The sequence below is a fragment of the Chryseosolibacter histidinae genome, from assembly GCF_018598225.1.
Taxonomy (GTDB): domain Bacteria; phylum Bacteroidota; class Bacteroidia; order Cytophagales; family Cyclobacteriaceae; genus Chryseosolibacter; species Chryseosolibacter histidini.
In genome coordinates this window covers 115,343-173,013 of the sequence record NZ_JAHESF010000015.1, presented here as the reverse complement: position 1 = coordinate 173,013, position 57,671 = coordinate 115,343, and the positions used below count along the sequence as shown (strand labels likewise).

Here is a 57,671-nt window from a genome sequence, read left to right as displayed (position 1 = left end):
CATCACAAATTCTTCTTCCCTGCTGGCAGCGAAAACAAGGTGCGTGTGCGAGTCGACGAACGAAGGCAGAACAAAACATCCTGAGGCATCGATCTCATCGGCAGCGCTCATCTGCGGCATCTCGCTCATGGGTCCGAAGCCGGAGATCACCCCTCCGGAGATCGTCAGGTACGCATGGTCTATAACAGGAAGATCGGCCATAGCCTGGCCTGCCACCTGGTGCACGATGCTTTCGCGTACCTGCACCAGTCCTTTTATATTGCGGATGAGAATATCGCAGTTCACAATAGTGGTGGATTATCCTCAAAAGGTCGGGGTAAAAAGGCAATCAGACAAAAAGAAGCAGGAATAAATGCCAATGCAGTTCACGCAAAGTGCGCAAAGGAAAACGCAAAGAAAATGCAAGAGGGAACTTCAATAGGCTTCAAGCAGATCAACCTGCACCAGGTATTACGTTGCGCAAAAGAACGCAAAGATTTCGTAATACTCATATCCAGGGGAAGCTTCAAAAAACCTTTGCGGCTCTTTACGCTTCTTAGCGGTCTTCGCGTGAACCTGCATTTGCTCAGAGACTACTTTCCGAACGACTCAACCTTGTAATCAAGGTTGGTACCATATACCGGGAAACTGATCTTGAACAGGGCGTAAAACGTTTTGCCGGCGATGCCCGGCCTGTATCCTATTTCGCCGCCATAGGCCCAGCTTAGCGTGCGGTTAAACCGTCCGTCAATACCCAGGCGGAAGCCCAGGCTCTGCGTCTTGATAGGACTCACGGAGTAGGTATTGGTCGCTCCTTTAACAACGTTGCCATTCGTGTCTTTCACCTTCTTCGTGTAGACGATATCGTCGAGCGCAATAGAGGGAGAGAAAAGGATATCGGCATAAACGGTGAGCATAAGGTCGTCTACACCTTCTTCAAATTTATCGAAGTTCACGGCCACGTTCTTGATCCACGCCAGTGATCCACCAGCATATATGCCCTTCGCAGCAACGTTGGTGAACAGGTCTACCGTCTCATCCTGGCCGTGTTCATCAAACTCAGTCGCGGGAATACTTTCGGGTGTTTGGCCTTCGGGCACCTCGCCTGATACCACCAGGTCGCGATGCGTCAGGCCTTGCTTGGTCAATACCCGGTTCAGGTCTACGGAGCTGTTCCAGGCAATACCTCCAAAACGCACACCATAGATCTTTCTCACCTTGCAGGGCACATCGGCATACAACGGCACACGCGAAGCCCACCGGTTTCCGCGGTAGCTGTTCTTGTACAGGAACATTTTCGTTTTCGAGCTTTCTTCAAAATCTTTCACGTGGTAGGTTCCTCCCAGCTCGTAATAGCTGAAGATCTTGTTGGCATTGTCCACATCGCTGTTTTTGACTGCCAAATCGCGTGAGAGATCAAAAAACCGCTGGCTATAGGTTTTCCTGAAATGAGCCCTGACGTCGAGCTTATCCATGTGGTAATACAAGGCTTCTACACCGAAACCTGCATTGATGTTGGTCACGAACACCTCGCCGTAAAGGGGCTGAAATGCAACAAAAAGCTTGTTTACCGAATAGGGCTCATCGTAGATCTCCTCGAAGGTTACGGGAGCCTTGTCTTTCCGGTCCTGCGCAAAAAGGCTGGCGGTAGCCAGGAACGCAGCAGCAAAGATCAAAAAATGATTTTTCATAGCTCAGGTATAGTGGCTAATACCTGTAAAAATAGTAAATATTAGGTTAATAAATACCCGTAGCTGCCGCGGGCTGGCCCAGGGCATGTAATACAATCGGCTAAATCGTTATACTTTCCGGGTTTCTATCAGGTGTTTCAGGGCCGTAAGCTCCTTGAGCGCATCTTCACGCTCCTGCAGTTTCTTGTTGATTTCGGCTTCTTTCCGTTTCCTGGTCGTAATATCTTCGAACATGCCCAGGATGGCCACCACCTCATTATTGGTATTGATGATCGGCACCTTGCTGGTCAGTACCCACGATTCTTCCCCTGTGCTGTTGATATTAACTTCCTCTATGTCGAGCTTGGCCTCGCGTTTACGCATTACCTCCTGGTCATCCCTCCGGTAAGCATCGGCCTGCGCGCTCCAGGCCATATCGAAGTCAGTCTTGCCGATGAGATCTGCCGGCGACTGTACACCCGCCACGGAAGCAAAGATCTTGTTACATCCCATGAAACGAAGGTCTCTGTCTTTCCAGAAGATAGCCCTGGGAATATTGTCCACAATAGCCTGTAAGGTATCCTGTGACTCTGTCAGTTTTTTCTCCTGAAGCTTCAGCGCTTCGGCCTGTTGTTGCGATTGCTGAAGCTCCTTCTCCAGGATGGTTTGCTTGCGGCGCATCTCTTCCTGGGTTGCCTCGAGCTCTTCCATATTCTGACGGATCTCCTCTTCCTGCGACTTCATCTCCTCAGCCTGCTGCTGCGTTTTCTCCAGCAGCACACGTGTGGTCTCGTTGACACGAACACTGGAGATCGTAGACGCGATGGTCTCCGCCAGTTTCTCCACGAGGTCGATCTCATGCGGCTCATACCTGCGGAACGACGCGAGCTCGATCACACCGTAGATGGTTCCGTTTACCTTCAACGGAACGATGAGCAACGCATTGGGATTGGCTCCGCCGAGACCGGAAGTGATGTTGATATACTCCTGTGGTACTTCCAGCAGGTAAATACGTTCGCCTTCCAGGAAACACTGGCCTACCAGACCGTCTCCGATCTGAACCTGTCGCGTCATGTATTTTTTTCTTTCAAAGGCATAACAGGCTACCAGTTCCAGGAAGTGATTCTTTTCATCGTCTTCGTTGAGAATGAAGAGCCCACCCTGGTTGCTGCCCGTATATTTCACCACGAACTTGATAATGTTATCGTACAGGTCTGAGCTGGAGGTATTGGATGCCCGGAGAATGTCGCCGATCTGTGCGATACCTGTTGTTGTCCAGTTCCGCTTGCGATCATCTTCGGCATTCGTCTTCAGCTTATTCCGCATGTTGATCAGCGTGTTGGTCAGGTTGTCTTCGGCCGTGCTGGTCTGCAGCTCGATGTCGTAGTTACCGGCCGACACCGCTTCGATGAATTGTGACAATGTATTCACACGCCGGGTCTCTTGTTCCAGCATCGCCTTGTTATCCACCATCACCTTGTCGTTACTGCTTTGTAACCTGTAAAGCAGCGTGCACAATAATACAAAGGTGACGAACACCATCAGGCTGCTCACCCATGAGAGCCAGTTGAGGTAAGCGGTATCTGCGTTTACATTTTTTCCGACATGGATCACCAGCCGCTCGACCGTTTGCTGAAATTCCTCAAAGCCTGCATCAAATTTCTGATCGAGATCACTGCCGGCATTTCCGGCACCCGCCGTTGCCGTGCTGTCTGTGGCTGCTACGGGTGTCGCCTGTGCCCGTGCGTTCCAACGTTCCTTGGCGGCTTCGGTCAGCTTCTCTATATCAATGATAGATTCCTTGAGAATGGCGCGGGTCTCTTCGTCGTTGGTTTGGGCGAATGAACCCAGCTCGGTGTTTTTACCATCATAAGCGCCCTGAAGAATAGCCTGTGATGATGTGAGCAGGCTCAACACATCTTTCTCGAAGTTCAGGCTTTTATCTCCGGCCAGAAGCTCTTCAAACCAGAGGTGTGCTTTGGTCGTCCGGTTCTTGATATTGTCTCCAAGGCTGATAAAGGGAAGGTTGCGGTTATAGGTATCGAGGATGTTGCGTTGCACATACACGATCAGGAATGTGGTGATGAAACCAACAACCGCAAAGATCAGGGTATACCTTAAAGCTTTTGTTATTTTCATGAGCTAACTGTTAGATCATTGGGGGTTACAATATTCATGGCGCCTAAACGACTGAAATATCATCCGTTAACCGGTGTTAAAAATAATAGCAATGTAATGAGAGGGCAAAATAAAAAATCATAACACGGTTCGTTAAACATACATGACTGCCTGCTTCATGAAGATACATAAAACCCGTTTGGATAAACCGCTAGTGTAAGAATAATGAACATAAATCAGAAATATGGTGCATTCACCTGAGCGGAAACTATTTTTCTTCAAAAACCCACCAAAGACACCAAAAGTAAGTTTGCAAAAACTTGCCTCGTAAAAGTAAAATTTTTAATAGGCGCATATTCCGAATTATAATTTTCGTTTTACCTTGCCGACCTTTCATGCCTTAACGCTATGCTGAAAGTGGTGCCGGAGCGGACAAACACAAAATTTCTTTATGGAAAATTGAATGTTTTGGCATCCTGGGTGTATGGATCGGTGAACGATGAGGAGGTATGGCGTAATCTTTTTCGGAGATGATTTCATGATCCTAATAATGTTATATAATGAGCTTTGAGGCGCAGTACATGAATATCCTGGTTTTCCTAGATTCGTTCAATCCTGAGAATATCATCCAGTATGGAGGGTTGACCCTGCTGCTGATCATCATTTTTGCCGAAACCGGCGTTTTTTTTGGTTTTTTCCTGCCAGGGGACTCTCTATTATTTATAGCAGGCCTGTTGAGCGATACGGAATACCTCGACACCAATATTGCACTGCTGATCACCCTGCTGATCATAGCGGCTGTGAGCGGCTCCATGGTGGGCTATTTAACCGGCCGTTGGGCGGGGGTCTACCTCGCTAATAAGAAGGACAGCCTGTTCTTTAAAAAGAAATATCTCGACCTGACGCAGGCGTTTTACCAGAAGCACGGCATGATGGCTTTTATTCTCGGTCGTTTCCTACCGGTTGTTAGGACATTTGTTACGATCCTGGCAGGCATGGTGAAGATCGATTTTCCTAAATTTTTGATATTCAATTTTTTAGGCGCATCGATCTGGATCCTGACCATGGTGCTTTCGGGGCACTTCCTGGGGCAGGCATTTCCGCAGATCACAACCTATTTGGAAATTATTGTGGTCGGGATGATTTTGGTGTCGGCAATACCGGTTGTTATAACCTGGTTGAAGAACCGGAATTTATTAGCGAAGGATTGAAAATTGAAGTAGGGGTTTTTTAACTTTTTATTGTCTGATGATGAGTTTAAAGCCTAAAAGGACCAAAAATTGAAAGATTTAATTTTGCAGTTATTGCCAAAAACAGCATTTTTAACGCTTTCTCATTACTTTTGCCAACTATACATAACTATAAACCTAAAATCTAATTAATCATGGCACAGAAATCTAGCTCGTCACTGGGAGATAGTCTTAAGTCAACATTCGCAGCAATTGTTATTCCTTTAGAAGTTGTTCTTGCGATCCTTATTTATTTATTCATCCTGGGCGATCCTTCAAACTTCGAAGGTGGAGATCCTAACAACCACCCGCTGCACGGAAATTACCTTGGTGTTGTTTACAAAGGTGGTATCGTGGTAGCCGTACTGATCGCCCTTTTGATGATCGTTCTTACTTTCTCTATCGAGCGTCTCATCACTATCAGCAGCGCTACCGGCCGTGGAAGCATCAAGAAGTTCGTTACCAAGATCCGCACGCTCATTGCGCAGAACAATATCTCTCAAGCGATCGCAGAATGTGACAGACAAAAAGGTTCTGTTGCCAACGTAGTAAAAGCCGGTCTGCTCAAGTACGATGAATTGTCAAGGAACACTGAACTCGAGCCTGAGAAAAAAGTGTTGCTGGTACAAAAAGACATCGAAGAAACCACACAGCTTGAAATGCCGATGCTGGAAAGAAACCTTGTGATCATTGCTACTATCGCTTCCGTTGCAACGCTGATGGGTCTGCTCGGAACTGTAACGGGTATGATCCGTGCGTTTACCGCGATCGCTACTTCAGGTGCTCCTGACGCAGTTGCGCTGGCTAACGGTATCTCTGAAGCGCTTATCAACACCGCGCTTGGTATCGGTACTTCAGCCCTCGCCATCATTTTCTATAACTTCTTCACCAGCAAGATCGACAGCCTCACTTACGGTATCGACGAAGCAAGCTATAGCATCATTCAGAACTTTACTGCCCGTAACAAGGCTTAATTACTAAATTCCTGTAACTATGGGAAAAGTTAAAGTACACAGAACCCCGCCTTCACTGGATATGACTCCCATGGTGGATCTGGCGTTCCTGCTCGTAACATTCTTTATGCTTACGACCACGTTCGCTCCGGAAGAACCCGTGGTAGTTGATATTCCCAAGTCTGTATCGGAGATCATTCTTCCTGACAAAGACAGGATGATCATTTCGGTAGCGGCCGATGGAAGGGTTTTCTTTGACATGGACAATAAGAACCATCGCAGAGACATGCTGCAGAGCATCGGGCAGAAATACGGAATCACTTTCAGCGAAGACCAGTTGAGGTCTTTCTCGATCCTGTCAGGCTTCGGTCTTCCGGTAGGCAACCTGCCGCAATTCCTGGACATGACTCCGGATGAGCGCAAGCAGGTAACTCAACCAGGTATTCCTTCTGACTCGGTCAATAACGAGCTGGCCGATTGGATCGTGTTTGCCCGTGTGAGCAATCCGAGACTAAGGGTTGCCGTGAAAGGCGACCGTGGCACAGATTACAAGGTAGTGAAGCAGGTGGTGAACACCCTGATAGACCGCAAGGTTCTCAGATTCAACCTGATCACCGGCCTGGAACAAGAGATCTGATATTTAACGTTATACAGTATGCCGGGTCGGCGGCAAGCAGCAGTGCAGCAGTTGACCTCAGCAATGTGAACGACAGTTATTAACAGTTAATAAAAATATTAAACCATGGCAGAAATAAGTCAAGGCGGTGGTGGTGGTAAAAAAGGCGGTGGCAAAGTCAGGGTAAAGAAAGCATCTACCAAGATCGATATGACTCCGATGGTGGATCTTGCTTTCCTCCTGCTCACCTTCTTCATCCTCACTACTACGTTCAACAAGCCGAAGACGATGGAAGTGAATATGCCTGATAAGGTCCAGGACGAAAAGGAACAGACCAAGGTCAACGAAAAGGATATTCTCAACCTCGTGCTGAGCGAAAACAACAAGATCTACTGGTACATAGGCCTTACGCCCCCAGTAACCACAACCAATTATGGCAAAGACGGCGTAAGAAAAGTATTGCTGGAGCAGAACCGCGCCAACCCGAAGCTGATGGTGCTCATCAAGCCGGAGGATAAATCCAAGTATGAAAATATGGTGGATATCCTTGACGAGATGGAGATCACCAACACCAAGCGTTACGCCATCGTGGAGTATACCCCCGATGACAAGACGATTATTGCAGCCGGAACAGGCGGTGCTCCACTTGAAACTGAAACAACACAACCATGAAAACATCAAGCAGTGCAGCAATAGCGCCACAACGTTGGGAAGATGTTGTGTTTGAAAACCGGAACCAGGCCTATGGCGCTTATGTGCTCCGGAAAGGATATGGCAAGAATGTGTTTATCGGTCTTGTCATCACAGGTGTGATCGTAACGATTGTTATGTTCTTCCCCGCCATTGTTGAGTTCTTCAAAGGCGAGGAGGTTATTGAAAAAGCGCCCCCGAAAAAACTGGTCTATACCGAGTTATCGGCGCCGCCGCCAATCGATAAGCCGAAGCCGCCGCCACCACAGATCCAGCTTCCGAAGCTGCAGAAGGTGATCAAGTTCGTTCCGCCGAAAGTTGTGAAAGAAGAAGTGGTAGAAGAAATCCCTACCATCGAAGAGATCAAGCAGAACGAAGTTGCCGCCGTTGAAGTGGAGGGCGATGCCGAAGTGGTATTCGAGGAACCCGTAGCACAGGTAGTAGTTGAAGAAGACGAAAACAAGGTCTTCATGGTGGTGGAACAGCAGCCCGAATTTGAAGGCGGCTATGAAGCCATGATGAACTTCATCAAGAAGAACATGCGTTACCCGGCCAGTGCCAGGCGTATGGGTATCGATGGTACAGTTTACGTAAGCTTCGTAGTAGGTAAAGATGGTACCATCAACGACGTAAAAGTGCTTCGTGGTATCAGTGCCGACTGCGATAAGGAGGCCGTTCGCGTAGTGCAGATGATGCCCCCTTGGAAAGCTGGTAAACAAAACGGTAAGCCTGTATTCGTACGGTTTAACCTGCCGATCAAGTTCAAATTGAATTAACATTGGAAGATAAGCCTGAAAGACGAAAGCTGGCCGTTGCCAACCTAGTCTCAAAGAGCTTCGGAATCTTAATGGTTGTACTGTATTTTGTGCTCGGTACAACCATTATTTTTAGAGCCCCGGCCATGCGCAATATTCCGGAACGCTACGCAATAGCATTCGGGGTTCTTCTCATCGCGTATGGGTTTTACCGTGCCTATAAATTGTACCGGAGATACTTCTGAACACACAGCCCTATGAGAACCCCATTCAATATGATCATCGTGATGGCCATACTGGTAATGGCATGCGGTGCGGACCGTGATAAAAACGGCCGTCCCCTTGACACGCCCACTACCGGTTACATCAAAATCGCCGCCGATGAATCACTGCGCCCGTTGATCGAAACGGAGCTCACCACCTTCGAAGGAATTTATACCAAAGCCGACATCGACTGTCAATTTGTTTCTGAAGCTGACGCCGTCGATGCGTTGCTGAAAGACAGTGTGAGGCTCGCCATTGTCACCCGCAGGTTCACCGCCCAGGAGAAAAAATATTTCGAGGACATCAAGATCACGCCCACCGAAGTGGATGTTGCCATCAGCGGTGTAGCGATCATTCTCAACAGCGCCAACGCCGATACACTCATCAACCTTGACGAGATCCGTTCGCTGCTGCAGGGCAAAATAACCTCGTGGGATGGCCTGGGCGCCAAATCGAAGGCTGGCATAGAGATTGTTTTTGACAATCCCAATTCTGGCATGATCAGGTACCTCAAAGATTCCGTGGCCCGTGTGGCCAAATTGCCGGCAAACTGTTTTGCTGCCGACAACAATGAAGCCGTGGTGGACTTTGTATCCAAAAACGCGAATGCGCTGGGCTTTATCGGCCTGGAGTGGATCAGCGACAAGGACGATTCAGTGTCTAACAGCTTCCTGAAAAAGGTACAGGTGGCAGGCGTTTCCGTAGCGAAAGACAGCGCCCACTACCAGCCCTATCAGGCCTATATAGCGCTCAAAAAATATCCTTTGAGCCGCCGGGTAACAATCCTCAGCCGCGAGGCCAGGGCGGGCCTTGGGAACGGGTTCATTGCCTTCTTTGCCAGCGAAAGAGGACAGCGCATCGTGTTGAAATCAGGCCTTGTGCCGGTTACAATGCCCCTGCGCATCGTAAAAATCAACACTGAGCCACTGGAAATAGAAAAGAATTGACCTTTCGTAAAGAAAAATTGAATAATTGTGGCGTGGGCACGCTATTTTTAAAGCCCCAATAGATTGTTAACGTAAAAGAATAAGATTATGAATCTGCACCATGTAAGCCCTGAGAAAAACCCTTCAGGACTGTTCATCAGCACAAAGCGCCTCCTGGTAATGGTGATGGCCGCGCTTTTCCTGGCGGTATCGGCGAATACCTTTGCCCAGAGCCCTGATGTACGCAAAGCCTTCAGGTTTATTGATATTGAACAGCCTTCCAAAGGTTTAAGCGCGCTTGAACAGCTTGTGAGCGCCAACCCCGACAACGCTGATTATCTGTATTACCTCGGGCTGGCACAGCTGAGAACCGGTGCAAAAGACAAGGCGCTGGCATCCTTTGAAAAGGGTCTCAGCAAAGACGAAAAAAGCGGACTTAACTATGCCGGCAAGGGCCATGTACGCTTACTGGAAAAGAACTCAACAGACGCCAAGGCACAGCTTGACAAAGCCCTGTCTGTTTCAAAATCAAAAGATGTAGGTGTATTGAAAGCCGTAGCAGAGGCTTATCTCACCGATACCAAATACCTGCTGGATGCCATCAACCTGCTGAACAAGGCAAAGACCATCAACGGCACCGATCCTGAAGTGCACATGCTGCTGGGCGATGCCTTCCTGCTGCAAAACAATCAGAATGCAGGTGAGACCGTGAACAGCTACGAACGCGCTGCGAAAGCGGATCCCAAGTTTGCCAAGCCGCACTACAAGATCGGCAAGATCTACCAGCGCGCCAGAACACTCGACATCGCTATCAGCTCTTACGAGAAAGCCATTGCCATCGACCCTGAGTATGCGCCTGCTTACAAGGAGCTCGGTGAAATTTACTATACACAGAAAGCTGCAGACAAAGCTGTATCTGCTTATGAGAAGTATCTCGCCATTTCGGAAACACCTGGTCAGGCCAAATTCCAGTTGGCGTTCTTCTACTTCATGGCTAAAAATTATGAGAAGGCCAATGCCATCTTCAAGGAAGTAACTACCAATCCCAACGTTTCACCGGTGGCTTTAAAATACAACGCGTATTCACTAACCGAACAGGATAAAACGGATGAAGCACGTGGTATGTTCGAGCGTTACTTCCAGAAAGCAAAACAGGAAGATATCACGGCATCTGATTACGCCTATTACGGAAAGCTGCTGCTGAAGCTTAAGCAGGATTCACTGGCCAACGAAAGCTTCGCCAAAAGTATAGCGCTTGATTCGGCGCAGGCTGAGATCCTTCAGTTGCACGGCGACACTTACCTGAAAAGGAAGAAATTCCCTGAAGCCATCGAGGCTTTCAAACAGCTGATGGCGATCCGTCAGCAACCGCTGTCGCAAGATCTGTGGTCTATCGGCCGTGCTTACTATTACAATGAGCAGTTCCCTGAGGCCGACAGTGCCTTCTCGCAACTGGCCCAGAAGCAGCCTAACATGACAGTCGGGTATCTTTATGCGGCACGCGCGAAAGCCAATATCGATAGCACCATGAAGGAGGGATTGGCCAAGCCGATGTATGAATCTTTCCTTGAGAAAGCACTGAGCAATCCTGAAAAGAACAAAAAAGACATTATCGAGGCTTATTCCTATCTGGGCGCTTACACGCTTCATATCAAAAACGATGTGCTTGGCGCAAAAGCCTACTATGAAAAAATTCTCGGGCTGGATCCTGAAAATTCAGAAGCCAAGAATTTCATGCGAGAGCTGAACAAGGCGTCGAAGGGTGGATAGATCCTGGCAAAAAACACTTCAAAGGGGGCTTCGGCCCCTTTTTTATTGAATATCCTACAAGCGCAATTATTTCCGGCAGCGCCTGGACAAGTTTTCCGGCAGCGCCCCTATCTTGCCCGGAAAAGCAGGCATGAAAAACATCACCACGTATCTCCGGCTCGTTATCGGCTCCTGGCTATGCATTATATCGGCTACCAGCGCCCTGGCACAGGCTCAGAAAGGGTACCATCTGTTCAATCCTGTGCCGCGTGAGAACATGCGCGAGTTCAGCATTGACCGGCCCGATGTTACTGAATCGCCCATCAGCGTGGATGCAGGCCATTTTCAGTTCGAGGGCGACCTGGCGAAATGGACGCGTGATACCCGCAATGCCTCCAGCAACCGTACCATCAGCTTCATGAATGGCCTCTACAAAATGGGCATTACGCATTCGTGGGATATTCACATCGGCATCGAGCTTTACAACGTCTATCAGAATGCCGAAGGTGAAACACAAGACAAGGGTTATGGAGCAACCACCCTCCGGCTCAAGCATAATTTCTGGGGCAACGATGGCGAGACCTCCACGGCATTAGGCATCATACCCTATGTGACCTTTACCTCGGGCAACCCACTGGATTCTGACATCGTGTATGGTGCGGGTTTTCCTTTTTCGTATGGCCTTACCGACAACCTGGATCTGGGTGCGCAGGCGCAGTTCGATTTTATTCCACGCGAAACGGGTGGCCACGAGCTGAGCTTTTTCCAGACGGTGGTGCTGGGCGGCGGACTTATCGGCAACCTGGATTTTTATATCGAAGGGCTCGCCATCTTTCCCCACGGCGAGAGCCAGCTCCTCATGAATGGCGGCCTCATCTACAATTTCACTCCCAATGTAAAAGTAGACCTGGCAACGAATCAGGGGCTTACTACGGAAGCGCCTACGCGTGTTTATCTCGGATTGTCGTTCAGGATCTAGGTGGGAAGGAGCTACTGCCAGCTGCGAGAGAACGTGCCTCGAAGCCCGAAGCTCATGACTAAAAGCTCTTCAACGCCTGGCGATGCGCCGTCAGGATCTTATCAGCGATATTATTGTCTACCGCTGTAGAAACGAACATAGCCTCATACTGTGAAGGGGCCAGGTAAATTCCCTGCTGTAACATGGCCTGGAAATATTTGGCAAACAACGCCGTGTCAGAGGTCTTGGCTGTGCCGAAGTCCGTCACCTTTGTGGCGGTAAAGAACAACGTGAACATGGAGCCCACCTGGTTGATGGTGAAATTGAATCCTGCTTTACGGATCTCGTCACCCATATCGTTTACCAGCTTTGTAGTGGTTTTATCAAGCTGCCCGTAGATCTCCGGATGTGCTTTCAGGTGTTTGAGCATCACGAGTCCTGCAGCCATGGCCATGGGGTTTCCCGATAACGTGCCGGCCTGGTAGACGGGCCCAGCAGGAGAAACCGAGTCCATGATCTCTTTGCGGCCGCCATAGGCACCCACGGGAAGTCCTCCGCCGATGATCTTGCCCAGCGTGCTCATGTCGGGTTTAACGCCATACAATTCCTGCGCGCCACCCTGCGCCAGCCTGAAGCCTGTCATCACTTCATCGAAGATCAGAATGATGCCGTGCCGGGTGCAGAGCTCACGCAACCCCTGGAGATAACCTTCTGCCGGGATCACGCAACCCATGTTGCCTACCACGGGCTCGAGGATCAGCGCTGCGATCTCTTCAGGATTTTTCGCGATGAGGTTTTCAATGGCCTTCAGATCGTTGAAGGGTGCTATCAGTGTATCTTGTGCCGTACCTTTTGTAACGCCCGGGCTATCGGGATAACCAAAGGTCAGGGCTCCGCTGCCCGCGGCGATGAGGAATGAGTCGCCGTGGCCGTGGTAACATCCTTCCATCTTGATGATCTTGTCGCGGCCGGTGTAACCCCTGGCCACACGGATGGCAGACATGGTAGCTTCAGTACCTGAATTCACCATGCGCACTTTCTCCACCGACGGCACCATGGAGCAGATCAGCTCGGCCATCTCCACTTCACGCGCTGTGGGTGCTCCGAATGAAGGCGACGCAGAGACCGCTTCACGAATGGCTTCTTCAATGGCAGGATGTGCGTGCCCGAGGATCATCGGTCCCCACGAATTGATGAGGTCTATATACTGGTTTCCGTCTTCATCGTAGAGATACGGTCCTTTTGCTTTTTTAATGAACAGCGGGTTCCCTCCTACTGCACGGAATGCTCTTACGGGAGAATTTACACCACCTGGAATGAATTGTTTTGCCTTATCGAACAAGGCTTGGCTGCGGGAGATCTCGTTCATGCGTTAACGCTTTTCTATCATGATCAATTCACCTTTTCTGAAGGTGATGAAAGGTACCACCTGGTTATCGTGGCTGTACCGGTAATCGAATCCCTGGCCGAGGTAGCCGGGCAGTACACCTGACTCGCTCAGGCCAGCCTGAAAGTATACGCCGTTTTTCTTCAGCTGGTTGCCGGTGAAAAGCATGAACTCATAACCCATGCGCGCAAGATTGGAAGCTGCACGTCCATGTGCACGCAGGAATTTCTTTTCGAATGCCTTGTAGCCAGCGTTCTGGTAGGCCATGAAGTTAGGCGCTGCCAGCACAATGCCCATCGCCTGGTATTTCTCAAAGTCGATGGCATTGTCATCAAGCCAGTTCTCGGAACCTACCAGCAATGTGGAGTCGCCACGGGTCTGCACCGCGCCCACCACCTTGGTGTAGATGAGCGGATCGTCTGACGCTACGAACACGCTGTGAAGGCTGTCGCGTTTCAGTGTAAACTGTATCGGGTATTTAAATTCGTCAAACTCTGTAGGCGTGGCCAGGATGTCGGTGATCTTTTTCGTGTCTTTGTTGTTCACTTTCTCCGCACCCAGAATTTTCAGGCCCAACTCTCCCGCCTGCTGGATAAAGTTCGCAGCCATCACCGAATCTTTTTTACCCGTGCCATAGAACACCATACTTTTGTTTCTGCGGGCTTTGAGGAACGCAGCTGCTTTTCTTCCCAAGGTCTCCGCTGAAGGCTGGAACAAAAACCCGTACGGGTTTCCGGCAGTGATCTCTGTATTGTTAGAGAAAGGGTGAATAATGTTGATGCCGTTGGCCTGCGAAAAATCCTGAACTACCCTGTTCTCTTCGGGGAAGAACGGACCGACAATGAGATCGGTATTCTTGAGCTCTTCGGTTTCAAGGATCTTCTTGATCTTTTCTGTGCTCCGCTCTGTATCATAGGCGCGCAGACTGATGTTGACACCTTGTTTGGCCAGTGTATCGATGGCCATCTTCATGCCTTCATAAAAATCGAGCACCACCTGGTTGCGTTTTCTTCCGGGTGTTGCCTCGAGCGTGCCTACCATGAACGGCAACATCAGCGAAACTGAATAACGTTCTTTGTGAATGGTTCTGGGCGCTTCCGGGATAAAGTCTGTACGTTTCAGCTTGAACTGGTTGATCAGTTCTTCGAGCTGTTTTTTATCTTCCGGGTCAGCCATGTTCTTCGACAGGGCCATGGCCAGCGATTTGGCGATCAGGGCATCTTTGGGATATTCCTCATGCATCATTCTGAGGGTCTCGGCGTCGGTGATGGCTACGAGGTGCTGTTGCTTGACGGCTTCGATATCCTTTTCAAATTTTTTATCCTGGATGGCGCCCAACATTCTCAGTCCCTGAAAATAATCGCGGTTGTCGAAGTGGATCTTCGCCAGCCAGAAATTCACTTCGCTCAACTTATCCCAGTTAGGATGCAGCGTTCTGATCTGGTTGAGCATGTCTTTGGCCACAGCCTTGTATCCCTGGTGGTAAGCCGACAGGGCATAGTAGAATGCGGCATATTCGGCGTACTGGTTGTTCTGATCGTAGGGTATCAGTGGCTTGAAGCTTTCCATGGCGAGGTTGTACTTGCCATCGCGGAAAAGCGCTTTGGCATTCACAAACTGCCTGTTGTAATCGATCTGGCCTGAAGCCACCTGGGCGATCAGCGCCAGCAGACAAACCAAAGACGTTCTTGTCATCATCATCAATTTATCAATTTTATAAAGCCAGAAGCACAAACAAATTCTATTCCCACTCAATGGTTGCAGGGGGCTTTGAGCTGATGTCATACACAACCCTGTTCACGCCTTTGACCTTATTGATAATATCGCTGGAGATCTCGGCAAGGAACTCGTAGGGCAAATGGGCCCAGTCGGCGGTCATACCATCGGTGCTGGTCACTGCCCGCAGGCTCACTACCCGCTCATAGGTACGCTCATCGCCCATAACACCCACTGCCTGAAGCGGCGTGAGGATCGCTCCTGCCTGCCACACTTTATCGTAAAGGCCGTGTTGCCTCAGGCCTGAAATGAAGATGTGATCAACTTCCTGCAGGATGCTCACCTTATCGGCAGTAATATCGCCGAGAATGCGTATACCCAGGCCGGGACCGGGGAAAGGATGGCGGCCAAGTATAGCGGGATCTATGCCCAGCGTTTTGCCTACCACCCTCACTTCATCTTTGAAAAGTGTGTTGAGCGGTTCTACCACCTTGAGCTTCATCTTGTCTGGCAAGCCACCAACATTGTGGTGCGATTTGATGGTAACAGAAGGTCCATTCACCGATACCGACTCGATCACGTCCGGGTAGATGGTACCCTGGCCCAGCCACTTCACGTCGGAGATCTTGTGCGATTCTTCGTCGAACACATCAATGAATGTTTTACCGATGGCCTTGCGCTTGGCTTCGGGATCGGTGAGACCTTTCAGGGCTGTATAGAACTTATCTTTAGCATCTACACCTTTGATGTTCAGGCCCATGTCTTTGTAGGAATCGAGCACCTGCATGAACTCATTCTTGCGGAGCAATCCATTGTCTACAAAAATGCAGTGCAGGTTTTTGCCGATAGCCTTATGGATGAGTGTTGCGGCCACGGTTGAATCAACACCGCCTGACAACGCCATCACTACTTTATCGTTACCCAGTTTCTTTTTCAGACCTTCAACAGTAGATTCAACGAACTGATCGGGAGTCCAGTCCTGGGCGCAGCCGCAGATGTGAACCACGAAGTTTCGCAGCAGGTTCTTGCCTTCTACGGTGTGTGTCACCTCGGGGTGGAATTGTATGCCCCACACATTCTGATCTTTCACCTTGTAAGCGGCTATGGCCACAGAGGGTGTGCTGGCGATCACTTCAAAATTTGAAGGAACGGCCGCTATGGTATCCGCGTGCGACATCCACACCTGGGTGTCGAGCGAGATCTCTTTCAACAGATTGTTGTGATGGTCTACGGTGGTGAGCTTTGCCCTTCCGTATTCGCGCGCATGCGACGGCAATACCTGCCCGCCGCTTTGATGGGCGATGAGCTGTGCTCCGTAACACACGCCAAGCACGGGAACCTGTTTGAACAGATCCATATTTACGTCGGGGGCATTTTTGTCCCTCACCGAGCAGGGGCTGCCCGACAGGATCACACCCTTGATACCGGGATGCAGGTCAGGTACTTTGTTGAAGGGGTGAATTTCGCAGTAAACATTGAGCTCTCTTACCCTGCGGGCGATCAATTGCGTGTACTGGGAACCAAAATCTAGAATAAGAATCTGTTGCGGCATGCTGCAAAGATAACAGAAGCCTCGACCGGGGGTTACCCCCCGTTAAAAAAATATAGCCTTAATAATCAGCGTTTTCGGGCTTACGAACAAGGGTGCCGGGTTCCCGCAGATTCCGCTGATCCTCGCAGACAAGGCCTCTGCGTAAATCTGCGTAATCTGCGGGGAATGCATTTATGCTGGCTTTAATTGCAGCACTACCATTCCAGGAATATCAGCCCTATGTTGAAGCCGATCGCCGAAAAACCGTCGTAACCGAATTTTTTGCTCTGGTTGGTGGAGTAATCATAATGCACGGAGGCCATTACCCCAAGCGATCTGCGGCCGAACTTATACAGTACACCCGCTTCGGGCCGGGCAAGAAATCCCCAGGCGCTTTCGCTGTCTTCATAAATGTTGTAATACATCACATACCGGTTATTGTTGGCACCCAGTCCCAGGCCGGCATAAGGGAAGAACCGCTCCTTCTCGTCATTGCCGAAGTAGTACTGGCCACTGACCACAGCCGTATAAGAATAGATGTAGTTAAAATAATCGGTGGTGACGGCCCCTGAACCGCTTTGCATGGTTTCGGTAGGCTTGTACTGATCATAGGCACTCGAGCTCAGGTCAAGACCGGCGGAAAATTTCCGGTTGATGAAGGCCCGGTACCCCAGACGCACGCCACGAGCGGTGCCATCGTTCACCCACGAGGTGTTAGACAATGGTTTGTTGACATCGAGGGCCACGTAAAAATATTTTTCCTGTGCCAGGGCTGACTGCGCTGCCAGCAGCACGGCAAAAAGAATGAGCTTTCTCATAACGGCGTCTTCCCGAGGTAAGGTGATTGAACAAATGCCTGCCTGATCGCGTCGACTGACTGAGGTATGAGGTCGATGGTGCTGTATACGTCGCCCATGTAGGCATCCCACACCACTTTCACCTTGTTATCTGGCGTTCTGTTCTTCAGGTCAACGATCTCCACGATCAGCACGCCGGTGTTGTAAGCATACGTATTGATGTAAGGGTAGTAGTACCATGAGTTGTAGCCATAGTACCCGGAGTAATAGTTGCCGGGATATCCCCAGTTGTTCGGGTAAACAACTTGCTGAAAAACATTGAAGTCGTTTACCACCAGCACATTGATGCCGAGGTCAGGATTCTGATTGCGAGCCACCTGGGTGTACCCTAATGCGTTCAGGTTTGATTTGATCTCGTTGAGCACCGGCCTGGGGAAAGTGCTTTTGCTCTGAACGATGATGGTGTCGTTGGTGGAATTGGAGATGAGGCCGATGGTATCCGTTGGAATGGAGTACGTTGCATACGCCGAAAAATCCGCAGCCTGATCATAATTGGTGGCCACTACCAGCTGATCGATCAACTGCTTTGCATCGGGCTCGGGCTGGCATGCCTGAAACAAGGCGGCCAGTGCCAGCAAAGGCACAAAAAAGAACTTTCTCATACAGATAGAAAACGTTATGAAGCTTAAAAAATTATTCCTGTACTAGAGACACAGGAAGCCGTCTGAAGGTTTAACAGACGTTGGAGAATTTTAAGCGGCTGTTACGACAGGATCATGCCCACACCAAAGAGCAGTACAAAGAGCAAAGTAGACAACGCCATCTGCTTCAGGTAAGGATCCAGCTCGTGCGATGGTTTGCTGCTCACCGCTTTGCCATTGATCAAAAATAGCGGGATCGTGATCACAAAAAGCAACTGCCATGCAGACGTATAGGTGAGCACCGTAAACACCACGGCCGACGATATGCCAGCGATCAGCAACACCCAGTGATACAGTACCGCCTTTTCACGGCCAATTCTGACGGGGATGGAAAACTTGCCTGCCTTGCGATCTGAGTCGATGTCGCGGATGTTGTTGATGTTGAGCACCGCGATGGAGAACAATCCGCAGCTCAGCGCCGGAAGCAGGCTGAAGGTTGTAACGTTCTTGGTGAACAGGTAATACGAGCCCAACACGCCCACAAATCCGAAGAAGATGAGCACGGAAAGATCGCCAAGGCCCGCATAGCCGTAGGGTTTTTTTCCCATGGTGTAGGCCATGGCGGCGATGATGCTCAGCACACCGAGTCCGAAAAAGAAAAGTATACCCTTCCATGCCAGCCCAAACGACACCAGCAGCAAGGTAACGCCACTGGAAAGGGACAGCAGCACGAACACGATCACGGCCACCCGCATCTGTGCCATGGTCACTGCGCCAGACTGCACGGCACGCGAAGGTCCCTTGCGGTCAACGCTGTCGGCACCGTGAATGGAATCGCCATAATCGTTGGCGAGGTTTGAAAGGATCTGAAGGAAGATGGTGGTGAGGATACAAAGCAGGAAAATATCCCAGCGGAAAGCATCTGCGGCGGAAGCGAGAAAACCTCCCATGGCAATGGAAGATACGGCCAGTGGCAGGGTTCTCAGCCGGAAAGCTTTTATCCAGGTACGTGTGTTACTCAAGTTGTGCGATCTTATCAATGATTTCCTTATCCATCGGCTTCACCTTGGGGCCATAGAAACCCACCACATTGCCGTGTTTATCGATCAGGTATTTCGAAAAATTCCAGGAGGGGCTTTCGCCCGATTTTTCCTGAAGCCACCGGTAGAGCGGATGTTTATCCCTGCCCTTTACCGAGATCTTTTCAAACATCTGGAAGGTGACGCCATAGTTCTTCTGGCAAAACGCCGCGATCTCGCTGTTGGAACCCGGCTCCTGCCAAAGAAAGTTGTTGGCCGGAAATCCGAGCACCGTCACCTTATCACCAAAGCGCTCATGAAGCTTCTGGAGGTCTTCGTACTGGTAAGTGTACCCACACTTGGAGGCTGTGTTGACGATGAGCAGATTTTTTCCACGGAACTGGGCAAAGTCCACGAGCTCACCCTCCAGCGACCGCATCTTGAAATCATACAGGTCTCCCGTGGGAGTCTTTTGCGCCGAGAACAGCTTATTGAACAACACAGATCCGAACCCCATGAGCAGAACGATGAGTATCGTACGTTTATAACGCATCAACGATCTGGCTATCGAGCGGTTTCACCTTGGAAGGGAAGAACTTCACCGTGCCATCGGGCTTCACCAGGTATTTGCAGAAGTTCCAGGTGGGTTCCTGACCTGTTTGCTCCTTCAGCCATTTGTATAACGGATGCTGGTCATCTCCTTTTACGGAAACCTTTTCAAACATCTGGAATTTTACGCCGTAGTTCTTCTGGCAGAACTGGGCGATCTCGGTGTTGTTGCCAGGCTCCTGGCTTCCGAAGTTGTTGGCCGGGAAACCGAGTACCACTACTTTGGAACCGAAATCTTCGTGAAGTTTTTCGAGGTCTGTGTACTGCGGCGTATAGCCACACTTGGAGGCTACGTTCACAATGAGCAGGCTCTTTCCTTTGAACTGGGCAAAATCTATTTCGTTGCCGTCGATGGAATTGATCTTGAAATCATAGATCGATGCGGGTGCAGAAAAAAGGGTTATCATCAGAACAAAGAGTATGGTTTTCATGGCTAAAGGATTTGTTATCAATAAAACTTTTAAAGCTGCGGAATTGTTCAACCGCTGATCACATTCTTTCCGGCACCTGGATCCCCAACAGCTGCATTCCTTTTTTTATGGCATCGGCCACCGCCTTCGACAAGGCTATTCTCCCCTTCAGTTTGCCGGCATCAGCTTCGTTAAAGATAGGGATGTTTTGATAGAACTGGTTGTATTCTTTGGCCAATTCATACACCAAATTGGCGACAATAGACGGTGCATATTCCCGCGCTGCTTCCTTTATCTTTCCCTCGAACGTCTGCAATACCTGCAGCACTTCCCTTTCAGCCGGTTCGAGCGATTTTATAACCTTGAAATCTTCTTTTGCAACGGTAATGCCCAGACTTTCAGCCTTCCTTAAAATGGCCCTGATCCTGGCATGGGTATATTGAATGAACGGTCCGGTGAACCCCTGCAACTGGATCGATTCATTGGGATCGAACAGCATACGCTTCTTCGGGTCAACCTTCAGCAGGAAGAACTTCAACGCGCCCAGCCCGATCATTTCAAACAACTGCCTGGCCTCCTGAGGCGTGAGGTCTTCAACCTTGCCCAGCTCTCGGGTCTGCTGCTCTGCCTCCTTCACCATTTCGTCTATCAGGTCGTCAGCATCAACCACCGTTCCTTCACGCGACTTCATCTTCCCGGTAGGAAGGTCAACCATGCCATAAGAAAGGTGGTAACAACGTTTTGCCCACTCGTATCCCAGCTTGCCCAGGATGAGGAACAACACCTTGAAGTGGTACTCCTGCTCGTTGCCCACGGTGTAAACCTGGCCGCCGATCTTGGGAAAATCCCTGAAGCGCAGAATGGCCGTGCCGATATCCTGTGTCATGTAGACAGACGTTCCATCGGCCCTTAAGAGCACTTTCTGGTCAAGTCCGTCACCTGTAAGATCAACCCAGACGGAGCCATCCTCCTTCTTGAAGAACACACCTTTTTCGAGGCCCTTCATCACCTCCTCTTTGCCGAGCAGGTAGGTATCTGACTCGTAATAGAGCTTGTCGAAGTCAACACCCATTTTCTCGTAAGTGGCATTGAAACCTTTATACACCCAGCCATTCATCATGCTCCACAGCTGCAGTACCTCGGAATCTTTCTGTTCCCACTTGCGCAGCATCTCCGAAGCGAGCTTCATGATGGGTGCCTGCTTCTCGGCCTCCGCTTCGCTCGCGCCTTTTTCTATCAGCGCTTTTACCTGCGCCTTATAAGCTTTATCAAATTCGACGTAGTATTTGCCTACGAGGTGATCGCCCTTCATGCCACTGGTCTGTGGTGTTTCGCCATCGCCGTAAAGGGTCCATGCCGCCATCGATTTACAGATGTGGATCCCCCTGTCGTTGATGATCTGCACCTTGTGCACTTTGTAACCATTGGCCTTGTAGATCTCCGCCACGCTCCAGCCCAGGAAATTATTTCTGAGGTGACCGAGGTGGAGCGGCTTGTTGGTATTGGGTGAAGAGTATTCGATCATGATCTCTTCGCCATTGTCAGGTAGCTGACCGAAAGACGGATTGGTGTAAATGGCTTCCAGCATTTGCAGCCAGACGCTGTCGCCCAGCACCAGGTTCAGAAATCCTTTCACCACATTGAACCTGCTCACAATACCGGAGTTCGCCACCAGGTATTCACCGATGGCCTTTGCTGTTTCTTCGGGATTTTTCTTCGAGATCTTCGTCAGCGGGAAACACACGAGTGTGTGCGAGCCTTCAAACTCCTGGTTGGTTGGCTGCAGCTGAAAGTTCTCAACCTGCTGGCCGAATAACGCCAGGACGGACTTCTGTATTTCGGAGCGAAGCAGTGTATCTAGGTTCATGTTCAAATCGAAAGTTAGTAATGGTTGCCGGTTACCGGTTGCCTGTTACCGGTTCATTTCGGTGTTAACGACTCCTTACTGTTCCACATCCAGGATCAGGAATACAGCATGTGATAAGTTACTCCGCCTCAACTGGCCATCCGGAAACCGGCAACTGGCAACTGATTCTACCACTCAAGCACGTATGCGAACATCAGCGGTGCTACGATCGTGGCATCCGACTCGATGATGAACTTCGGTGTGTCGATGCTCAGCTTGCCCCAGGTGATCTTTTCGTTGGGCACAGCGCCGGAATACGATCCGTAGCTGGTTGTAGAGTCGCTGATCTGGCAGAAGTAGCTCCAGAACGGAACGCCATCGCGCTCGAGGTCCTGGTGAAGCATGGGCACCACACAAATCGGGAAATCGCCTGCGATGCCACCACCGATCTGGAAGAAGCCGATGCCATGCTCGCCGGCATTCTGGGTGTACCAGTCTGCCAGGAACGTCATGTACTCGATGCCGCCTTTTACGGTTGTGGGCTTCAGCTCGCCGGTAACACAATACGAAGCGAAGATGTTACCCATGGTGGAGTCCTCCCATCCGGGCACAACGATCGGCAGGTTCTTCTCCGCTGCCGCGATCATCCAGGAGTTCTTCGGGTCGATCTGGTAGTACTGTTTCAGCACACCGCTGTTCAGCATCTTGTACATGAACTCATGGGGCAGGTAACGCTCACCTTTATCGTTAGCGTCTTTCCACAGCTCGTAAATATGTTTCTGTAATCTTCTGAAAGCTTCTTCTTCGGGAATACACGTATCGGTAACGCGGTTCATACCTTTCGAAAGCAGGTCCCACTCCTGCTCCGGCGTAAGGTCGCGGTAGTTCGGAATGCGCTTATAGTAATCGTGGGCCACCAGGTTCATGATATCCTCTTCCAGGTTGGCTCCCGTACATGATATGATCTGTACTTTGTCCTGGCGGATCATCTCTGCCAACGAGATGCCCAGCTCACCTGTACTCATGGCACCGGCCAGGGTGATCATCATTTTTTTGCCTTCGGCGAGGTGTTTCTTATACCCCTTGGCTGCATCTACCAGGGCAGCGGCATTGAAATGGAGATAGTGCTTTTCGATGAAGGAGGAAATCGGTCTGTTTTGGCTCATTTTCTGATTCTATTTGCCGCGAAATTAAGGATTTATGCAATAAATCTGTCTTAAACCCTCAAGAACTTAACATGAAGGGTTGGGTACGGTATTTTTTAGTTACCTTCCAGTTTTTCGCATGCTCATGAATTGGCTGAAGGCTTCATTGTTGGTCCTGTTTGCGATGATAATTCCGTACTTGTTGCACGCCCAGGCAGAAAAAGCCGGGGACGAGGGATTCAAGCTGGTTAAAGAAAAAGACAACATCTTCGTGTACGAGCGCTGGATCTCTTTTCCCAAGACCAATCCGCCCGTGGAAGCCCGGGAAGTAAAAGGTGTGTTCTTCGTACGTGCCTCCATCGATGAGGCACTGGCCCTGGTGAAGAACGAGGCGAAGATCAAGGAGTGGCAGGACCACGTGGAAAAATTCAAGGTCTACCCGCAGACCGATACTACCTGGTACGAGTACTCTTACCATGACATACCCTGGCCCGTGAGCGACCAGGATCATTTTCTCGTATACAAGATCACGGAGAAAGTGCCGGGGCAACGCCTGTTCATGACCTTCGAAAGTGTGGTCAACGACAAGTATGCACCGGTGGATGACGACGCCTACCGCATGAGTCTCGCGGGGAGCTGGCTGTTTGAGAAACGGGAGAAAGATGTTCGCATCACCTACAGGATCCTGTCGATGCCCAGCAGCATTCCGCGCATCTTCACAGACCCGGTGATCAGGGCCAACCTGATGAGCACCATCAAGTCGTACATCAGTATCCTCGAGGAAGAATAGAGAAATTTCAGGTTTAAGGTTTCAAGTTAGCACAGATCCCAAACCGTAAATGAAATTATAAACCGTGTTACTCAGCGAGCACGGGTCTTCCCACGACAGCCTTCGCGGTAGCTTCAACGATCTCGAAAGCGCTTTCGGCCATCCTGTTCTCTGTGTCGAGGGTAGGGTTCACTTCCACGATCTCCCACGCGCACACTTTCGGATTTTTGGCCAGCGCTGCATTGAGCTCCTTGGCTTCGTCTACCGTGAGTCCGTTGGGCACAGGAGTTCCCGTACCGGTGGAGATCCTTGAGTCCATGCTGTCAACATCGAACGAAACGTAGATCAGGTCGCAGTGGTCCAGCATCTGCAGCGCCTTCTCGGCGATTTTGGCAGGGCCGATCTTCTTGACATCTTCCGTTTCAATAAAGTTGATGTTGTATTTATTGATGAGGTAGTTCTCGGGTTTTTCGAGATCGCGCACAGCGATGTAAACAATGTCTTCAGGATAGATCTTGGGACCGGGTATACCCACATCCTTGATCTGCTCCCAATAGTCGAGTGTTTCTCCGCGCGGATCGTTCACCTTACACTCAAGGTTATCGAGTCCGCAGGCCATCGCTACCGCCATGCCGTGCATGTTTCCGGAAGGGGTGGTGAAGGGCGTATGAAAATCGGCATGTGCATCGATCCAGATCACACCCAGCCTGATCTTGGGGTGTGCCTTCTTGATGCCTGCAATGGTACCATAGGCGGTGCTGTGGTCGCCGGCCATGATGATGGGGAAAAACTCGTCGAAAAGCTGCTCGTAAACTTCGAGGCATACCCGCTCTTCCATGATGAGCACGCCATCGATGAATTTGGCGTAGGAGTGTTTTGCGCCGTCGAACAACAGCTCGTTAACGTTCTCTACTTCAATAGAATCGTATTGCTTGAAAAAATCTGAATTCAGGTCAAGGCTCGCGATCTTCATGGCTTCAACACCAAGGCTTGCTCCGCGGGTTCCGGCGCCGATCTCGGACTTGACTTCTATGATCTTAATCTCTTTCATAATCTAAAATGTTCTGTGTAAAACAACCCGTCAAGCGACAGGCATTGCAAAAAGGTACAGGTATTCAGGTAAAAAATTTAATGGGTTTTGGGAATGATGGTGAATCGGCTAAAAAATTCCTGCAACCTCCCCGTTAGAAATCGGGTGGTTCGACAGGTAAAACTGAGCGCGAAAAACGATTCACCATACGTTCTGCAAGTGTATTGCAAAGATGGCAAATTTATCCCAATATTGCACCTCTCTTGGAATCGTTTATTCACAATCCCGGGCTGCCGCAAGACCGGCTCCAAAAGGTTAATCGTGGGGATTAATGGATTGATAGTGAGGTAATTACGATTTCCGAAACGAGGCTAACATATTAACGATTAACGCGCTACATGAAGAGCTACCGGGAGCTGATTGAACAAACCTTCGAATTCCCCCAAAAAGAGTTTAAAGTACGTGAACACGAGCTGCTTTTTAACGACGTTCCGCTCAACGATATCATCAAAGAATACGGTACACCTTTAAAGCTCACTTACCTCCCCCGCATCAGCGAGAACATCCGCTTCGTACAGGCTACTTTCAACAATGCCATGGAGCGGTTCAAATACAAGGGCAAGTACACCTATTGTTACTGCACCAAGTCGTCTCACTTTTCATTCGTGCTGGAAGAAGCGCTGAAAAATACCGACGTACACATCGAAACGTCTTCATCGTACGATATTCCGATCGTGCGCTCCCTGTACGAGCGTGGCCGGATCACCAAAGACACTTACATTCTCTGCAACGGCTTTAAAATGCCGCTGTATACCCAATACATCGCCGAGCTTCTGAACGACGGCTTTCACAACTGTATGCCCATACTCGACAAGATGGGTGAGATCGACGAGTATGAGAAGAACGTCAACGGCTCTTACCAGGTAGGTATCCGTGTAGCGGCCGATGAAGAACCCAAGTTCGAATTTTACACCTCGCGCCTGGGGATCCGCTACAGCGACATTACCAACTTCTATCGCGACAAGATCGAGAACAGCCCGAAAGCGTCGCTGAAGATGCTGCACTTCTTCATTAACACGGGCATCAAGGATACTGCTTACTACTGGAGCGAGCTGAGCCGCTTCATTTTCAAATACTGCGAGCTGAAGAAGATCTGCCCCACGCTCGACTCCATCGATATCGGCGGCGGCTTCCCCATCAAAACTTCGCTCACATTCCACTATGACTACAAATACATGATCGAGCAGATCGTGGAGAACATCAAGTGGATCTGTGATAAGAACAACGTTCCCGTGCCCAACATCTTCACAGAGTTCGGCAGCTATACCGTTGGCGAGAGCGGCGCGGTGCTTTATAAAGTGATCGATCAGAAGCTGCAGAACGACAAAGAGCTCTGGTACATGATAGACGGTTCGTTCATCACCCACCTGCCCGACGCCTGGGGACTGAACCAAAAATATATCCTGCTGGCCATCAACAAATGGGACGACCCCTACCACAAAGTGAACATGGGCGGCCTTACGTGCGACAGCATGGACTACTACAACTCCGAAGCGCATACAGGTGAAGTGTTCCTTCCCATGATCAACGACGAGGAGCCGCTGTACATCGGATTTTTCCATACGGGTGCCTACCAGGAATCACTGGGTGGCTATGGTGGCATTCAGCACTGCCTGGTTCCGGCACCGAAGCACGTGCTCATCGACCGCAATGAAGATGGCGAGATCACCACAAAACTTTTCGCACCCGAACAAACCAGCGAGAGCATGTTGAGGGTGCTGGGGTATGAAACCCCAAAAAAGTAGGAGTACAAGCTAGAAGCCAGAAGTAAGGAGCCAGGAGTCAGAAGGGTGGTCCTTCGATCAAAAACTCCGTTTACGTATTTCGTACCTGATCACCTTCTTTTACCGAAGCGGCCGTAACCATTGCTCTGCTTCCGGGCTTCGTTTTATCCTCATTTTTGCTTACATTCACTTTCCTCACTATTCCTTCACTGTTTTAATTAACTGCTCGCCTATGAAATGCCTACAGGGTTCATTAAGCGAAGGAATCTTCTACTTTCCCTGGACATTCCATGCCTGTGTGGACGCAGGCAAGGGCATAACCTTAAACTATTATCCTTATGAAAGTCTATGATGAAAAGCACATCAAGAACGTGGTTCTGTTGGGTGCGCCCAAGGCCGGCAAGACGTTGCTGGCCGAAGACATGATTTTCGAAGCCGGTATTGTACACCGGAGAGGTACCATTGAAGCCAAGAGCACTGTATCGGATTACCACGAGATCGAGCACGAGCGTGGTAATTCCGTTTTTGCCACTGCCCTGCACACGGAATGGAAGGATTACAAGATCAACATCATCGACACGCCCGGATTTGACGACTTCATCGGGGAGATCGTTTCTTCGGTACGGGTTGCCGACACCTGCGTGATGGTGGTCAACGCACAGCATGGTGTTGAGGTGGGTACATCGCTGATCTGGAATTACATCGACCGGTTCAGCAAGCCCACGATCTTCGCCATCAACCAGGTAGATCATCCCAAAGCAGATTTCGATGCCGCTCTCGGCGCACTGAAAACAAAATTCGGAGGCGCTGTAACGCAGATGCAATATCCCATCAACCAGGGCGAGGGCTTCAACGCCATTATCGACCTGCTGAAAATGGTGATGTACAAATTTCCTGTGGATGGCGGCAAACCTAAAAAGCTCGACATCCCGGAATCGGAGAAAGAGAAAGCAGAAAAGCTGCACAACGAGCTCGTGGAAAAAGCGGCGGAGAACGATGAGCGGCTGATGGAAAAATATTTTGAAAAAGGCACCCTGGACGAAGATGAAATGCGCGAAGGCCTGAAGCTCGGCATGATCAACCACGATGTGTTTCCCGTATTCTGCATGTCGGCCAAAAAGAACATGGGCAGCGGCCGGATGATGGGATTTATCGACAACGTAGCCCCTACCCCACTGGAAGCCAAACCTGAACTCACCACAGACGGAACTCCCCTGCCACTTGACCCCACGAAGCCAACAGTATTGTTCGTTTTTAAATCGCACCTCGAGCCCAACCTCGGCAAACTTTCATTCTTCAAGGTGATCTCGGGCGAGATCACAACCGGCTCTGAAGTTGTGAACAGCCAGACCGGCGCCGTGGAAAAGATCCACCAGCTCTTTATTATGGATGGCAAGAACCGCACCCCCGTAGACAAGCTTGTGACCGGCGATATCGGCGCCACGCTGAAGCTGAAGGATACTTTTACCAACCAGACCCTTCATGCCAAAGGATATGATGTGACCATCCAGCCCATCGAATTTCCGGCTCCGAGGATCCGCACAGCCATCGTTGCGCAGACCAAAGGCGACGATGAGAAGATCGGCGAAGTGCTTGGCAAGATCCACCAGGAAGATCCCACCGTTGAAGTGGAATACTCAAAGGAGCTCAAGCAGCTGATCATCTCCGCACAGGGAGAGCTGCACCTCGCTGTATGCAAATGGTATCTTGAAAATGTCTACAAGCTTCATATAACCTTCGAGCCTCCACGCATCTCCTATCGGGAAACGATACGAAAACCTTCGGTAGCGAGCTATCGCCATAAAAAACAGTCGGGCGGTGCCGGCCAGTTCGGTGAAGTGCACATGAAGATAGAGCCTTGGTACGACGGTATGCCGGAGCCGGCGGAGTACAACGTGAGGGGTAAGGAGTTCATCGACCTGCCCTGGGGCGGAAAGCTTGCATTCTACAATTGCATCGTGGGGGGTGTGATCGACGCACGGTTCATTCCTTCCATTCTGAAAGGAGTGATGGAAAAAATGGAAGAAGGCCCCATCACAGGCTCGTATGTGCGCGATGTGCGTGTGTGCGTGTTCGATGGCAAAATGCACCCCGTCGATTCAAACGACATTTCATTCAAAATTGCCGGAATGATGGCGTTCAAAGACGCGTTCCTGAGGGCAGAACCGCAGCTGCTCGAACCGATCTATGAGCTTGAAGTAATGCTTCCGGAAGAAGTGATGGGCGAAGTGATGGGTGATCTGCAGACCCGCCGGGCGCTGATCATCGGTATGGACAGCAAAGATCATTATCAGGTGATCAAAGCGCGGGCGCCGCTGGCAGCGCTGGACCGGTATTCTACCACGCTGCGTTCGCTAACGCAAGGCCGCGCCAGCTTCACACAACGGTTTTCGGAATTCTCGCCGGTGCCGTTTGAAGTGCAGCAGGAGATCGCCAAGGCCTCGCACGAAGTTGAAGCGGTTTAGAAACAACCAGGGCTGTCGAACAAGGGACAGCCTTTTTTCTTACCGAGCCCGCCTCAAAGCGGGTGTGCACACAAAAATATTGATCGCACACGCACACAGCTAATACCATTCATCAGGCATTTGGTCGATGATATTCGCCAAATGAATAAGAAAAAAAGTTTGTATGTCGAAAAAGCACCCCGGTCATCCGAAAACCGTTGTATAAAATCATTCTTTTAATAGATTTGTTATACCTCAAGAGCCCATATCGATGACCAATGCCATTGTAATCATACCAACGTATAAGGAGCGCGAGAACATCCGTGCTATCATCGAGGCCGTTTTTGGGCTTCCAAAGGCTTTCCACGTTTTAATTGTCGACGATAATTCTCCTGATGGCACAGCTGCCATCGTTGAAGAGTTGCAGGCCTATTATAATGGTTCGGAAACAAGGCTTCACCTGATGAAACGCCCCGGAAAACAGGGATTGGGTACCGCTTATATAGCTGGTTTCCGCTGGGCCGTTGCCAAAGGTTATGATTACATCCTGGAAATGGATGCGGATTTTTCGCACGATCCCAAAGATCTTGTGAACCTTTACCGCGCCTGTGCCGAGCAACGCATCGACCTTTCTATCGGATCGCGGTATGCCACTGGCGTGAACGTTGTAAACTGGCCCATCGGCCGTGTACTACTGTCATATTTTGCCAGCAGCTATGTGAGACTGATCACCAGCATGCCTATACGCGATACAACGGCTGGTTTTGTTTGCTACCGCCGCGAAGTGCTGGAAACCATTCCATTGGATCACATCAAATTCGTAGGCTACGCTTTCCAGATCGAAATGAAATTCCTCGCCTGGAAATACGGTTTCAAACTCGGCGAAGTCCCCATTATCTTCACAGACCGCACCCGCGGTGAATCCAAAATGTCTGCCGGCATCTTCAAAGAAGCCTTCTTTGGTGTATTGCAGATGACCGTGCTCAGCTGGTTCAAGAAGTACATCCCCAACACTTATAAGCCTGTAGAGAAGTTTTCGGAGGCAGCGTAATAGTATAGTCCACAGTCGACGGTCCACAGCAGGGCTGCGTTGGTTCAACTTTTACCCTATCTTAACTTTTACACCGAACTGCCGTGGACTGTCGACTGCGGACCGTGGACTCTTACAACGCCACGTTCAGCGGCGGGTAATCTTCTGGCGCAACTGGCTGGGTATCCGCTTTCTGGGCAGCGGCCTGGTGGTTCCACATCTCCATGAATACAAGGCTGTAGCGGCTCAGGTCTTCGAAGCTGCCTTCATCGATCACCACACCTTCACGCATGATGTAGATATAGTCGAAATCGGTAAGCAGGTGAAGCCTGTGCAGGGAAGAGATCACGGCCTTGTCGTTGAATGTTTCGAAGAGGCTGTGGTAGATCTTTTTCTCCGTTCGAGGATCGATGCTGCTGGTGGGCTCGTCCATGAGCACGATGCTGCTCTGCCTTGCGGCGAGAATACCACGGGCAAGGGCCAGGCGCTGTTTCTGTCCGCCGGAAAGATTCACGCCTTTCTCCTGAATGAGTGTGTGAAGGCCCTGGGGCAGTCGCTTGATCACATCGGTGAACTGCGCAGCCTCGCATACCTGCATTACTTCTTCTTCGGTGAACGGTAGCCCGAGTGTGATGTTGTACATCACCGTGTTTTCGAAGATCTCAGGTTCCTGCGGGAAAAGTGTTACGGCAGACCTGATGCTTTCGAGGTCGATTCTCGTTTCGTCTGCTTTTACATCTGTGCCGGGTGTGGCGTCGTGCAGACCGCGGAGCAATGCCAGCAACGTGCTCTTTCCACTTCCGCTTTCGCCGATCAGTGCGATGCGCTGACCTTTGCTGATGCGCATACTCAGGTCGTGAATACCACCGGATTTGCGCTGGTCTGAGGGGTTGTTTCTGCTGAAATTAAGTCCTTCGATATCGATGCTGCTCCACTGTGAAGGCAGCACCGCGCCAGCTTCCTTCACCTGTTTCTCATCATAAGCTTTTTCAAGCTCGCGTGCGTTCTGAACATCGGTGTCATATTTCACGATCTGCGTGTAGTGTGAGGCGATGTCGTTGAAAACGCTGGTGAACTGGTTCACGTATCCGAGAAGGATGACCAGGCCGCCGATCATAAAAGTTTCTCCGGGTGTATAATGCTGATAAATATAACCGATGGTTGTGATGGCGTAAATGACTCCCACCAACATCTGGGCTGTGAACCATTTGAGCTCGTTGATGGTGACATTCTTCTTGAAGGGAGGGAACACGTCACCGATCTTTTTCATGAAGCCGGCCTGGATCCGCTTCTCCAGCCGCAAGGTGATCACCGTGAGGATGTTGGAAAGGCTGTCGAACAACGTTGACGACACTTCATGCTCACGCTCGTTCACTTCACGCAACGACCTGATAAAAGGTTTATCGAACTGCACAATGATCCATATAGTAATGACACCGAGCACTACGCCGATAGCACCGAACAGCGGTGAGAAGTACAACATGGCGGCAAACGAAAAAATGAACTTACCGAACGAGTACAGGTAGATAAACCCGTGCTGAAAAAAATCACGGAGTGCTTCATGCGCTTTGCGAAGCCGGCTGATCGTGGAGCCACTGTGATGTTCCTGGTGCCATTTAACAGGCAGGTGTAACACCTTATGATAGAGTACGTCGAGAAAATTGCGCCCAACGTTGAAGGCTAACTGCCGTTCCATCACGCGTGCGGGACCGTGAAACATCCATTCAAGCAGGCGCAGGCCAAGGAAGCCTGCCACGTATATCCATCCCGTGTTCAGCACAGCAGTGCCGTGCTGTTGCAGCTCGTTGATGAACCATCCGTAAAATAAAGGGTTCATGGCCACGATCACGTTGGCGATCACAAACATGGTGTAGATCAGCACAAAGCGTCGTTTCTCCTCGCGCGCGTACTTCCACGCGGTACGCAGTAGTGATAAATAAGGGTTTCGCATTGTTTGTTGTGTGATTAAGAATGGGTTGGTGTTCACAGAATCACAACACAAAATTCCCCCATTGCAAATTGTAAAAGAAGTTCTAAATGAAAACGATTCTTACATGCGGCAATAATTTGTGCGCTTCAAAAGTATCTCTAGCGAACGTGCAAGATGCCTGCAGGCCGCCCGTTAGCACGAAGCGCTTCTGTGGAACTATTTCGACATAAGTGCTTGTAAGCGACAAGGATTATTGAGGCGGGGCTACTTCAAGGTAACGCTTTCAGCAGATGGTTCTAAAATTTTAGTGTCTATCGAAATTTAACACGTAACCATGAGGGATGACAAAAATCACATCAGGATCTTCACCTGGCATATTCACGGAAGTTATTTGTACTACCTCTCGCAAGGACCGTTCGAGATCTTTGTTCCGGTAAACGATAAGAAGACGACGGGCTATATAGGGCGCGGCACCACCTTTCCTTTCGGCGATAATGTTCACGAGGTGCCTGCGGCGGAGGTCAGGAATATTTCATTCGATTGCCTGCTCTACCAGACACCAAAAAATTATACTGTTGATCGATTTGAGATCCTGTCGGACAGCCAGCTTTCCCTTCCGGCGATCTACCTTGAACACGATCCGCCGCAGCAAGTGCCCACCGATACACGGCACATTATAGACGACCCGGATGTAACACTGGTGCACGTGACACATTTCAACAAGCTGATGTGGGACAACGGCCGCACGCCTGCTGTTGTTATTGACCATGGCATTACAATGCCCACGGCAACGTATACCGGAGAACTCGAACGCGGCATCGTGGTGATCAACAATCTTAATGAACGCGGGCGAAGATTAGGGCTCGACATCTTCCTGCAGGCAAGGGAGCACGTACCGCTCGACCTTATAGGGATGGATACCGAGAAATTAGGAGGATTAGGTGAAATATTACATCCTAAGCTTCCTGATTTCATTAGTCGTTACAGATTTTTTTTCAATCCTATCCGATATACGAGCCTTGGACTGGCCGTACTGGAGGCGATGATGGCGGGTGTTCCCGTAGTAGGGCTGGCTACCACAGAGATGGTGACGGTGATCAGGGATGGGCATTCGGGAATACTGCACACCGACATCGATTACCTCATCGGCCGCATGCGTGAGCTTCTGAAAGACAAAAAGCTCGCTGCACACCTCGGCGCTGAAGGAAGAAAAACAGCAATAGAAAGATTCAACATTGATCGATTCAACCGCGACTGGATGCAGCTCTTCACCCGTGTGATCGGCGACAGGCGCGTAACATCGCGGAGTGAAAACATAAACGAAATGGCAGTGCATTGATATGAAAAGGAGAATAGCATTTATCAGCGAGCACGCTTCACCACTGGCGGCACTGGGAGGAGTTGATAGCGGCGGCCAGAACGTCTACGTCGGTGAGCTGGCGCGGCACCTGGCAGCAACAGGTTACCAGGTAGATATATTCACCCGCCGTGACAATGCGCAGCTACCCGAAATTGTTTCGTGGACCAGCGACGTGCGGATCATTCATATCAACGCAGGCCCTGCTGCTCAACTTGAAAAGGAAAAACTATTGCCCTATATGCCGGAGTTCACCGCCAACATGCTGGCGTTCATGAACAGGGAGGCCGTGCACTACCGGCTGATCCATGCAAACTTTTTTATGTCTGCCCTTGTAGCGGCAGAGATCAAACAGATGTTAGGGATCCCGTTTGTAGTCACCTTCCATGCGCTGGGCAGCATCAGAAAGATCTTTCAGGGCGAGCGTGACAAGTTCCCAGCTACCCGTATCGATATTGAAAAGAGAGTGGTGGCTGAAGCAGACCGGATCATTGCGGAATGTCCGCAAGACAAGGAAGACCTCATTCAATACTATAATGCTCCTGTAGATAAGATCACGGTGATCCCGTGCGGGTTCAACACGCAGGAGTTCTATCCCATCGATCAGTTCCTGGCACGTATGGTGCTGAACATCAAAAGCGACGAGCATATCATTCTTCAGCTGGGCCGCATGGTACCCCGCAAAGGAGTCGATAACGTGATCCGTGCGCTGGCGAGGATCAAAAAAGTGTCGGTACCTGTAAGGCTGATCGTGGTAGGCGGTGAGACCGATGATGTCGATCCCGTTAGCAATCCGGAGATCGCAAGGCTGCAGGCCATTGCTGCGGAAGAAGGTGTGGAAGAGAGTGTGAGCTTCGCCGGCCGTAAAAGCAGGGACATTCTGAAATACTATTATGCTGCTGCCGATGTTTTTGTCACTACACCCTGGTACGAACCTTTCGGCATCACACCACTCGAAGCCATGGCCTGCGGAACGCCGGTGATCGGCTCGAATGTTGGCGGCATAAAATATAGTGTAGAGGACGGAAAGACGGGATACCTGGTGCCTCCGAACGATCCTGATTGTCTCGCTGTAAAACTTTACGAGCTGCTTCACGATCCGGCCCTGCGAAAAAAAATGGGAGAGAATGCCATCAAACGGGTGAACTTACATTTCACCTGGGCGAAGGTATCGCAGCAAATGGCTGCCGTCTATGAACGCATCCTCGACAAGGATCACGAAGAAGATGCAGTGGTCTTCATTGAAGGTGCCTTCGACCATGCCGTCAATGCTTTTCAAGAAAGCAAAAATGCACTGGTCCAAAGCATCCTTGAAGCTTCTGTGCTGCTCACACAATGTTTCAAACGAGGTAAGAAGGTACTGGTTTGCGGCAACGGCGGCAGCGCGGCAGAAAGTCAGCACCTGACCGCAGAGCTCGTGGGAAGATTCGAGATCCCCGAGCGAAAAGCGCTTCCCGCCATTTCGCTCACCACAGACACTTCTGTGCTAACGGCATGGTCTAACGACATCGGCTACGAAGATATTTTTGCAAGACAGGTAGAAGCGCTGGGACAGAAAGGCGACATCCTCTTCTGCTTCAGCACCAGCGGACAGTCCGTGAACGTTATCAACGCCATGAAGGTGGCACTTGACAAGGAAATGACCTGCATTGCGCTGAGCGGCAAAGGCGGCGGCGAAATGTCTTCTTATGCGCAGGTGAACCTGGTGGTGCCTTCAGACAGTACACAACGCATCCAGGAGCTTCACCTCCACATATTGCATACGTTGTGTCACCTCGTGGAGATAAAACTATTCGGAAACACCCGCCAGGCAGTGCCTGTCCAGCACCACCATTACACCAACGGGAACGGTAATGGCAATGGAAAGACCACTGAAAAAGACAAGATCATGTACGCACGGTTATGAATAAAGCTGTTTTCATCGATAAGGATGGCACACTCATCCATGACGTGCCCTACAATGTAGATCCGTCGCTGATCCGCCTGCAGGAGGGTGCAGCTTGTGGTTTAAGGCAACTGAAGGATCAGGGTTACCTGCTCATCCTGGTTTCCAATCAATCGGGGGTTGCGCATGGCTATTTCAGTGAAGAAGCGCTCACCGCCGTTCAGGAAAAGCTCCAGGACGAGCTGAAGAAAGACGGTGTTCAGCTCGACGGCGCATTTTTCTGTCCCCACCATCCCCAGGGCACGGTGAAGCGGTATGCCGTGAGCTGCGAGTGCCGCAAGCCGAAGCCAGGTATGCTCATGAAGGCAGCAACACAATTCGACATCGATCTTTCACGGTCGTGGATGATAGGCGATATCCTTCACGATGTGGAGGCCGGTAACAAAGCGGGCTGCAGCACCATTCTCATCGACAACGGAAACGAAACAGAATGGCAGCCAGGAGCAGATCGTCATCCCACGGAAGTGGTAAAGAACATCCGGCAAGCGGTATCCATTATACTAGAACAGAACGCCCATGCATGACAACAGTACATATCACGACCTGATCGACCGTTTTCACCAGAAGCACGTGCTTGTGATTGGCGACCTCATTCTCGATGTATATCTCAAAGGCGCCAGCACACGTCTATCACCGGAAGCCCCGGTCGCCATTGTGGATGTTGCCGAAAAAATCCCGCTGCTGGGCGGATCGGCTAACACCGTGTGCAACCTCAGAACCTTGGGCGCTTCAGTAACCTATTGCACCGTGACAGGAAACGATGCCGAAGGTGATACAGCCCTTCGGCTACTGAACAACATCGGCGTGCAGGCGCGTACCATTATCAGGCATCCTAACAGAGACACCGTTGTAAAAACCCGTGTGGTTGCGGGGTCGCATGTGATCACCCGTTTCGACTGCGGAACCCAGACACCTATCGATCATGGAACGGTGCTGCAGCTGATTGCGCACATCGAATCAAACTTTCATCAATACGATGCCGTGATCATCTCTGATTACGACAAGGGTGTGATCACCGCGCCGTTGCTCGAAGCCATCAACAGGTTGCGGGAGCAGCATCCGGTCTTTCTGGCCGTAGACTCGAAACGTTTGCCCTTCTTTGCAAGTCTCCAGCCCGACCTCATAAAACCGAATTACGACGAGGCAGTTAAATTACTGGATCTTGAAAGCAGGTCAACAGCGCGGGTGGAGCAGCTGATGGCGGAAGGAGAAAGACTAACAGCGAAAACGCAGGCGAAACTTATCGCGGCCACGCTGGACCACGATGGATCGCTTTTCTTTGAGAACGGAGAAAGTGTTTATCATGCACATGCGCCGGCCGTAGCATCGCCACAGGTTGCAGGAGCGGGTGATACGTTTCTCAGTGCCATCACGCTGGCGTACGCTTCGGGTGGTGACATTCCGCACAGCGCAGAGATCGCTTCTGCCGCTGCCGCTATTGCCGTGAGCAAGGAGTCGACCTCTTCATGCGCTGCCGCGGAGCTTAAAAACTGGTTCTACGGGAAAGCTAAATTTATTCATTCGCTGGCCGACCTGGGGTCGTTGTGCGAAAACTACCGGGCACAAGGCAAGCGGATCGTGTTCACCAACGGATGTTTCGACATTCTTCACAGCGGACACGTGACCTACCTGCACTGTGCGCGTGAGCTCGGCGATGTGCTTGTGGTAGGCATCAATACAGACGAGAGCATCAAAAGGTTAAAGGGCGAGAGCAGGCCGATCAACGCCCTGGCTGATCGCATCCAGGTACTCTCCGGATTAAGTACCATCGATCATATCATTCCTTTTGGCGATGCGCACGATGACACACCCGTGCCGGTCATTAAAGTTGTGCGTCCCAATGTTTTCGTGAAGGGCGGTGACTACACGAAAGACAAACTTCCGGAAGCTGCCGCGGTGGAGGAGAACGGAGGAGAGATTGTTTTTATACCCCAGATCCCGGATCAATCAACCACCGCGATCATCCGGCGCATCAGCACTACCACCGCCAGTGCGCCCACCCTTACCATGGCTAACTCATGAACGACTGGACTGTCTGCAGGAATCTTTTATGTGTACGCCTCGACAACATGGGCGACCTGATGATGAGCGAACCTGCCATCAGGGCCTTAAAAGAATCACTCAAGTGCAGGATCACCGTGCTCACGTCGTCTATGGCGAAGAACATCGCCAGGATGATCCCTTCCATAGACGAGGTGATACCATGCGATGTCTCCTGGGTGAAATCCGACTTCGAGCCCACAGGCGAAACGTTCTTCAACATGGTGAACCTGCTCAGGAGCAAAGGTTTCGATGGCGCAGTGATCTTTACCGTGTTCAGCCAGAACCCGTTGCCGGCGGCCATGCTTACCTGGCTTGCAGATATTCCACGACGGCTGGCCTACTGCCGTGAGAACCCATACAAGCTGCTCACCTACTGGGTACCTGAACAGGAGCCCTATTCTTTTATGCGCCACCAGGTGAAACGTGATCTTGCGCTGGTGAGCAACATCGGCGCCTCCGTGAAGAACGATATGCTGGAGATCAGCCTGCCCCACCACAGTTGGCACTTTGTGCAACAAAAACTTTCGGCAGCCGGTGTGGATATCAACAAACCCTGGCTGATCCTGCATCCGGGCGTCTCAGAAGAAAAACGAAAATACCCGGCGAGCCTTTGGGTGGAGGCTGGCAAAAAGATCGTGGATGCGTTACGGCACCAGGTGATCATCACAGGCTCGGCCGACGAGATGGTGCTCACCAAAAACATCGCAACGGCTATTGGCAAAGGAGCCTTCTCTTGTGGAGGCCTTTTCACCCTGGACGAATTTGTGATGGCGGTTAACCAGGCACCACTGGTCATCACAGTTAACACGGTCACTGCCCACCTTGCCGCAGCCACCCAAACCAAGGTGGTGGTGCTCTATGCCATGACCAACCCCCAGCACACGCCCTGGAGGGCAACGGGAAAGATCCTGCCATTTACCGTGGCGCCTCATTTACAAAGCAGGAACGAGATCCTGCGTTTTGCTAACAATGTATGCTGCAAAGGACCATTGCCGCTTCCGTCGCCCGATGAAATAGTTCAAGCTGCTTATGAGCTGCTCACCGATGTGAATGATTCACGGATTCCTGAGCTCGCAGGTACCCGTCAGCAGGAGCAGCATCCGTAGTTATTAAGATGACTGGTGGTTGTTGGTTTAGCTTGTTGGTAGGACACCATCAAGAGGCATAAAGAGACCGGGTGGTTGTTGGTGAAGAACACCAACAACGGCACACCAACAACGGCTCAGCTTGTTGGTGAAGAACACCAACAAGGGCGCAAGAACAACGGCACACCAACGCACATCAACAACGGCGAATTACGGTAGCAAGGGTGATTTGAATTTCAATGAACCGTAGATCCGGTAATAAATGGAGAGCACGGGGATCACTGCTGACGTGACGGTCATTTCAAGAATATGGTTGATGGAGTGCGAGGTGTGGGCAAGCCGCCTGGCGATGAACCAACCTGTGAATGCAGCCCAGCCGGCGAAGGATACAAGCATGAGCCAGGAGGTGCCGGTCAACACTGCGATCAGGAATGAAAAAATAAAAACAAGGGTCATATAATAACGCCATGGTGGCGCGGGCTGGATCCTTTTTTTGTAGAGCTCGGGAAATTTTTTGAACAACAGGGCATTGAACACACCTTTCTTCTCGTCTTTGATGCTCACGCCCCAGGGCGCCTTTCTTACGGGATGAGTGACCACGGCATTCTTGACGCTGATGATCGGTACACGGTGCTCCAGGAATTTAAACTGGAGGTCGCTGTCTTCGCGCCAGGCCATGGTAAACTGCTCGTCAAAGCCGTCAACCTTTTCCAGCGCAGCCCGGGTACAGGCACAGTTTGCCGTTATGAACTCCGCTTTCTCCAATTGCGCGATGTTGCGCTCATAATCTGTTGGCACTGCGGGGATCGGTACAACGGTCTTCCCGGTAAAGGCCGATTTGTTTCCCGGTGAACGCAGGAAAGCGTTCCAAAAAGCAAGCAGCCATTTGGGATCGGGGATACAATCGTCATCCGTAAAAGCAATGAGTCTGTTGCTGCGCGCCATCCTCCAGCCGTAGTTGCGGGCTGCGGCAGGACCCTTCTTTTTTGGAAGGTAATAGTACCTGATCACGATGGCAATGCCGGGAATAACTTTATGCAGGGCCGCCTTTGTTGCCTCATCAGGTCCATCGCTTACAACAATGATCTCATATTCATCTTGGGGAAAGGTCTGATGCGCAAGCGCTTCCACACACCGCAGTAAAAGCTGGGGGCGCTGATAAGTAGGTATGACCACAGAAATCTTCATTGCTCAAATTTGTCTTGACCAGCCATACATGAAAAAATTTTATGCCCTCCTGCCTGGCACTATTATTAACAAACCGGAGTGTACATTGATTGATATGGAAGCAGAAAAAATTCAAAAAGTAGCCGTGTTCAGGGCTTTGCAGCTGGGAGACATGCTGTGCATCATTCCGGCCATCAGGGCGCTGAAGGCTGCATTGCCTCACGCATCGCTCACGTTGATCGGCCTGCCGTGGCAACGGAATTTTGTGAACAGGTTCCATCATTATTTCGATCACTTTATCGAGTTCCCCGGATGGCCCGGGCTTCCAGAACAATCCTTCGATCCTAAAAAAGTGGTTGCATTTCTAAACCATATGCAAGATCAGCACTATGACCTCGTGCTCCAGATGCAGGGAAACGGCGCCATCACCAACACGATGTGTATGCTCTGGGGCGCGAAAAAAGTCACCGGCCTCCGAAGACCCGATGAATACGCCCCCGACGAAAATCTGTTTCCCATATCCGGCGACGATGAGCATGAAGTACTGCGGTTTCTGAAACTTACCGATGTCCTGAATATTCCACGACAGGGAACCTTTCTCGAGTTTCCGATCCTGGAAGAAGAAATTGTTCACTTCCGAGAGATCAGCAGCAAATTGGAGCTTCCCGGAAAATACATCTGCATTCATCCCGGGGCCCGTGACCCAAGGCGGAGATGGCCCGCGAAAAACTTTGCGCTCGCAGGCGACCATCTGGCCCGCAAAGGTTACAAGATTGTGCTCACAGGATCGGAAGACGAAAGATCGTTGCTGGAAGAGACGGCCGCTCACATGCACGCGCCCGTGATCAACACCATCGCCCAGCTCGATCATGTGAGCCTGGGCGATCTGGCCTCCATCATCGGCCACAGCAGGCTTCTCATCAGCAATGATACCGGCGTTTCTCACATCGCGGCAGCCTTGCGTGTGCCAAGCGTGGTGATCTTTTCACCCTTCTCCAACATGCAAAGGTGGGCACCCCTGGATATCTCCCTGCACCACGTTATCCCATTTGAACAAGCTGCCGATCCTGAGCTGGTGATCCGGCGTGCGCAGGAGCAGATGAAAGCTTATGCAGGGACCATCACCTAGTTTTCTCGATCAGAAATGAGCCGATGACAAGCGCATCGAACGGTGAGCTCCAGAAACATTCGATGGCATCACGTGGTGAACAAACAATGGGTTTACCAAGTGTATTGAATGATGTGTTCACTAACACCGGAACACCCGTGAGCTTTTTAAATTCTGTCAGTAGCTGATGGTACAGGGGATGTTGTTTTTGATTTACCGTCTGGATGCGGGCGGTGCCATCCACGTGCCTCACGGCAGGGATGCGGTCTGCCTTGTCCGGCCTGACGGGATAAACAAACAACATAAAAGGTGAATAGGAAGCGCCCTCAAACCATTCTGCAGCATCTTCTTCAAGCACCACCGGCGCCACAGGCCTGAAGTCCTCACGGTCCTTTACTTCATTGAGCCTGGCCTGCATGGTAGCATTGATGGGAGAAGCGAGAATGGACCTGCTGCCCAACGCACGGGGGCCGAACTCCATACGCCCCTGATACCATCCGATGATCTTATCTTCCGCCAGGATCTTCGCAGTCTCCGCCGCAACATTATTCAATTTCCGGTAAGGTGTTTTCGTCCACTGCAGGAATTTTTCAATCTCGTGATCAGCATACTCCGGACCCCAGTAGGCGTGATCCATCCTAAAGCTCCGGCCGTTCACCAGTCGCTCCGTTGCATCGATCCAAAGCGCTGCGCCCAACGCGGTGCCTGCATCGCCGGCTGCCGGCTGCACCCAGATGTTTTTAAAAGGACCATGATCGCGCAGGTAAGCGTTCATCACACAGTTGAGCGCAACACCACCGGCCATGCACAAATTACTGTCACCGGTCTGGCCGTGCAGCCATTCCGCCAGCTGGAGTACAGTATCCTGCAGCACTTTTTGCAGGGAATGCGCAATATTGAAATGATGTTTTGTAAAATCGTCACCTTTTTTTCGTTGCGGGCCGAACAGCGATGAAAGATCGGTATCATCAATGGTGTAGGTGCCGTCCTTGTAAACATAGATCATCGACTGAAATTCCTTCACAAATTGCGGCTTGCCATACGATGCCAGCGCCATCACTTTATATTCATCGGAAGAATGGAGGAATCCGAGGTGCGTGGTCACCCGTTCATACAACAAACCAAGCGAGTGCGGCATATCCACCTGTCCAAGCTGCACCAGGTCATTGGCTTCGCCCTGGTAATAAGCGGTGGTTGCTTTTTCGCCCCGGCCATCAATGGTCATCACGGCAGCGCGGGTATAAGGCGATGCGTGGAATGCGCTGGCGGCATGACTCAGGTGGTGATCGACAAAATGCCACCGCTCTTCAACTTTGTTGCTGCCGATGAAGCGAGGCTGAAGGTGGTGTGGCCAACCGTCTGCCAGCTGCCCCGGTGCGTTCACAATGGAAGACAGGAACAAAGGGTCCCATGGCGACATCCACTGATCCATTTCACGGCTTGTTTCTGCGCTTAGCGGAAGCGTGACAACTTCTTCCTGCATAGCCCTTGACAGCGACGGCCGCAACGGCAGCGTGATCACGTCAGATTGCTCGTAGGCTTCTCCCAGCAGCAGGTAAGGATTAAAAGAATAAGCGATATGATCTACATCGTTCAGGTGAATGCCGGCTACACGCAAACAATAATCGATGGCATGAAACGGCAGCTCGTACGTTGAAAAAGGTATCGGCCTTTTACCGTGTTTAAAGTGTGTAAAGCGTTCTTCTTCCGCCGCCGCCAGCAGCACACCGTCTTTTAATAAAGCCGCAGATGAATCGTGAAATGCCGCATTGATGCCCAGTATGTACATAGTTGTTAAGTCTTAGGTTAAAGCTGAGACTGGGCTAAAAAATTGTTCCATGAACGGTTTCTCAATCCGTCATCCTGAACGGGGAAGCGCAATGGCTGGCGGGAGTGAAGGATCTCCTTGCGGCAACGAACGAACGCATAGCGCAGATGCAAGTGCTAAGTACGCAGTATATAACAGGGGATCCTTCGCTCGCACAGCCCATCACACAATCATCGCTCTGGATGACGGTTCTATTAAAATTGAAAAAGGCCACCGGATATTCACACTACTCGAAGAACGGCATCCCGGGTGTTGCATACCTTCGCATCCCTTCCTCATTGATTTCGACACCCACGCCTGGTTTTTCGGAGAGCTTGATAAAACCGTTCTCCACCATGGGACCATCGAACTTCACAATTTCCTTGAACATGGGGTTGTCATGAAAATAGATCTGCCACTCGAGTATGAGGAAATTTGGAACAGAAGCGCATACGTGACAGGAGGCCATGGCGCCGAGATAGGAAGCTACCATGTGCGGCGCGAACGGCACGTAGTAAAGATTGGCGAGGTTGGCGATGCGTTGCCCCTCTCCCAACCCACCTGCTTTTTGCAGGTCGGGCATGATGATGTCGACAGCGCTCATCTCCAGCAGTCTCCTGAAGCCGTGCGCGAGGTAAAGATTTTCTCCGGCGCAAATCGGTGTGCTGGTAGAGTCGGTGATCGATTTATAAGCTTCTACATTTTCCGCGGGGATCGGCTCCTCCAGCCACATCAGGTTCATGGGTTCCAGTCGTTTGGCGATCTGCTGCGCTGTAACGGCATCGTACCTTCCGTGCATGTCGATGCAGATATCGATGTTCGGTCCCACCGCCTGACGCGCTGCCGCCACCTGGTCTACCATGCGTTGAAGCTCGGCAGGGCTGGCTGTCCAGTTATACGGATCGTATTTATTCGGGTCGTTGAACTGATCGAGGTCAAATTTGATCGCATTGAATCCCATGTTCTTCGCCTTCAGCGCACTGTCTGCAAAATCTTTGGGTGTGGGCAGATTGCTTTGGTACAACGCCGTATCACAATACACACGGATCCTGTCGCGAAACTTTCCGCCCAGCAGCTGGTATACGGGCAGGCCAAGCGCTTTGCCGGCGAGGTCCCACAACGCAGACTCTACTGCCGAAAGCACCGCCACATACATACCCGATTGGGCGCCCTCGAAAAATCCGCCACGCCGGATGTCTTCAAACAGCCTGTGAACATTGAGAGGGCTTTTGCCTTTGAGTCGTGCTTCGAAAAGTTTTACAAGATGATACGTGCCCGGTGTTGCGTCCACACCCTCGCCACATCCCCAGACATCCTGGTTGGTATATATTTTCACAAAGAGGCTGTGACCGCCGCGGATGTAACCACATTTGATGTTGGTGATCTTCAGGTCCGCCGGGGCCGATGCCTTCGGTGCGTTATTGATGGCTGTTTCAAATCCCTGGCCATACACGGCGAGCGGTGCCAGGGCCCCCGCTGAAAGGGCATTTTTAAAAAACTTGCGTCTTGAATTAGAGTTGGCCATAAGCTAAGATGTTTTTAAAGTTTACCACGTACGCGTTTTCAGCAGCTCCTGGATCTGCTCTTTGGGAACAGGAAGCTCGTTGATGTGATCATTGAGCCATTTTGAAAAGTCTTTTTCGATCTCATCAGACCACCGGGAGTCGATCTGGCCCGGGGTGTACATCTGCTCACGGAGTCGCTGGTGACCGAACATATCCCGCAACCGCACTACCTCCGAGGTCTTGACAACTTTTTCTGCCAGGTGAGGCGGAATGAAGATCACGCCCCCATCGCGCCCCAGCACCACATCGCCGGGCATCACGGTAGCTTTGCCGATGCGTGTGGGTTTGTTGATTCCCACCAACGTGGTGTTCAGCTCTCCGTCTGGATTATTGAGGTGATGTGACGGATGATAGGTTCTGAAAAACGAAGTGAACGATCCGATCTCTTTCAGGCCGTTGATATCGCGGATGGCGCCATCGTATACAATGCCGTTCCCCGTTTTGGTGTAGATGGAGTTGCCAAGGTTATCGCCGATGGTAGGACCGTCTTCGTGCGCGCCGAACTGGTCAACGACATACACGTCGCGTTTCACCAGCATGTCAATGGTCCACGAGTTCTGTGATTTTACCCGTTTGTCTTTGGTGTGGCCCTTGTCATCGATCACCCGGTGAATATCAGGGCGGCCGGGAACAAAGATGGCGGTAACAGCGCGGCCTACAAGCACACTGTCAGGATTGATCATCATCCATCCGTCATCATATTGGTGTTTGTAATTATCTCCTTTCAGCACAGCCCACGCTTCTTCCAGCGTTACAAGCTTCATGCGGTTGAGTATGGCGTCAGGCACCTTCGGGCGTCCATCGGCAAAACGTTCACCCTTCCATTCGGGGGTAAGGAACAGCAGCTCTTCCTTCGAGATCTGCTGACCGGAGAGCATGTGACCGCAGAGGAGAAGAACGGTCGTGATCAGTGTGTACCTATGTATCATAATTAGTTGACAGTTGACAAACAGAACAATTGACAAATACCCGATCCAATTGTATCACTGAGCGCTACGATCGGCAATACAGCGTTGTCAATTGATTTTTTGTCAACTGTCAACTTTAACGGACCAACATTCATCAGAAAAAAATAACCCGATCAGCGCCTATACACCCTACGCCAGGAAGATCTAATGCGCGCGTGATCCTTCCTTCACATCGTAGGTCAGCTTTTCATCGGGATCGGGTTTGGTGCGTGCACGCCACCAGAGCGCCAGCGACGACCCGGTGATGTTCATAATGGGGGCGAACACTGCCGGCGCAAGTCCAACGGTAGCCAGCTTGCCCATGGCCAGTGCTAACCCTGACGCCATGCCACCGTTCTGAAGGCCGACCTCGAGCGCAATGGTGCGGCAGTCTACTTCGCGCATGCGCAGGAGGCGCCCGGACCAATAGCCAAGAAAATATCCCGTCAGGTTGTGCGTCAGCATGGCGACGATCAGTAACGGCCCAACTACCAGCAGACCATTGCGTCCGGCCGCGGTGATCACCACGATGATCAGCGCAATGCCTGCCATGGAGAGTACGGGCATGATCTCGTCCAGTATTTTAAACTTTCCATGAAGGAAGTAATTAAAGATTAACCCGGCGCCGATCGGCAGGATGATGATCTCCATAATATGTTTCACCATTTCCCAGAAGTCAATGGCCACATATTGCCCGGCCAGCAGCTGCATGAGCATGGGCGTTACAATCGGCGCAATGAGCGTGGAGATGGCGGTGAGCGTTACGGCGAGCGCAAGGTTGGCCCGCGCCAGGTATGACATCACGTTCGAGGCCAATCCGTTCGGGCAACTTCCGATGAGGATAATGCCCGCTGCGACCTCGTCAGGAAAAGTGAAGATCCGGGTGATGGCAAAGCCTACCATCGGCATAATGGTGTAATGGCAAAGCACGCCCACGATCACACCTTTCGGCATCTGCATCACGCGCGCAAAGTCCTTTACGCTCAAGCTTGTACCCATGCCAAACATGATGATCTGCATGAGCGGTATGATCAGCTTCGAGAGCTTAAAATCACCTATCGAAACAAAGTACTGCGGATAATACATAGCCAGACTCACAGCGGCAAAGATGGTTACTGTGAATGAGTAGCCCTTCAGCAGCTCATATCCCCGGAATCCCAGCGCCACCAGCACGAAGAACAACATCAGCAACCACCCGGCATACGCATGGGCATCGGCCAGGGTCGCCGCGATGTATCCGACGAGAAACAGTGCCGCCAGTAAAAACAAAACTTTAGGTGCTACGATCTTAGACATGTTATCCGTTTCTGGTCAGCATGATTTTTTTGAAATCCCATTAGTATGGCATCAGCTCCACAGCCTGTCCCACGAGCGTTCTTTATCCCAATCGGTTGTCGGCGCAAAGTATGCCGAGTGTTCCGGGTCGAGGTGTTTTTTAACCACATCCTCGTTCAGCTCAACGCCGAGGCCAGGCGCATCGGGCACATTGGCAAAGCCCTTTTCGATCATCGGCTTTTTGGTTTTCACAAGACTTGTCCAGTAATCAACATCAACCGAGTGATGTTCAAGCGCGATGAAATTCTGGGTGGCTGCGGCGCAATGAACGTTTGCCATAAACGACACGGGTGTACCGGCAAAGTGCATGGCCATGGCAACACCTTTCTCTTCGGCGTAGTCGCCTATCTTTTTCGTCTCCAGCAGTCCGCCGGAGGTTGCCAGGTCAGGATGAACGATGTCCACGGCATGGGCATCGATGAGCTTGATGAATTCTTCCTTGAGATAGATGTCCTCACCTGTGAGCGTGGGTGTCTCGATGGCTTCGGAGATCTGGCGCCACTGGTCTGTGAATTTCCAGGGGATGAGGTCTTCCAGCCAGGCGAGCCGGTATTTCTCCACAGCCCTTCCCAGCCGAATGGCGTTGTTGTGATCGAAGTGACCGTAGTGATCGGAGGCCAGGGGAATTTCGTATCCAATCTTCTCACGCACCATGGCGATGCGCTGGGTCATGATCTCCAGGCCTTTATCAGTGATCTGCACCTGTGTAAAAGGGTGTTCGGTGCCACCATACGTCATGGGCTCGTTGGTCCACTGCCGGCCAATATCCCAGAAGTTGCTGTTGGAGGTGGTTCCGGGAATACCTTTCAGCAGCTCGATGCCAAAATCCATTTTCATGAAGGTGAATCCTTCGTCGTTGATGCGTTTGTTGACCCGGGCCGCAAAATCAGCCTCATCGTTTCCCTCGGGTGTGTCGGCATACAGACGCACTTTATCACGGTATTTTCCACCGAGCAGCTGGTAGGCCGGTATGTTGTAAGCCTTGCCGGCGATATCCCACAGCGCCATCTCAACCCCACATACGCCTCCGCCCTGCCGCGCATGGAAGCCGAACTGTTTGATACGTTTGAAGATCTGCTCCACGCTGCAAGGGTTCATGCCCAGGATGCGGCTCTTCAGGAACATGGCATACCGCCACGAAGCACCGTCGCGTACTTCACCGAGGCCATAGATCCCCTGGTTGGTGTCGATGCGGATCACCGGGCACCGCGCATGGCCGTTCATGACCACCGCATAACGCATATCGGTGATCTTGAGATCGGACGGCGCAGAGTTACGGTTCACTTTGGATGTGGACTGTGCCAATGTATCTTCAATGGAGCTGAACATAAACCCGCCGAGCATCATGCCACCCAGGCCAGCTTTTTTCAGAAAATTTCTACGTTCATTCTCTTTCGCTGCAGGCTCCCTCTGCACGTCTGCCTCAGGGTCTTTCAACCCGAGCTTTTCGACGAATTTCTGTGATGGATTTTTCATAACGGCTTATTCTAAGGGTAACGCATCAATGATTTTCACCAGGTTCTTTTTTTCATGTACTCATCCAGCTCCTGGCGTGTCATGGGAAGTTTTCCGGGGTTCTGATCGAGCCAGCTCAGGAAGTCTTTCTTGATCGTGTCGGTCCACTGCTGATCGATCTGACCGGGTGTGTATTTTCCTTCGCGCAAACGCTGGTGACCGAACTGGTCGCGCAACGCGATGAACTCGGCATTCAGCACAAGGTCTTCCACAAGGTGGGCCGGAATGAAGACCACGCCATTCTTTTTTGCCAGCACGGCATCTCCGGGCAGCACGGTAGTTCGGCCAATGCGAATGGGAACGTTGATGCCACCCAGCATCATTTCCTGGATATACGAGGGGTCGTATCCTTTCACCCACGCGTTGAATCCTTCGATCTTCTCCAGGCCTTCGGCGTCGCGCACAGAACCGTAGAAGATGACACCGTTCTTCGACTTCGCGTAGATGGAGTTGCCGAGGTTGTCGCCGATCAGCGTGCCGTCAACGATCTTGCCATAGCTGTCGGCAACATATACATCGCCGGGCTTGAGCATATCAATAGGCCAGGAGTTGAAGTTACCGATCCTGTTCTCTGCTTTTCCCTTATCGCGGATCACCTTGTCGTAATCAGGGCGTTTGGGCAGGTATTGAACGGTTAACGCCCGGCCTACCAGCACTTCGCCCGGTTTCAGCACCATCCAGTCGCCTTCGAACTGGTTGTTATAACCTGCGTTACGAAGAATGCCCCAGCCTTCCTCCAGTGAGATGTTCCTGAGCCTGGCCAGCAATTTGTCGGGAACATTGGGCCTGCCATCGGCCAAACGATCGCCTTTCCATTCGGGTGTGAGGGCGATGATCTGCTCGCGGGTAAGGGTGATCTGCTGCGCTGCAACCGTTGTGCAGAGCGTCAGCACCAGGAGACAAGTAAGGAGTGTTCTGTGCATCTTCAGTTTCATGGGTAATGGATTATGGTTTATCCCACCATACCCGGGTATCGAGATTATCAGGTCCCATTCTTGCGATCGCGACGTTTACATTCGTCGTGTTCACAGAAATTTCTGAATTGGGATACGTCAGGCGTCTGATAAAATCTCCGGTGATACCTTTTCCGGGAAATGGATTGGGTGTCAGCTGCGGAAAACCGCTTCGCCTGAAGTTAGCAAAAGCTTCTGGTCCGTTCAAGAAAGAAGCGATCCAGTATTGTGTATTGATCTGTTCGAACGCGGTACCCGGTGAAAGGGGGTTATTGGCGACATACGTATCGATGGCCGCGGTCGGCACAGCTGAACGGCTATCGTACGAAGCCAGTTGTTCCATGTGTGCCCTGATGCCATTGCTGAAATACTCGTCGGCAGTGCCCGCAGTGATCCAGCCGCGTTGCCGGGCTTCGGCCAGAAGCAACAAGGTTTGTGCAGCGGTGACCAGGAACATCGGGGCGGTCCTTTTTACCATACGCGTGCGGTCTACCTGGCTGAACTCGTAAAAGCTTGCGAGCCCTAGACTCGTGGCCACCGGCACAATGGTGCTGTTGGTATAACCCAGTGGCATGCCTACCTGCACCGCCGGATCGATGTTGCCATTGTAAGTAGCCAGGCTGGGATTGAATACCTGCTCAGGGCCTGATTTAGCGCCCATGTACCTTACGGCAATGGCCCCGAGACGCGGGTCGCTGGTATTCTTCAGGTGATTGACGAACGGGGCGGTGAGATAAAAATTGCTGGCCTCGGTAGCATTCAGAGTATTGCCCACATTATTGACAAAATTATCGGTATGCCGCACCAACACGTTGTCTGCATTGGAGGTGATCACGCCACCCTGGTAAGCACTCAGCGCGATCTGCGCGGCACGGGTGGGATCCACCTTGCTTAACCTCATGCCCACACGCAGCAGCAGAGAATATCCGAATTTCTTCCATTGCGCGATGTTGCCGCCATAGAGCACCTCAGCGCTTTCTGTTGGTGCGGATGCATCCAGGGCTGCGGTAGCCTCGGTCAGCTCTTTGATGATGTCTTTGTAGATATCTTCCTGGGAATCGTAGATGGGAAACAGCACACGATCGATGTAACCGAGGCCGCCCTGTGAGTATGGAATGTCACCATACGTGTCGGTGAGTACAACGAACCCGTACGCCTGAAGGATGCGTGCCATGTGCATGAGATTAGTCCTGCCTGGAAGACTCTGGGTTGCATGGATCACATCGCGTGTATTCCGGATCACGTTGCGGTAATATCCCTGCCACATCGTTTGTGTAGCCTCACGGTTGTCCTGGTTATAGTTGGCGCCTGCCACTACCCCAGAGTTGGGTGTAATGATCTGCTGCACAATACCCATATCGTAGATCAGCGCACTGCCACCACCCGAACCTGAGCCAAAAGAGCTGTTGATGATGGCGTGGTTGAGCTGAAACACCGGATCGATGGAGGTGACGTTCACCTTGCTGGTATTCAGTTCGTCGAAATCACTGTCACAGGCAGTGATGCATGATAGCAGCACTGCGAAAAAAGTATAGCTGAATATTTTTTTCATGATCTGCCGGTTTAAAATTTAACATTCAAATTGAATCCCATACTTCTTGTGGAAGGAATGCCGGTTGACTCGAGGCCCACCAGGTTGTCAGAGCTATAGCCAAAAGTTTCAGGATCGATATTGGGTACCCACTTTTTCAACATCAGCACATTGTTGGCCACGAAGCTGAGCCTGACAGCCTTCACGGGAAACTTCTGCGGCAACCATTTTGTGAGGTCGTACCCGAGGGTGATCTGGCGCAGTTTCCAGTAGCCAGCGTTATATACGATCGGCTCGATCAGCGCCTGCGTCCGCACCACCTCCCAGTAAGCCTGAACAGGAGCAGCAACCGTATTCACTTCGCCGGTCTCCGTCACGCCGTTGCCAACCACACCACCTTCTCTGCCCTCCAGGGTCATCTTATGAAGGCCGTGGCGCACAGCATTGAAGTTTGTGCCGGAGATCATTTTGCCACCAAGCTTGAAATCGATGAGGAACGAAAAATTGATCCCTTTATAGGTGAAGGCATTCGTAAATCCACCAACCCATTTAGGCAATGCGCTTCCGAAGGTGATCAGGTCCTGGGTTCGCAGCGGAAGGCCATTGGTACCAAAGATCTGGCGTCCCTGGTCATCTCTTCTGAAACCGAAGCCTGCCAGCTGTCCCATCTCTTTTCCTACGATCTGCCTCAGCTCGCCGTTGAAGATGTGCGTTCCTACGGTGATGCGCTCGCCCGGCTTGTCTGTGATCAGGCTCATCACTTTGGTGATGTTATACGCGCCGTTCGCTGTGAATTCCCAGACGAAGTCATTCGTTTCCACGGGAACAACATTCACCAGCGCCTCTATGCCGTGATTCCGGCTCTTGCCGCTATTGATCCGAAGGTCGACAAAGCCCGAGGCGTCGGAGATCTGCGCCTGCACGATCTGGTCGGTGGTGATCTTGCGGTAAGCAGCCACGTCGAAATTCAATCGATTGTTGAAAAGCTTCAATTCAAGGCCTACTTCTGTTTCTGCAACACGCATGGGTTTCAGATCCGGATTGTACAGCGTGTTGGAGATCGACTGCGCCTGGCCTACAGGTTGCAGCGCACCGGAGGGCGTGGGTGCCAAATTCGCGTTGGTGCTAAAAAACTGCACGTTGGAATAGGGCGGTACATCGGTATCGCTTCCCACCTCCGCATAAGCAGCCCGCAGCTTGCCAAACGATAACCACGACGGTTTTGAATTAAAGGTCTCGGAAAAGACGTAGGTACCCGATACCGAAGCATATCCGATGCTTTGATTTTCCGGAGACAGGGTTGAGAACTTATCCTTTCTGTAGGTACCGTTCAGGTACAAAAATTCTTTATACGAAAGCTCTGCAGAGCCGTACCATGAGTCTACACCTCTTTCCGAAAGGTCATACAGCGGATCTTTCGCCCTTCCGTTCTGAACAGTGTAAAGATCCCTTATTATAAAATCTGTTACCTGCACGCTGTTGAGATAAGAACGACGGCGCATCTGGTTGGCGCCAGCATTCATGTTCAAGGTGATGTCTCCGAAATCATGCGACCCTTCGATCAGCACGTCGGTATTAACCTCCCTGAACCGGCGCGACTCCTGGGTGTAAATGCCGTTCACAAAACCGGAGGGCGCCGCGGCCCGCGAAGCCTGGCCCGTAGGGAAGTTGTTGTAGTCCTGATCGCGCGACCAGTAATCCTGACCCACACGTCCCTGCACAGACAACCACGGAAGCACTTTGTATTTCAACGCAATGTTGCCGAAGATCCTGTCCCTGCGGATGTTCTGAAACTGCTCCGCCAAGGTCCAGTAAGGATTGGTGCGGTTCATGAACCGGGAATAGATATATTCATTTCCTTGCGCATTGTACTTCTTTTCATTCAGCAGATCCAATGGCATGGAATTGGCCATATTGTATAACGATACGGGTATGGTATTATCCTGCTGGCCGACGTTGGGCGGGTTCTTGTTGAACTCATTCGAGTAATTCGCGCTCGCTTTCAGGTTCAGCTTATCGGAAAGATCGTAGGCGAGTCCCAGGTTGAAGACCTTCCGGTTGAACGAGTTGTTCGGCGTGATACCTTTGCTTTCCATATTCGACACCGAAAGATTAAACCCACCTTTTTCATTGCCTGACGACAGCGAAAGTGTATTGGTCATATTCTGACCGTTCCTGAAAAACTTTTTAATGATATCGCGCTGTGGCACGTAGGGCACCTCAACGCCATCGAAGAGTATCTGCGTCATGCCCGGCTGAAACCTTTCTCCGAACGACCACTGCCCCGATGTTGGGTTCGGTGTGGTAGGTCTGACACCGTTTTCACCCTGACCATACTCGTACTGGTAGTCAGTGAAATCGAGGGGTGTTTCGTTGGTATAGTTTAAGTTGTAGGTAACACCGATACCCCTTCCCTCACCTTTGGTCCTGGTGGTGATCATGATCACGCCGTCTTTGGCGCGCGAACCGTACAATGCTGCCGCGGCAGCGCCTTTGAGGATGGTCATGCTTTCAACGTCGTCAGGGTTGATGCTTGACAGGCCGTCGCCACCATCGGAAGTATTGCCGTTACCACCTCCGCCACCCCGCACTCCGATGGAACCATCGGAAGCAGAGTTGTTAGGGTTGGTACCGAAGTTTGTATTATCGATAGGCACCCCGTTGACAACGATCAGGGGATTGTTTTGCCCGGAGATGGAAGACTGGCCACGAATGCGGATCTTTGAAGTACCCGCGGGGCCGGTGCCCAATCCGGAGATGCTAACCCCGGCGATCTTGCCCTGTAGCGCATTCATCAGGTTAGGGGTGCGATTAACGGTAAGCTCATCTGCGCTTACCTTGGCCGTGGCGTATCCCAGGCTCTTTGTTGATCTTTCAATGCCCAGCGCTGTTACCACGATCTCATCCAACGCTCTTACATCGGGTGCCATGGTAACATCGATCACGGTGCGCGAGCCCACCACTTCTTCGCGTGTGGCATATCCAACAAATGAGAATACGAGCGTTGAATTCTCATCCGGTACGGAGATCGCGTACCTGCCATCAGCATCTGTTGACGATCCAACAGCAGTACCTTTGACAATGATGTTCACGCCCGGAAAAGCCTGGTTGTCTTCGTCTGTAACCCGGCCTGTGATATTAATGGCCGTGCGGGTCTCAGTCAGTGTGAGCGGCGACGGGAAATAAGTGGAAAGCCTGAGCTCACCTGCAAGACTGGAGCTGGCAATCAGTGGCGCAAGCCCGGTGGATGCGCTTTGTGAACGGCGTTGACCCGACTCCGGTTTTACGGGAGCGATCACATAAAAATGGTCACCCGCTTTTCTGTAATACAATCCGGTATCTTCCAGCAGATCATCGAGCGCCTGCTCGGCAGACGTGAAACCCGACATGACGATCTCCACGAGCTTACCTTCAACCCACTCATCCTTATAAGCGATAGAGACCCCGAAGAATTTCTCCACCTCTTTCAATCTCTCCTTGAGTGTACCCGATTTCAGCAGCAGCAGCGTTTTTGGTGGTTGCAGTCTATGCGCCGTGGCATAAACCTCCGATGACTGCGACATTCCCTGGTAAAATACCAGCGATAGGCCAACTAACGTAAAGATACTTCGCATAGGCGTAGGGGTTAGTTTTATTAATCCTTCTATTCGTACATCAAATACCTGTTTTTCTGTTTGGTAATTTTTAGCTGAAAAGTCTGCGCGATCTGGCTCACCAGGCTTTCAACATCGGTGATTGGCATAGATCCTGACACCGTCTGGTTCAAAAGAGAATCTGCCTCCACGGCTACCTCAACGCCGTAGTTATCGCGGAGCATGTCTACCATGTCACGCAGGCTCGTATGGTCGAGCACCAGTTTTTTTTCCGTCCAGGCCGTGTAGGTGGCCGGGTTCACCATTCTGCGGCTGTAACTTTTTTGTTTGTACTCCACCAGGTCACCGGGTTTCATGATAATATCTTGGGCCGCAGATTCCGCCGGCAGGTGCAGCCTGATCTTGCCGGTATTCAATACGATTTTAGTTTCTTCGGTGCGATGGTAAACGTTGAACGTGGTGCCCAGCACTTCCACCGCCACACCTTCACCCGTGTAGACCTTGAAAGGTTGATGATCACGCTTGTGGATCACAGAGAAGTAAGCTTCACCCTGCAGCCACAGCTCGCGCACCGGCTGTTCTTCCCAATGGCTTGGGAAACGAAGGGTTGAATTCGAATTCAGGATCACCGTAGAGCTGTCTGGAAGCACGATGGTTTTGGTCTCGCCATAGGCCGTGTGATAGTCGAGATAGTGTGTGTCATTCCAAAGCCGGTAGACCAGGAACGAAGACGCCAGCAGCAGGAACGATGCAGCAACTTTGTACCACGTGCTCCATACACGCGCGGGTGCTGTGGTACCCTGGGGCTTGCTCTCGTAAGTTTTGATCCGGTTCCAGAGGTTTGCAATATCATCGCCAGACATGGCGTACTGCTGAAACCCGACATGCTTCACAATGTTTGTCGCTTCTTCGACGTCCTTTGCCCTTTCGGGATGGTCCTTCAGCCACTGCATCCAGAAAGTGCTGGAATGTTCGTCAGGCGCCTTGACCCAGGCTCTGAAAAAATCATCCAGGACAAAGTCGTTAACCGAAAACTTGGAATAGTCCTTCACGACAAACGATTTTTGGTGAATCCTGCCTTATAAGAGAGGCATCAGCTCCTCACCTCATCATTATTCCGGAAAAATTTTTAAGAAGTGTAAAAAATACCCTCATTCAGAGGAAAGCAGGGAACAATACAGGAAAATACAGGTAGGCGCGTTTCAGTATTTTGCGCAGGGCATCGATCGCCTTGGTCATGAGGTTGTAGACGGATTCCACATTCATTTCCATCACAGCAGCTACGTCCTGATAGCTCAGCTCATTGAAAAACTTTAAAAAAATGACTTCCCGCTGGCGTTTGGTGAGTGTGGTGATGGCTTTTTTCAGGTGAGCGATCTGCTGCGTGCTCGCTTCTTCTAGGATGATAGAATCTTCAAATGAGGTGAGCATTTCAAAACCCGGCGCTTCGGCATTCAGGAAACGCAATGATTCTTTGCGGCTTTGTGCAAGCTTACTAAGCAATAATCTCCGGAAAGACTTGAAAAGATAAAAATTCACCGCTTCCACATCGGCAACCTGTGCGCGTTTGTCCCACAACCTGCCAAACAACTCTTGCAAACAGTCCAGCACAAGATCGCGGTCGTAGCAGGTATGCATACCATAATTATAGAGTCGCTGAACATACTTCTTATATATTATAGAGAAGGCGAGATCATTTCCGCTTTTGAAGCGTTTCCACAACGTGCTGTCTTCCAGTTCCGCAGAACGGAGTTCACTTTTAAGTGACACAGCATGTTGTTCCGAATTGAATTTTGCAAACATCTCAAGTCTGGGAATAGGCTTCGTGCAATCGAATTTAATAAAAAATGTCATCTAAACACTTACAAGACACTACTATTTTATCCGTGAGCATCTGATCGTGACTGGTGTATATTTTGTCGACGGTAGCTGAAAACTGCACATTCGCGTTTCGTGTTTTTTGATTTAATGTGTTAAATTCCATAGAATTTAAAATCAAAAGACTACTGCTATTAACGCCTCTTCTTTTAATGTTTTATGGATCGCATTGCTCCTGGTGCTGGGCAGCGTGACTTGCGCAGCACAGGATGGAACGTCCCATGGATCGATGAGCATCACCATCGTGGACAGTCTCACCGGAGATCCTGTTGCAGCAAGGGTTCGGATTACGCGTGATAACCATGTTGTGAAGATTCTTCCACAGCAGGCAGTTGCGGTTATGTATGGTGTGTGGGACCATGCCGACGGATACGGATTCCAGCCCGACAGCGCTTTTTACGTTGATGGAACTTTTCAGCTCTCACTACCCGAAGGACAATATCACGTATCTCTTTCCAGAGGCATTGAATACCTCGACCAGCAGCACATCATCACCATCAGATCCGGAAAAGAATACACCCAAACTTTTCGCCTGCAACGGTGGATCGACATGCCTGCGCGTGGATGGTATTCGGCAGATGATCACATTCACATCAGGCGTTCGCCACATGAAGATCCTTTATTGATGACCTGGATCAAGGCAGAGGATGTTCATGTGGGTGTGCTGCTGCGCATGGGAGATTTTTGGGCAACCTATTATGAGCAATACGGGTGGGGTGAAAATGGGGTCTATCAGCAAGGCAATCACCTGCTCACCTCAGGACAGGAAGATCCACGCACACCGGAGGTTGGCCATGCCATCGGGTTGGGAGCCTCAGACAAGGTGCGCTACGAGCGTGAGTATTACTACTATGATAAGGTATTCGATAAACTCCATCAGCTCGGCGGTATGGCAGGGTACGCGCACCAGGCAGAGTCGTTCCATGGCTACCGTGGCCTGATGCTCGACGGGCTTCGACGCAAAGTAGATTTCCTGGAGCTGCTCCAGTTCTGCGTGTCGCAAGATCCGCTTCAGCTGAGGCATTATTATCACCTGCTCGACCTGGGGTATGCTGTTACTGCTGTAGCAGGATCTGATTTTCCCTGGTGTGGAAAAGATCACGACCATGGGCGGCCGGAAAGAAATGCCCGCATCGGCAACGCCAGGTTCTATACGCAGATCACGGGGGCACTGTCGTACACGGCCTGGAAAAATTCGCTTCGCAAAGGTCACACTTTTGTATCGAGTGGTCCAATGCTCGACCTGAAAGTAAATGATGCCATCCCCGGTGACACGCTTCAGGTGAAAAAGGGTACCCGTTTGAAAGTCACGGTGCATGCTTACGGTCACCCGGCACAGGTTCCGCTGCAGAAGCTGGAGCTCGTCAGGCACGGACAGGTGATCGCCACATCGAAATCCCAGGAAGGAAGCAACCAATCATCCGCTCATCTTTTCATTGAAACAACGCTCACGGCAGACGAAGGCTCCTGGATCGCCGCCAGAAGTTACGCCAACGCTGACCAGGCAGCGCACACCACGCCCGTTTATGTTTCTGTCAATAACAGTGGCTTTCACAACAAAGCAACCCTCATGCAATACATCACGCTCGCCGAAAAATACCTCACTGAACTGGAAGCTGATCTTCAGAAAGTAAACGACGATCCACAATATCAGAGCTGGCGTTACAAAAAAGGAATCGAACAACGCATCGCCGAAGCCCGTGCCGTATTGGAGCAGCTAAGAAAATTGCGTTAATCATTAACCAGTCTTAAAGGTACGAGGTACGATCCCGATAGCTATCGGGAACGAAGTACGTAGCGCGGTGTTTAATCGAAGGGCCACCTCCTTACTATTTACTCCTTAATTC

Annotated in this window: 45 protein-coding genes (1 of these 45 cut by a window edge); 19 read left to right on the top strand and 26 right to left on the bottom strand. The window is 50.9% G+C overall.

Features of this window, described 5'->3' with window-relative positions:
- From hutI to KK083_RS16840, 3 genes are all read right to left on the bottom strand, one after another.
- Window positions 1–285: the 5' end (the start) of an imidazolonepropionase gene (gene hutI / locus KK083_RS16850; protein WP_254164905.1), read on the bottom strand. The gene continues 957 nt to the left of window position 1, outside the view; the window shows 285 of its 1,242 coding nt (coding positions 1–285); the start codon lies at window positions 283–285; the stop codon falls past the left edge of the window.
- 287 nt (window positions 286–572) lie between these two features.
- A complete protein-coding gene (locus tag KK083_RS16845) occupies window positions 573–1,670 on the bottom strand; it encodes a hypothetical protein (RefSeq protein ID WP_254164904.1) in 1,098 nt (365 codons plus the stop codon).
- Between the two features lie 108 nt (window positions 1,671–1,778).
- Window positions 1,779–3,788: a GAF domain-containing protein gene (locus tag KK083_RS16840; protein WP_254164903.1), complete on the bottom strand. Its 2,010-nt coding sequence runs from the start codon at window positions 3,786–3,788 to the stop codon at window positions 1,779–1,781.
- A 539-nt stretch (window positions 3,789–4,327) separates the two neighbouring features.
- On the opposite strand from KK083_RS16840, the gene KK083_RS16835 reads away from it, so the two are divergent.
- From KK083_RS16835 to KK083_RS16800, 8 genes are all read left to right on the top strand, one after another.
- Complete coding sequence (locus KK083_RS16835) at window positions 4,328–4,978, top strand: DedA family protein (protein ID WP_254164894.1); 651 nt, start codon at window positions 4,328–4,330, stop codon at window positions 4,976–4,978.
- 173 nt (window positions 4,979–5,151) lie between these two features.
- Entirely contained in the window at window positions 5,152–5,970 is an 819-nt protein-coding gene (locus KK083_RS16830; RefSeq protein ID WP_254164885.1) for a MotA/TolQ/ExbB proton channel family protein, read from the top strand.
- A gap of 19 nt (window positions 5,971–5,989) precedes the next feature.
- Window positions 5,990–6,586 (top strand): ExbD/TolR family protein, encoded by a 597-nt coding sequence (locus KK083_RS16825; RefSeq protein ID WP_254164883.1) that lies wholly within the window; start codon window positions 5,990–5,992, stop codon window positions 6,584–6,586.
- Window positions 6,587–6,691: 105 nt separating this feature from the next.
- On the top strand, window positions 6,692–7,237 hold the full coding sequence (locus KK083_RS16820) for an ExbD/TolR family protein (RefSeq protein ID WP_254164881.1): 546 nt from the start codon (window positions 6,692–6,694) through the stop codon (window positions 7,235–7,237).
- Window positions 7,234–8,031: an energy transducer TonB gene (locus tag KK083_RS16815; RefSeq protein WP_254164879.1), complete on the top strand. Its 798-nt coding sequence runs from the start codon at window positions 7,234–7,236 to the stop codon at window positions 8,029–8,031. The genes KK083_RS16820 and KK083_RS16815 overlap by 4 nt, the downstream gene beginning before the upstream one ends.
- 236 nt (window positions 8,032–8,267) lie before the next feature.
- Entirely contained in the window at window positions 8,268–9,221 is a 954-nt protein-coding gene (locus KK083_RS16810) for a PstS family phosphate ABC transporter substrate-binding protein (RefSeq protein WP_254164878.1), read from the top strand.
- A gap of 87 nt (window positions 9,222–9,308) precedes the next feature.
- Window positions 9,309–10,970: a tetratricopeptide repeat protein gene (locus tag KK083_RS16805; protein WP_254164876.1), complete on the top strand. Its 1,662-nt coding sequence runs from the start codon at window positions 9,309–9,311 to the stop codon at window positions 10,968–10,970.
- A gap of 130 nt (window positions 10,971–11,100) precedes the next feature.
- A complete protein-coding gene (locus tag KK083_RS16800) occupies window positions 11,101–11,928 on the top strand; it encodes a transporter (protein ID WP_254164874.1) in 828 nt (275 codons plus the stop codon).
- A 58-nt stretch (window positions 11,929–11,986) separates the two neighbouring features.
- Here the strand turns inward: KK083_RS16800 and hemL are convergent, their stop codons facing one another.
- The 10 genes from hemL to KK083_RS16750 all read right to left on the bottom strand — a co-directional run bounded on the left by hemL (window position 11,987) and on the right by KK083_RS16750 (window position 23,029).
- Window positions 11,987–13,276: a glutamate-1-semialdehyde 2,1-aminomutase gene (gene hemL, locus KK083_RS16795; RefSeq protein ID WP_254164872.1), complete on the bottom strand. Its 1,290-nt coding sequence runs from the start codon at window positions 13,274–13,276 to the stop codon at window positions 11,987–11,989.
- A 3-nt stretch (window positions 13,277–13,279) separates the two neighbouring features.
- Window positions 13,280–14,995: an ABC transporter substrate-binding protein gene (locus KK083_RS16790; RefSeq protein ID WP_254164864.1), complete on the bottom strand. Its 1,716-nt coding sequence runs from the start codon at window positions 14,993–14,995 to the stop codon at window positions 13,280–13,282.
- A 40-nt stretch (window positions 14,996–15,035) separates the two neighbouring features.
- Window positions 15,036–16,562, bottom strand: coding sequence for a glutamine-hydrolyzing GMP synthase (gene guaA, locus KK083_RS16785; RefSeq protein WP_254164862.1), 1,527 nt, complete (start codon window positions 16,560–16,562; stop codon window positions 15,036–15,038).
- A 194-nt stretch (window positions 16,563–16,756) separates the two neighbouring features.
- Window positions 16,757–17,359 (bottom strand): outer membrane beta-barrel protein, encoded by a 603-nt coding sequence (locus KK083_RS16780; RefSeq protein ID WP_254164855.1) that lies wholly within the window; start codon window positions 17,357–17,359, stop codon window positions 16,757–16,759.
- Entirely contained in the window at window positions 17,356–18,000 is a 645-nt protein-coding gene (locus tag KK083_RS16775) for a DUF4136 domain-containing protein (RefSeq protein ID WP_254164853.1), read from the bottom strand. The genes KK083_RS16780 and KK083_RS16775 overlap by 4 nt, the downstream gene beginning before the upstream one ends.
- 101 nt (window positions 18,001–18,101) lie before the next feature.
- On the bottom strand, window positions 18,102–19,001 hold the full coding sequence (locus tag KK083_RS16770) for a 1,4-dihydroxy-2-naphthoate polyprenyltransferase (RefSeq protein WP_254164851.1): 900 nt from the start codon (window positions 18,999–19,001) through the stop codon (window positions 18,102–18,104).
- Window positions 18,994–19,551, bottom strand: a complete 558-nt coding sequence (locus KK083_RS16765) for a glutathione peroxidase (RefSeq protein ID WP_262899549.1) — start codon at window positions 19,549–19,551, stop codon at window positions 18,994–18,996. Before KK083_RS16765 ends, KK083_RS16770 begins: the two co-directional genes overlap by 8 nt.
- Window positions 19,541–20,038, bottom strand: coding sequence for a glutathione peroxidase (locus tag KK083_RS16760; protein WP_254164843.1), 498 nt, complete (start codon window positions 20,036–20,038; stop codon window positions 19,541–19,543). The genes KK083_RS16765 and KK083_RS16760 overlap by 11 nt, the downstream gene beginning before the upstream one ends.
- Before the next feature lie 58 nt (window positions 20,039–20,096).
- Window positions 20,097–21,884, bottom strand: coding sequence for an arginine--tRNA ligase (gene argS, locus KK083_RS16755; protein ID WP_254164841.1), 1,788 nt, complete (start codon window positions 21,882–21,884; stop codon window positions 20,097–20,099).
- 167 nt (window positions 21,885–22,051) lie between these two features.
- Entirely contained in the window at window positions 22,052–23,029 is a 978-nt protein-coding gene (locus KK083_RS16750) for a deoxyhypusine synthase family protein (RefSeq protein WP_254164833.1), read from the bottom strand.
- A 163-nt stretch (window positions 23,030–23,192) separates the two neighbouring features.
- On the opposite strand from KK083_RS16750, the gene KK083_RS16745 reads away from it, so the two are divergent.
- Window positions 23,193–23,798: an SRPBCC family protein gene (locus KK083_RS16745; RefSeq protein ID WP_254164831.1), complete on the top strand. Its 606-nt coding sequence runs from the start codon at window positions 23,193–23,195 to the stop codon at window positions 23,796–23,798.
- Window positions 23,799–23,865: 67 nt separating this feature from the next.
- Here the strand turns inward: KK083_RS16745 and KK083_RS16740 are convergent, their stop codons facing one another.
- Window positions 23,866–24,828: an arginase gene (locus tag KK083_RS16740; RefSeq protein ID WP_254164829.1), complete on the bottom strand. Its 963-nt coding sequence runs from the start codon at window positions 24,826–24,828 to the stop codon at window positions 23,866–23,868.
- Between the two features lie 377 nt (window positions 24,829–25,205).
- On the opposite strand from KK083_RS16740, the gene KK083_RS16735 reads away from it, so the two are divergent.
- The 3 genes from KK083_RS16735 (at window position 25,206) to KK083_RS16725 (ending at window position 30,086) form a co-directional block, all read left to right on the top strand.
- Window positions 25,206–26,612, top strand: coding sequence for a type III PLP-dependent enzyme domain-containing protein (locus KK083_RS16735; protein WP_254164827.1), 1,407 nt, complete (start codon window positions 25,206–25,208; stop codon window positions 26,610–26,612).
- A 317-nt stretch (window positions 26,613–26,929) separates the two neighbouring features.
- Window positions 26,930–29,056 carry an elongation factor G2 gene (gene fusA2 / locus KK083_RS16730; protein WP_254164826.1) on the top strand — a complete coding sequence of 709 codons (2,127 nt, stop codon included), beginning with the start codon at window positions 26,930–26,932 and terminating at the stop codon, window positions 29,054–29,056.
- A gap of 250 nt (window positions 29,057–29,306) precedes the next feature.
- On the top strand, window positions 29,307–30,086 hold the full coding sequence (locus tag KK083_RS16725) for a polyprenol monophosphomannose synthase (RefSeq protein ID WP_254164824.1): 780 nt from the start codon (window positions 29,307–29,309) through the stop codon (window positions 30,084–30,086).
- 112 nt (window positions 30,087–30,198) lie between these two features.
- Here the strand turns inward: KK083_RS16725 and KK083_RS16720 are convergent, their stop codons facing one another.
- Window positions 30,199–32,016 (bottom strand): ABC transporter ATP-binding protein, encoded by a 1,818-nt coding sequence (locus tag KK083_RS16720; RefSeq protein ID WP_254164822.1) that lies wholly within the window; start codon window positions 32,014–32,016, stop codon window positions 30,199–30,201.
- Window positions 32,017–32,329: 313 nt separating this feature from the next.
- Here KK083_RS16720 and KK083_RS16715 point away from each other — a divergent pair, with 313 nt between their 5' ends.
- Genes KK083_RS16715 through KK083_RS16695 form a run of 5 tightly spaced genes read left to right on the top strand, consistent with a single transcriptional unit; the run spans window position 32,330 to window position 38,446 of the window.
- The gene (locus KK083_RS16715) at window positions 32,330–33,334 is read left to right on the top strand and encodes a glycosyltransferase (RefSeq protein WP_254164820.1); all 1,005 of its coding nucleotides are present in this window, start codon (window positions 32,330–32,332) and stop codon (window positions 33,332–33,334) included.
- Between the two features lies 1 nt (window position 33,335).
- Window positions 33,336–35,258 (top strand): glycosyltransferase, encoded by a 1,923-nt coding sequence (locus KK083_RS16710; protein WP_254164818.1) that lies wholly within the window; start codon window positions 33,336–33,338, stop codon window positions 35,256–35,258.
- Complete coding sequence (locus KK083_RS16705) at window positions 35,255–35,821, top strand: D-glycero-alpha-D-manno-heptose-1,7-bisphosphate 7-phosphatase (RefSeq protein ID WP_254164816.1); 567 nt, start codon at window positions 35,255–35,257, stop codon at window positions 35,819–35,821. Before KK083_RS16710 ends, KK083_RS16705 begins: the two co-directional genes overlap by 4 nt.
- Window positions 35,814–37,319: a D-glycero-beta-D-manno-heptose 1-phosphate adenylyltransferase gene (gene rfaE2, locus KK083_RS16700; RefSeq protein ID WP_254164814.1), complete on the top strand. Its 1,506-nt coding sequence runs from the start codon at window positions 35,814–35,816 to the stop codon at window positions 37,317–37,319. Before KK083_RS16705 ends, rfaE2 begins: the two co-directional genes overlap by 8 nt.
- Complete coding sequence (locus KK083_RS16695; protein ID WP_254164806.1) at window positions 37,316–38,446, top strand: glycosyltransferase family 9 protein; 1,131 nt, start codon at window positions 37,316–37,318, stop codon at window positions 38,444–38,446. The genes rfaE2 and KK083_RS16695 overlap by 4 nt, the downstream gene beginning before the upstream one ends.
- Window positions 38,447–38,635: 189 nt before the next feature.
- Here the strand turns inward: KK083_RS16695 and KK083_RS16690 are convergent, their stop codons facing one another.
- Window positions 38,636–39,613: a glycosyltransferase family 2 protein gene (locus KK083_RS16690; protein ID WP_254164804.1), complete on the bottom strand. Its 978-nt coding sequence runs from the start codon at window positions 39,611–39,613 to the stop codon at window positions 38,636–38,638.
- A 28-nt stretch (window positions 39,614–39,641) separates the two neighbouring features.
- On the opposite strand from KK083_RS16690, the gene KK083_RS16685 reads away from it, so the two are divergent.
- Complete coding sequence (locus KK083_RS16685) at window positions 39,642–40,721, top strand: glycosyltransferase family 9 protein (RefSeq protein ID WP_254164802.1); 1,080 nt, start codon at window positions 39,642–39,644, stop codon at window positions 40,719–40,721.
- Here the strand turns inward: KK083_RS16685 and KK083_RS16680 are convergent.
- The 10 genes from KK083_RS16680 to KK083_RS16635 form a co-directional block, all read right to left on the bottom strand.
- Window positions 40,714–42,489, bottom strand: a complete 1,776-nt coding sequence (locus KK083_RS16680; RefSeq protein ID WP_254164800.1) for a carbamoyltransferase family protein — start codon at window positions 42,487–42,489, stop codon at window positions 40,714–40,716. The two genes, KK083_RS16685 and KK083_RS16680, sit on opposite strands and share 8 nt — an antisense overlap.
- 265 nt (window positions 42,490–42,754) lie before the next feature.
- Complete coding sequence (locus KK083_RS16675; protein ID WP_254164798.1) at window positions 42,755–44,032, bottom strand: mandelate racemase/muconate lactonizing enzyme family protein; 1,278 nt, start codon at window positions 44,030–44,032, stop codon at window positions 42,755–42,757.
- 21 nt (window positions 44,033–44,053) lie between these two features.
- Entirely contained in the window at window positions 44,054–45,001 is a 948-nt protein-coding gene (locus tag KK083_RS16670) for an RraA family protein (RefSeq protein ID WP_254164796.1), read from the bottom strand.
- Window positions 45,002–45,184: 183 nt separating this feature from the next.
- Complete coding sequence (locus tag KK083_RS16665) at window positions 45,185–46,315, bottom strand: bile acid:sodium symporter family protein (RefSeq protein ID WP_254164794.1); 1,131 nt, start codon at window positions 46,313–46,315, stop codon at window positions 45,185–45,187.
- A 51-nt stretch (window positions 46,316–46,366) separates the two neighbouring features.
- On the bottom strand, window positions 46,367–47,830 hold the full coding sequence (locus KK083_RS16660) for a mandelate racemase/muconate lactonizing enzyme family protein (protein WP_254164791.1): 1,464 nt from the start codon (window positions 47,828–47,830) through the stop codon (window positions 46,367–46,369).
- A gap of 35 nt (window positions 47,831–47,865) precedes the next feature.
- Window positions 47,866–48,804 carry an RraA family protein gene (locus tag KK083_RS16655; protein WP_254164789.1) on the bottom strand — a complete coding sequence of 313 codons (939 nt, stop codon included), beginning with the start codon at window positions 48,802–48,804 and terminating at the stop codon, window positions 47,866–47,868.
- A gap of 10 nt (window positions 48,805–48,814) precedes the next feature.
- The gene (locus KK083_RS16650; protein ID WP_254164786.1) at window positions 48,815–50,374 is read right to left on the bottom strand and encodes a SusD/RagB family nutrient-binding outer membrane lipoprotein; all 1,560 of its coding nucleotides are present in this window, start codon (window positions 50,372–50,374) and stop codon (window positions 48,815–48,817) included.
- Between the two features lie 11 nt (window positions 50,375–50,385).
- Window positions 50,386–53,967, bottom strand: a complete 3,582-nt coding sequence (locus tag KK083_RS16645; protein WP_254164784.1) for a SusC/RagA family TonB-linked outer membrane protein — start codon at window positions 53,965–53,967, stop codon at window positions 50,386–50,388.
- Window positions 53,968–53,996: 29 nt separating this feature from the next.
- Window positions 53,997–54,998: a FecR family protein gene (locus tag KK083_RS16640; protein WP_254164776.1), complete on the bottom strand. Its 1,002-nt coding sequence runs from the start codon at window positions 54,996–54,998 to the stop codon at window positions 53,997–53,999.
- 103 nt (window positions 54,999–55,101) lie between these two features.
- Window positions 55,102–55,749 (bottom strand): RNA polymerase sigma factor, encoded by a 648-nt coding sequence (locus KK083_RS16635; protein ID WP_254164767.1) that lies wholly within the window; start codon window positions 55,747–55,749, stop codon window positions 55,102–55,104.
- A gap of 304 nt (window positions 55,750–56,053) precedes the next feature.
- Here KK083_RS16635 and KK083_RS16630 point away from each other — a divergent pair, with 304 nt between their 5' ends.
- Window positions 56,054–57,559: a CehA/McbA family metallohydrolase gene (locus KK083_RS16630; protein WP_254164765.1), complete on the top strand. Its 1,506-nt coding sequence runs from the start codon at window positions 56,054–56,056 to the stop codon at window positions 57,557–57,559.
- Window positions 57,560–57,671: the final 112 nt, after the last annotated feature.

Excerpts from the sequence above, each read along its gene's own strand:
- KK083_RS16845 (WP_254164904.1), bottom strand. The coding sequence starts at position 1,670 with ATGAAAAATCATTTTTTGATCTTTGCTGCTGCGTTCCTGGCTACCGCC.
- KK083_RS16840 (WP_254164903.1), bottom strand. The coding sequence starts at position 3,788 with ATGAAAATAACAAAAGCTTTAAGGTATACCCTGATCTTTGCGGTTGTT.
- KK083_RS16835 (WP_254164894.1), top strand. The coding sequence starts at position 4,328 with ATGAGCTTTGAGGCGCAGTACATGAATATCCTGGTTTTCCTAGATTCG.
- KK083_RS16830 (WP_254164885.1), top strand. The coding sequence starts at position 5,152 with ATGGCACAGAAATCTAGCTCGTCACTGGGAGATAGTCTTAAGTCAACA.
- KK083_RS16825 (WP_254164883.1), top strand. The coding sequence starts at position 5,990 with ATGGGAAAAGTTAAAGTACACAGAACCCCGCCTTCACTGGATATGACT.
- KK083_RS16820 (WP_254164881.1), top strand. The coding sequence starts at position 6,692 with ATGGCAGAAATAAGTCAAGGCGGTGGTGGTGGTAAAAAAGGCGGTGGC.
- KK083_RS16815 (WP_254164879.1), top strand. The coding sequence starts at position 7,234 with ATGAAAACATCAAGCAGTGCAGCAATAGCGCCACAACGTTGGGAAGAT.
- KK083_RS16810 (WP_254164878.1), top strand. The coding sequence starts at position 8,268 with ATGAGAACCCCATTCAATATGATCATCGTGATGGCCATACTGGTAATG.
- KK083_RS16805 (WP_254164876.1), top strand. The coding sequence starts at position 9,309 with ATGAATCTGCACCATGTAAGCCCTGAGAAAAACCCTTCAGGACTGTTC.
- KK083_RS16800 (WP_254164874.1), top strand. The coding sequence starts at position 11,101 with ATGAAAAACATCACCACGTATCTCCGGCTCGTTATCGGCTCCTGGCTA.
- hemL (WP_254164872.1), bottom strand. The coding sequence starts at position 13,276 with ATGAACGAGATCTCCCGCAGCCAAGCCTTGTTCGATAAGGCAAAACAA.
- KK083_RS16790 (WP_254164864.1), bottom strand. The coding sequence starts at position 14,995 with ATGATGATGACAAGAACGTCTTTGGTTTGTCTGCTGGCGCTGATCGCC.
- guaA (WP_254164862.1), bottom strand. The coding sequence starts at position 16,562 with ATGCCGCAACAGATTCTTATTCTAGATTTTGGTTCCCAGTACACGCAA.
- KK083_RS16780 (WP_254164855.1), bottom strand. The coding sequence starts at position 17,359 with ATGAGAAAGCTCATTCTTTTTGCCGTGCTGCTGGCAGCGCAGTCAGCC.
- KK083_RS16775 (WP_254164853.1), bottom strand. The coding sequence starts at position 18,000 with ATGAGAAAGTTCTTTTTTGTGCCTTTGCTGGCACTGGCCGCCTTGTTT.
- KK083_RS16765 (WP_262899549.1), bottom strand. The coding sequence starts at position 19,551 with ATGCGTTATAAACGTACGATACTCATCGTTCTGCTCATGGGGTTCGGA.
- KK083_RS16760 (WP_254164843.1), bottom strand. The coding sequence starts at position 20,038 with ATGAAAACCATACTCTTTGTTCTGATGATAACCCTTTTTTCTGCACCC.
- argS (WP_254164841.1), bottom strand. The coding sequence starts at position 21,884 with ATGAACCTAGATACACTGCTTCGCTCCGAAATACAGAAGTCCGTCCTG.
- KK083_RS16750 (WP_254164833.1), bottom strand. The coding sequence starts at position 23,029 with ATGAGCCAAAACAGACCGATTTCCTCCTTCATCGAAAAGCACTATCTC.
- KK083_RS16745 (WP_254164831.1), top strand. The coding sequence starts at position 23,193 with ATGATAATTCCGTACTTGTTGCACGCCCAGGCAGAAAAAGCCGGGGAC.
- KK083_RS16740 (WP_254164829.1), bottom strand. The coding sequence starts at position 24,828 with ATGAAAGAGATTAAGATCATAGAAGTCAAGTCCGAGATCGGCGCCGGA.
- KK083_RS16735 (WP_254164827.1), top strand. The coding sequence starts at position 25,206 with ATGAAGAGCTACCGGGAGCTGATTGAACAAACCTTCGAATTCCCCCAA.
- fusA2 (WP_254164826.1), top strand. The coding sequence starts at position 26,930 with ATGAAAGTCTATGATGAAAAGCACATCAAGAACGTGGTTCTGTTGGGT.
- KK083_RS16725 (WP_254164824.1), top strand. The coding sequence starts at position 29,307 with ATGACCAATGCCATTGTAATCATACCAACGTATAAGGAGCGCGAGAAC.
- KK083_RS16720 (WP_254164822.1), bottom strand. The coding sequence starts at position 32,016 with ATGCGAAACCCTTATTTATCACTACTGCGTACCGCGTGGAAGTACGCG.
- KK083_RS16715 (WP_254164820.1), top strand. The coding sequence starts at position 32,330 with ATGAGGGATGACAAAAATCACATCAGGATCTTCACCTGGCATATTCAC.
- KK083_RS16710 (WP_254164818.1), top strand. The coding sequence starts at position 33,336 with ATGAAAAGGAGAATAGCATTTATCAGCGAGCACGCTTCACCACTGGCG.
- KK083_RS16705 (WP_254164816.1), top strand. The coding sequence starts at position 35,255 with ATGAATAAAGCTGTTTTCATCGATAAGGATGGCACACTCATCCATGAC.
- rfaE2 (WP_254164814.1), top strand. The coding sequence starts at position 35,814 with ATGCATGACAACAGTACATATCACGACCTGATCGACCGTTTTCACCAG.
- KK083_RS16695 (WP_254164806.1), top strand. The coding sequence starts at position 37,316 with ATGAACGACTGGACTGTCTGCAGGAATCTTTTATGTGTACGCCTCGAC.
- KK083_RS16690 (WP_254164804.1), bottom strand. The coding sequence starts at position 39,613 with ATGAAGATTTCTGTGGTCATACCTACTTATCAGCGCCCCCAGCTTTTA.
- KK083_RS16685 (WP_254164802.1), top strand. The coding sequence starts at position 39,642 with ATGAAAAAATTTTATGCCCTCCTGCCTGGCACTATTATTAACAAACCG.
- KK083_RS16680 (WP_254164800.1), bottom strand. The coding sequence starts at position 42,489 with ATGTACATACTGGGCATCAATGCGGCATTTCACGATTCATCTGCGGCT.
- KK083_RS16675 (WP_254164798.1), bottom strand. The coding sequence starts at position 44,032 with ATGGCCAACTCTAATTCAAGACGCAAGTTTTTTAAAAATGCCCTTTCA.
- KK083_RS16670 (WP_254164796.1), bottom strand. The coding sequence starts at position 45,001 with ATGATACATAGGTACACACTGATCACGACCGTTCTTCTCCTCTGCGGT.
- KK083_RS16665 (WP_254164794.1), bottom strand. The coding sequence starts at position 46,315 with ATGTCTAAGATCGTAGCACCTAAAGTTTTGTTTTTACTGGCGGCACTG.
- KK083_RS16660 (WP_254164791.1), bottom strand. The coding sequence starts at position 47,830 with ATGAAAAATCCATCACAGAAATTCGTCGAAAAGCTCGGGTTGAAAGAC.
- KK083_RS16655 (WP_254164789.1), bottom strand. The coding sequence starts at position 48,804 with ATGAAACTGAAGATGCACAGAACACTCCTTACTTGTCTCCTGGTGCTG.
- KK083_RS16650 (WP_254164786.1), bottom strand. The coding sequence starts at position 50,374 with ATGAAAAAAATATTCAGCTATACTTTTTTCGCAGTGCTGCTATCATGC.
- KK083_RS16645 (WP_254164784.1), bottom strand. The coding sequence starts at position 53,967 with ATGCGAAGTATCTTTACGTTAGTTGGCCTATCGCTGGTATTTTACCAG.
- KK083_RS16635 (WP_254164767.1), bottom strand. The coding sequence starts at position 55,749 with ATGTTTGCAAAATTCAATTCGGAACAACATGCTGTGTCACTTAAAAGT.
- KK083_RS16630 (WP_254164765.1), top strand. The coding sequence starts at position 56,054 with ATGAGCATCACCATCGTGGACAGTCTCACCGGAGATCCTGTTGCAGCA.